Below are 56,406 nucleotides of genomic sequence, written 5' to 3' on the forward strand. Positions count from 1 at the left end.
CATGACCGAGGCCAGGCAGAACTTGTCCCAGCAGGTCAAGGGCCGCCGCGGCCGAGGCGTGGACAAGGCCTGGGCCCACCGGATGCTGCTCCTTCGGGCCGGTGACACGCTCTCCGACAAGGCAGCACACCGGCTGGCTGAGGTCTTCGCCGCCGACGACCCGACAGGCAAGCTGCAAGCCGTGTGGAAAGTCAAGGAACAGCTCAGGGTTCTGCTGCGCACCAATTCCCTGGCCGACGCGGCAGCGGCGAAAGAGGACCTCAAGGTCCTCGTGGAAGCGGCCGCACGGCCCGAGACAAACAAGCTCTACCGCACGATCTGCCGCTGGTGGAACGAGATCGAAGTCCTCATCGTCACCGGCGGCACCACCGGCAAGGTCGAAGCCAACAACACCGGCATCAAGCACATCAAACGCACCGCACGCGGCTACCGGAACGCCGGCAATTACAAATCAGTTATTCTCATGAGAAGTGCCGCCCGGACGGCGGCATGACACTCATCCAGGAATCCATTTCCCCACGAACCTTGAAGAGCGCGTAAACGGGAGACACTTCTTTCGCGATGACGAGGATGTGGCGGCGACGAGTAAACTTGGAAACCTCTGAGTTAGAGGGCTTCTTGGTCTCTCTTCAGCGCCGGAACCAGCGAAGCCGGAGGGCTAGCCCATTTTCTTAGCCGCTAGGGTGTCGACAAGTTCGAGATATCGGGCCCCGACGCTTGACCAATCATAAGCAGCAGCTACTTTCGATGACCTCGTACTGACCTCTGCAATCTTGTCTTGGTATTCAATGCTAGTCCAGAGTTGCAATGCGGTTGTCAGACTACTCACAGTCGGTTCACAGACCAATTCGGGGTCAATGTCTCCAACTATCTCCGGAGACGCACCTGCAGAAGTCACAATTGGTACCAAACCGTGGGCCATGGCCTCAACCGTAGCCAATCCGAAACCTTCAAAGGCTCTGGTGGGAAGCACAAACAATTGGGCCTTCGACAGCAAATCCGACTTCCCTTCTTCCGAAACGAGGCCATGAAATGTCACCGCTGCGTCAATTCCAAGACTTTTTGAACGTTCTTGGAGCTCGTCAGCCAGTGAACCCGATCCAATTACGTCGAGCTCCCATCCCTGTTCTGCAATTCCCGAGTCGGAAAATGCCTGCAATAGCAGGTCGACGCCCGTCCTCCATTCAAGTCGACGCAACGCGATCAGCCTCTTACTAGTACCCGGCCGGCGCGTTTTCGCATCAATACCGGCGACGTCCGAACCGCCAGGGAGGACGGTGATGTCTGACTCCTCTAACCATGAATACTCCTGCAGCAGAATTCTCTTTGAGAACTCACTTAGGACTACAACAGAATCTGCCTTGCTAAGGCATCTCCGCTCGAGCTCACGCAGGACCCATACGCGAAAACGCACGGGAAGATTAAAGGAGTCCGATTGCACGGCTTTCGTCCGAAGCTCCAGCGCGGGGCTCGCATGGAAAACATAAACCTGCAGCGCATCACTCCTGCGGGCAAAAAAAAGATTGCCCATGATCGAAGTGTGAGCTACCCGAACGCTTCCCACCAGTAATTTATGCAAAGGCAAATTCAGCAATGACAGTGAAGTAATCAGCGAACCCCTTATTCGCCGGGGCAGCTTTGGGAATAACTCGCGTACCCCAATTTTCGGAAGTGAGTCCGCCAACAAACTCCTGCCAGAATCAGACCATATCCTTGTCTGGATCGTTACTGGCCCTTCACTTCCTGAAATTGTCGTCGCTAACTCCGAGGCATAACGTTGGAGCCCGCCTACCCAGTCGGGATAAAATGCGTCGCTGATGAAGTCCCAGCCGCCGTTAGGACGTGGCAATCAGAACACCCCCAGCCACTGTCGTGCAAAGCACAACCATGAGAACCGGGGTACGGTTCTTTCGAAGAACTCCTAAAACAATGGATTGTATGACCTGCACAAAAAGCGTCGACACAGCGATACCCACAACTCCAAACTTCAAAACGAAGAACCAATTGCCCGCCACATTGAGAACAAGCAGTAAGACAGCAATAACAATCATAGATCGAGCGGGCGCAACTCTATTCCACAGACGCATATACACCTGATTGAGTATGGCGCATGGCGTAGAAATTGCGTAGACAAAGCAGACGGCCGTTAGTACTCCGGACCCATTCTCGCCATAGCCACCTCCAGCCAAAACCATACTTACGAAAATCGGAGTGACGCCAAAGAAGGCAGCCCCAACGATCAGGGGAATCGTCGTGATCGCTCCGGTCGAAAATTCATTCCCGTTGACGCTCGCCCGGCTGACTGCCGCATTACCCATCGCCATGCCAAGCGAAGTCACCGCCCCGATATAAAGAATCGCCCCGAGGTTCAGGAGCACTAGTTCCTCTGGGCCGAAAGCGTTGGCAAAAAATCTATCAATTATCGGAGATGCGATATTTATCGCAGAAACAGCAAATATTGCTATCGCTTGAACAACGACTTTCCCTACAGGAACAACGGGTGACTGGTCGAGAATGTGTCGGGAAAACTGGCTTGTGACAAATGCCATAACAATTGCCCCGACTAAATTGCCCCATGCCGCTCTTTCCAAGAAATTTCCTATGGGGAGCGCCAAAAAGACAAAACTAAGGAAAGCCGGAATGGCCGAGGCTAGCATCCCAAGAAAACTTCTCCCGGCTCGCATCAACCGACCGTTGGCAACGCCATAAATAGCGTACATAGGCACGGAAAGCGCAAACAGAAGGAAAACAATCGCGCTTCCCTGGTCGCTTAGCCAGAGCATGAATGTCACGCCGACTAACGGGAGCCCACTTGCAACGAAGCCAATAACGCCAATTGTCTTGACAGATCCCGAGTTTCGTATCACGAGGGCCGATGCGACCCCAGAAACTAGGCCAGCAACGGCTAGAAGGACCGTGGAGGCAAGAACGTAACTTGCCATCTCGGCAGTAGGTCCAACCTCGCGGGCCAGCATAAACTCCCTGGCAAAGCCGAAAACGCGACCCAGTATAAGGAGCAGGGCACCGGCGATCGAAGCCCGCCAGAGCATCACCGTGATCCGATCGGTAGTGCGGTCCTGCCGACAGGGTACGGCCCTGGCACGGCCGAGGAATTTTCAGATGCAGAGTTAGAGAAGACAAGACAAGACCAAAGCGGAATTATAACCCAAGCCCCATACCATCCGTTCCAGAAGAACAGACTAACGAAGAGAGCCAAAATACCAACAGATTCCCATTGCTTGAAGTTTTCTATCAGCCGGTACGCGACGGATACTGCAATCAATATGAACACGAATACGCCCACATCAGACATCAGGGCCAACCAAGTTGATTCGATACCAAAGCGGTCGCCGTTTTCTACGGGGCTCCGCAACTGCTTTTCAACCAGCACACTGCCAATCGGGATGCCGCCCAGCGGATTTTCTAGGATACTCCCCAACACAAAGTCCGTTGTGAAGGCTCTATCAGGATCGGACTCTTGTAAGTTCTCAAAGACCGAGAATCTATCTAACAAGGCCGTTGCAGCCGTTGGAAGTGTGGTCAGAATTAGGACTGCGCCCAGTGCCGAACTGGCGATGAGGCCAAACGATCTCCGTATACCAAGAGAAAATACGGCCACCGGCAAGGCAACGGCAAGTCCGATAAGTGCACTCTTTGAGCCCGTCATGACTATGGCCAGAATGACCAGCGCACGCATCGTATTTGCAAATCGCATGCTTCGTGGAATAGCAAAAAAAACCACAAGTAAGACTGCACTACTAAAGAGAGGATTTCCCGCCGGACCAAGGGACCGCGAGCTTCGGAGATAGTCACTTACCCCAGGAACATCTGCCAAAAGGTTGTTAAAACTAATATCCGTTATGAACTCGACTATGGTCAGCAGCGTGTAAACGCCGCCAACCAGTACGATCTGCCGTCTCATCAGAGTTGAATCAGGGGGCCGCAAGAGGAAACTAAAGCCCACAATTACTGCCGGGATTACCCACATGAGTAGGCTGGTTTCATCGATTCCGAATAAAAGCGAGGAGCCTAGATATGCCGACGGGGCCAAGAAAACCAACATGACGATTGTCCATGCCGGCGGTCGCGAGTCGTGAGGTTTCGTCTTGGACAGGAGTCTCAGGAGAGCGATCCAAATCCATGGGTTCAAGAGAATGTTCGCCTTAATGAACGGCAGGAACTGCCAAGGAATCAGCAATGCCCAGATAAATGCGCGATCTAAGCCCAGTCTCCAGACTAGGAGCCCGCCAAACGCCACGGCAAGAACGGCCAATGCAATATTTGATGAAATTCCCGTGCTTACGCTAACCACGATGGTGACAACGATTGCGAGGCCGGTCATAAGTGGACCGACGGGCACGTCCGCCAGTTTTTGCTTCCTTGGTCGCCGCCGAGTGCTCACGCCGGCGCGTACCTTTCGAATGTGCTTCTCATACTTCAGCCGGTGACTCTAGGAGACGAGATTTGGGTGCGACGACGCGCCCACCAGGCGGCACATTCTCGATTACCACAGCATTTGCGCCGATTATGGCCTTATCCCCTATCGTAAGATCACCCAGAACAGCTGCGCCGGGATAGATCGCCACGTTATTACCGATCCTCGGCAAGACGGGACTTCCGGCTCGTCCACCAATCACTACACCAGGCGATATCAAGCAATCATCACCGATGATGGTTTTGGGATGGATCACTAATCCAGATCCCCCGTACGCAATCTTGCAGCGTTTCCCAATTTGGCATTCAGACGGAATGTAGGCCCCAAAGACAATCCGGCCCATCAAAGTAAATACTCTTGGCAGAAGTGGGACACCCATGCGATGAAAAAAGTGTCCAACACGATAGAAAACAAGGGACATTCAGGAGTTCTCCTTGATCTTTCGCCAGTAACCCCTACCGACGTAATATATGAACTTAGAATTTCCTACCAAATACCGCATGAACATTCGTTTCGGCTCTTGAGCCAACCGGTGTAACCACTCCAGGCCCATCTTCTGCATCCATTTTGGCGCCCTTGTGGTTACTCCCGCCATCACGTCGAAAGTCCCCCCAACACCCACACACAGTCGCGCGTTCATAGCGTCCAGGTTGTCTCGAAGAAAATTCTCCTTGAAGGGTGATGGCAGTGCGACGAATACCAGATCCGGATTAGTGGCGCGTATGCTTGCGGCCATCTCGTCGTCACTCATGTGCTTGCGCCAAAAGCCGTCATTGAAGCCAGCAACCGTAACGCCCCTGGCTCTAACTAAGCTGGCAACCTTTGAAACAACGTCTGCTGAGGCTCCCAATAGGTAAACAGAATGCGATCGAGCAGCTGCGGCAGTCAACAGGCGGTCCATGAAGTCTACTCCAGCCACCCTTTCGGGGAGCCCTTTACCCAGCATGCGGCTAGCCCAGACGACGGATTGTCCATCAGCATTCACCATTGCACAATCAGAAATTGTCTTGCCCAATGACGCATCTTGAATTGCGGCCACCACTTTGGCCGCGTTCACAACCACGTGCTGATGGACGCCGCCGTCTTCAATCAACGCCATTGCCTTATCCACTGACTCGTCCATTGTTAGCGAGTCAATCTGAATGCCCAAGAAGTCAATTTTTGTAGTCATCTAGACCTTGTCCGATGTAGCAACTAGTTTTGAAAGAGCACTAAACGCATGTGCTTGGTTCCATCTCATGAATGGAACGCTGTTCTCCCGGTCTCTAAAACCACCGTCGGAGCCTTGATGATCCAGAAGAAGCTTTACAGCGGGATGGTCGATTGCCGGTTGAGATTGTCCAATCCCGAGCGTGGATAGCCCGCCCACAATCGTAGCTATGTTGTGTACGTCCGTACTCGCCGTGGTGTCAGTTGCGAAATAGAGGGGAAGGCTTTTTTCGGTAAACAATTTTTCTTCCCAATACCGCACTCCACGCGATAATGCTTCCTCCGATTCGATCTCAAGTTGCTGCAGCTTTTTTAGCGACTCCAGAACGTAAACCGTGTGGAAGTTGTCAACCCAAGATAGGTTGCCGCCCTCCCCGTACGGCCAGGATCCATCTGCATTTTGATGGCTAAGCGTGATGCCAACTGCCTTGTCCACGGTCCGCAGGTCTCCGCCCAGCTGCGCAACTGTCTCTGCCGCCAATAGGTTCCCGTTATGGATAAGGGCATTCGAAGCGTTGGTGTAATGGAAGTAACCCCTCGGGTCGATGAGGGAATATAGCCATTCCAGAGTCTGCGGATTAACTTCGTGCAGACGCCCTTGGCGAGCCAGCGCTCTGACCACGAAGGCTGTCGCGATAACGTTAGGAGTTCCAGCCTTGTAGTAAGCCCATCTCGTCTGAACATCAAATTCGTACCCCCAAGGCCCACCATTCTGACTCGCAAGTAGGTAGTCTCCGAGGGCTTTTGCCTCGGCTTGCCGGCCGATCAGCCAGTAGCCTTCAGCGAACAGAGCCGTTGCCTTGGCCATTCGAAGCGGGCGAACTCCCAAGACCTCGCGTGCTTTGACGTTCGACCGCTTTATGAGTTGCACCCAGGCCTGCCTCGGAATGCGTCCAGGTAGAAGTGCAGCGAGCGGGGAAGAAAGCCCATCGTATGGATCCGGACCCACGTAATTTCTAGTTGTGGCGAATTTTTCGGCTGCCAAGAGCGCTGTTTGGACTTCTTGATAATCAACCATCTGAACTTCTTTCTTCCGCCAGCAGCGTGGCATACTCAGCCTCGAGGCGTTTCCGGTACTTGGCCACGTTGAACTCTTGCTCCCATGTTGCTCGCGCATTCTGCCCGAGGCGCAACCTCAACGGCGCGTTGTCAATCAGCGATTGCATGGCGTCTTTCAGCCCCTTCGGGTCCCTCACTTCCACGAAACATCCGTTAGTGCCGTCCACGACAGCATCGGAAATTGAGCCAACGTTTGTCACAATCGGGGCTAGACCCCAGGCCATCGCATCCAGTAGTGCGAGAGGTAAGCCCTCAGCGTGAGACGGAAGAACGAAAATGGAAGCTTCGCCGAGTAGACCTGACAACGCCTCTTGGCCCAACCAGCCCGAGTATTCCACAGAGGTTGCAGCTTCAAGTTCATCACGCGTCGCGGCATTTTCAGTATCTCCTGCCACTCGCATCCTCCAAGAGCTCGTTGTGTGCAGTTCTTCAATGGCTTTGAGGATCTCGCGTGTTCCCTTACGCACTCCCGATCGGCCGAGAAATAGCATCGAGACTGGGGAGACAGAACGGTCCGGTACTCGGTTCGGTCCCGGCACAGCGTTCGGCAGAATACCAACACGCGCGGCAGGGACGCGCAGACCCTGTGTGACGAAACTGCGCCATGCGTTGCCCAACACAAGCACCCGAGATGCCCGCCCGAAGATCGTTCGAATGAGGAGTTTAACGACTGGGTTGCTGTCCCGATAGAACTCCCGGTAGGCGGCACCGTGCAAATGCAGAACATACGTCTTTTTTGTAACTGAAAGAATAAGCGCTATAACCGCTTTGCGGTAGGTGCTGCCTCTGGACGCGATATTGATATGGAAGATCGAGTTCTTGTCTCGGTATGTCAAAACAACGCCCAACACCCTTAGAAAAGAGCGCAACCGACGATCAGTTGTTCCGCTGTCTAGGAATGTATACAAATCATCCGGACCCAGAGTGGACTTGAGATGTTGCATCATCACCCCTATACCTCCGGGAGATCCCGGCGGCGGACCTATCACGATAACCTTAGACATTCAGGATCGCTCAGGATTCGCCGAGATCCGCATTTCAACAAGTTGCTGTTTCCCGTTTGTAGTGTCAGGTAGATTGTCTACTACAACCGCGTTGAATAATATGCGACCAGCACAGTTTTGCTGCATTTCCGATGCAAAGCTTTGGGCGTCGGCCTGACTGCCATTATCATTCAAAACAATCAAAATATCGACCAAACCGTATGTCCGCTGAACAAAACGAAACGCAAGAACTCTCACATAGGCGTCCGAATGAAGGTTCAACGCAGATGTGGAAATCGCGGCACCTGAGCCCGTAAAGAGGTGTTCTTGAATACGACGCGCTTTGAGCCCATTCACTATGGGCGCACCCCGTCCCGCATAACCGGCCAATGTGGCAACATCCCCGGTGTCGTACCTGAGAATCGGCATCCCCGTAAGTCTCAGGCCAGTCGCGACCAGCCTTCCTTCGTCTCCGATATCCACAGGCGCCCCGGTCTCATCGACTACCTCTACATATCCGTAAAGAGGGGAAAACGTATAGTTCCCGGTCGTGGGATCATATTCCGCAAAGGCCACACGTTCACTCAGTCCGTAGAACGGAAGAATTACAGCCTGTGGAAAAGCTTCTGCCAAGACTTCGGCCTGGTCCTTTGTCACGCGCTCAGACACAGGAAAAATGCCCTTTATGCGCTGACGATGCTTCAACGGGTCTAGAGTTTGGGCGGCTTTTGCAACAGCGGTAAGCGATGAAGGATACCCGTGTATATATTCAATGCCCCGCGCGCTAATAAGGCGCCAATACTCCTGAACCGATGCGGAATCAAGACCGAACGGCGACAGAAAAAGTTCCCGTGTGGACCGGGACACGAGATGCCGCCGTCCGGCTGCCCCTAATTTCTGCCCGCGAAGTACGGCACGCCAGTCTTCTGGCCGGTAGCCAGAACGACGCCAAGCATCACAGACATAGGCCCACTCTCCAGCGCCCCGAATCTTGTCCAGATAAAAGACTGCAGGCTTGCCAGACGAGCCGCTAGTTGAGACGAGATCGACTTTAGCCCGAGGGGACGCGAGCATGAGATCCCTATTAGTCGTCAATTCCTCGCGACTCAGTATCGGGAAGCTAGAGATCAGCTCATAAACATCTTCATTATTCGAATACACATAGCCTTGGTGGCGGGAGTAGTATCCAGTCTTCAGAGCCTTCTCAATAACCTGCCGGAGCAAGGCACGCTGTTCTTGTTCGGCCCAGGCCTTGTCCTCGCGACTCCTTTTTATTCCTTCGGAGGCGGTGAAGAACTCTGAGCCAAGCCTAATCTGGGGCGGCAGCCAGTATGATGCGAGGCCGAAAATCTCCCTGACAGCAGGGCTGCTGTGAGCAACAGCTTCACGGATTCTACCCAACATTGCGCTTCCATTCTCGATAGTCCTGCGCTGAGTATGCGATCTGGAGGCGAAGGCACCAACCCAGGCGTGTGCCCCCGCACATCTTGTATGTTCCCCATCCAGGCTCCTGTTGGGCTGTCGATTCCTTATGGGCAGGGCCCGACGTCCTTTGCGGCATAGATTTGAGGAAGGGCACGAAACGAAGTGCGCTTGGAGGACACCGCGAAATGCTACCAGATTGGCTTGCTTACGAATTGAGCCCCGTGATCCAGGCCACTCGGTAAAATCTTGGGTCTTGCCGGGTTCTGAGTCGGAACGAAACGACTCAGGATCCGCGGTCCGAGCGTCCTCCAAAAGTGCTCCGATCCGGCTGTCGCCCGCGCAAGGTGCTCCCTCAATTTCCGCACAGGTTGTTGGGAACACATGGTTTGACTACGCCTTTCTCGTTTTCGGCAGAATCCTTTCTCATGACTCCGCAACACGCGCCGGCCTTCACTTCCCAGAGCACACCTGAACGACGGAACGAGTTCCCGGTGTGAACGGTGACGGATGCCAACCATATACACTTGGGAACTTGTGTTGGGCATGGAAAAAGCGTTCAGAGGGGTCTCAATCTTGGAGCTAAGCGACTATTTGCGCGTCTTGCGGCGGCATTGGGTAATGATTGCGGCGTTTTCCATGCTCGGCCTGGCTGTGGCCGGGGCAGCTTCGATGGCTATAAGACCGACTTACACCGCGAAGACGCAGCTGTTCGTCGCCATTCAAAGCTCTGGCTCTGTCTCCGAGCTTCAGCAGGGCAACACGTTTAGTCAGGCACGAGTCCAGTCATACGTTGAAACAGTGGGCTCCCCGTCGGTCCTACAACCCGTAATTGATAGGCTCGGTTTGCACGTTTCGGCGGCCGAACTCGGCAAGAACGTGAGCGCTTCGTCGGACTCGAAGACGGTCATTATCTCCATTTCGGCCGCGGATCCATCACCAGTCCAGGCTGCGGCAATTGCCCAGGCCGTCGGAAGCAGTTTGATTGACGCCATCGAAGCAATCGAGAGTCCAGCCGAGGGTGGCAAGTCCCCCGTGCGGTTGTCTGTAATCACTCCAGCCAGCGCGCCAGTTTCCCCGTCAGCGCCCAATACACGCCTGAACCTCGCGCTTGGGCTTGCGAGCGGACTTTTGATTGGCCTCGGACTCGCAGTTCTTAAGACTGTCATGGATACCAAGATCCGGGGGGAGGCGGACCTGCTTCGAGTGACCGACAAGCCGATCCTTGGCGGCATCTCATTCGATTCGGACGCAACCAAAAAGCCCCTGCTAACGCAAGCCCCCGCTCAGAGCCCTCGGGCCGAGTCGTTCCGTCAGATCCGCACCAACCTGCAGTTCGCTCATGTTAGCCATGGCTCGAAAGCCGTCTTGGTCACTTCATCCCTTCCGGGAGAGGGAAAGAGCACCACGGCAACCAATCTAGCCATTGCAATGGCTCAGTCCGGCCAGACTGTGGTCTTGATCGATGCGGACCTCCGGCGTCCTCGTATTTGCGATTACTTGGGCCTCGACAGCACAGCCGGTCTGACGACGGCGCTCATTGGGGAAGCGGATGTGAACGACCTTCTTCAGCCTTGGGGAGAAGACAACCTCTATGTCCTCACTTCCGGGCAAGTGCCCCCCAACCCGAGTGAGCTCTTGGGGTCCGAGGCGATGAAAGACCTAATCGTTCGACTCGAAGCCGCATTTGACGCAGTCATCATCGACGCTCCACCACTTTTGCCCGTTACTGATGCTGCAGTGCTAGCCCAACAAGTCGGGGGTGTCGTTCTCGTGGTGGGCGCGACACGTGTTAGAACTCCCGAGCTGAAGAAATCCTTGGAGGCCTTGGAAATGGTCGAGGCCGACCTCCTGGGGCTTGTCCTGAACCTTTTGCCGTCCAAGGGTCCCGACGCCTACGCCTACAGTTACTATTCCTACGACTCTTCTCAGAGGCCTCTTTCGCGTCCTCCGATCAGCGCCTCGCGCATGGAAGAGCCCGCCAGAAGCCAGAGCGAGGCTATGAGCTCAACTGTGGCTCGCGGCAGGGCGTTTGTCCGCGGCGATAGCCGAGCCTGACAGACTACCGTTCAGAATTCTCTAAATTGAAAACCGTTGGGGACTAGAAGCATGGCTGATATCGAGCAGTTCAATTGGCGCGCCCACTACGAGAAGCGCATTGCTGCGGTCGATGCTTTCGTTGTACTTTGGGCGACTGCAGGGGCCTTGATTGTTAGATTCGGAACTGTTCAAAGCGAAAGTGTAATTAGTAAGGCCGGAGTTCCAGACCTGTTTGTGGCCGTGATTCTCGCGGCGAGCTGGTGGCTTATGCTGTCGGTCTGGGGAAGCCGAGATTCGAGGATCCTCGGGTATGGCCATGAAGAGTACAAACGCGTCGTTGGTGCATCCGTATGGTTCTTTGGACTGATAGCCATAGTTTCCTACACTTTCCAATTCGAAACCGCTCGAGGGTATGTCGGCATAGCGCTGCCTGCCGGCCTTCTCAGTCTCATCCTGGCTCGCTTCCTGGTTCGCCAGCTACTGCAAGTTGAGCGACGACTTGGGAGAAGTTCGGCGCGCGTCCTTATAATTGGTGGGGCGAGTAGTGCCGAGCACCTCGCTAGGTCGTTGACCCTTCACCCCATGGCAGGTTACTTGCCTGTCGCTACCTACTTGCCAGGAACCGCGGCCGGAACGACGGTGTCCTCAGATCTGGGCCTGACGAACTTGGGTCGTAGCACAGATGCCGAGAGTATTGCTCGGACAATAGAAGCGTTCAGGCCAGACGCAGTAGCGCTTTCGGGCGGCGTGCAATTGCCACCGCAGACTATCCGAGCGTTGGGCTGGGCGCTTGCAGATCTGGATGTTCGGATGATCATGGCGCCAGCTTTGACGGACGTGGCAGGACCGCGGATTCACACCCAGCCCGTCGCCGGCCTGCCGCTTATCCATGTTTCCACCCCAAATCTTGCGCCTCGTCAACGTTTCGTAAAACGTGTTTTTGATCTTGCAGGCGCGGCGGCGCTGCTCATCATGTTGGCCCCTGTCCTTCTGGTCCTCGCGTTGGTGGTGCGCACCGACAGTCCCGGGCCTGCCCTGTTCAAACAGGACCGTGTAGGGGCACATGGCGCTAAGTTTAAAATGCTCAAATTCCGCTCGATGGTTGTAGATGCGGAGAGTCGTTTAGGAGATCTACGTGCCAGGAATCAGGGCAACGGAATCCTATTCAAGATGCAAAACGACCCCCGCGTAACGCGTGTCGGACGCTTCATACGACGCTATAGCTTGGATGAACTGCCTCAGTTGTTGAACGTGCTGAATGGCTCCATGAGCTTAGTTGGACCGCGACCGCCTCTTCCCTCCGAAGTCGAAAAATACGAAGCCCATGTACATCGTCGGCTCTTGGTGCGTCCTGGCCTGACTGGGCTGTGGCAAGTAAGTGGCCGGTCGCTCCTCTCATGGGAAGATTCCGTCCGTCTGGATCTGTATTACGTGGAGAACTGGTCATTGGCTGGCGACTTTCTGGTTCTCCTGCGAACAATTCGGGCTGTTTTCCGGCGTACCGGTGCCTACTGACTCTTGGCACGTAGCTAATCGATCCACAATCGCAGAGGGGTCCCGTCAGACATGAATGACCACAGAAACATCCAGCGAAAACAGCGCGAACAGAATTCCGCCGCTCGGCAGGACGCTCCCCGAAGGCACCGCCGATTCTTCAGAGTATCCGCCACCCTCGCGGTGGCGTCGGTAACGCTGGTGTGCCTTCTCTTTTGGATTGATTCAAGAGCCTCGGTCATCAAGGAAGAGCTGGAGGCTGGTCTCCGTCTACTGCCGGAAATTCAGGAAGCTGTACTGAATAATCAATCACACGAGGCCGCAGAAGGTGTCAGGAAACTCAAAACGCGGACCGAGGCTGCCCGGAATGCCGCGGCCGATCCCGCCTGGACACTCGCTTCGGCTATTCCTTGGATTGGCCGCAGCTTCTCAGCAACGAGTGAGGTCGCGCGATCGGCCGATGATGTCGTGACTCTGGGCGTGGGGCCTTTAGTAGAAGTATTCGAGTCGTTGGACTGGTCGGGCTTACTGCCGACCAACGCGGGCACGGATCTGGGTCCGCTGAAGGAAGCTGCCCCCCAAGTTGTTTCGGCTGCCCATGCCGTCAGTGCTTCGGCCTCGCGGCTTGAATCGATCGAGACCGAAGGGCTGATTCCCCAGGTCTCGGAACCCTTGGTCCGCGTCCGTTCGCAACTACGGGCAGCGAGCGGAACATTGTGGGCGGCAGGAAACGCGGCCGAGCTCGCCCCCGTCATGATGGGCTCGGACCAGCCGCGCCGTTACTTGCTGCTCATCCAGAATAATGCTGAGGTGAGAGCATCCGGTGGCATCCCAACCGCACTGGCTGTCATCACACTAGAACAAGGCAAAATGAAACTGGATCATCAGACTACGGCGAACGCTCTGGGCCGTATGAGCGAATCTGTGCCAGTCGACAAGGAGCAGGAAAGTATCTATTCGACGCGAATGGGCCGGTTCATGCAGGACGTAAACCTTACGCCCGATTTTCCGACTGCGGCTGGCACCGCGCTCAAAATCTGGCGCGAGAAGACGGGCGACACCCTGGATGGTGTCATATCTGTGGACCCCGTCGCACTGGGGTTCATCTTGGATAGCACCGGCCCGGTGACGCTTCACGACAAAACCGTCATGGGCTTCTCCCCCGAAATGCCGACAGAGCTATCCGGCCGCAACGTTGTGCAGACACTAATGTCTGATGTTTATGCGAAGATTCCCGACACATCCAATCAGGACGCCTACTTCGCTGCTGTTGCCAAGGAGGTGTTCTCCTCACTGGCCAGCGGTTCAGGTGAACGCAAGGCCCTTTTTGACGGGATAGGTAAAGGCGTCGATGGTCGGCGGATTCTGCTTTGGTCGGCACACCCGATCGAACAAAATGTAATCAGCAAATATGGCGTTGGCGGGGCAATTAGCGGGGAGAGCGTGGCGCCAGCCCAGTTCGGAGCCTATTTCAACGACGGCACTGGCGCCAAAATGGACTATTACGTCCGGCGGACAGTTCAGCTCGTCGAGGAATGCACCGGCACTGAGTACGGACAGGTCAAGGTGCGTGTCACGAGCACTAACACGGCTCCGGTAGACGCTGCGACTTCCTTACCTTCCTATGTCACCGCCGGTGGCGCATTCGGGGTGGCAGCCGGCTCTGTCCAAACAAACGTAATTGCTTACGGCCCGGCGCAGGCCAACGTGGAAACAGCCTCGGTGGACGGCAGGAAGACGGACTTCGCCGCCCATCACCACGCCAATAGACCCGTGGGAACAGTAACCGTCACCCTTGCACCGGGCCAGAGCAGCACCGTAGAGCTGACCTTCGGCAAAATTGTTCAGCACGGCGAACCTAACCTGGTTGTCACACCCACTGTCCAGCCTGTCAAAGATGTAGTACTTCCCACCGCGAATGCAGCATGCGATTAGTGAAAGTAAACCCTCAGCAAACGGTTCGTAAAGCAACTTGATTCACTTTGGTCACACGCGTTTTGAGTGCTAGTGTCTGCATGGGCTTATCAAATGAGATTTCAACCTGCTGCCACTCGGGGGACCCGGAAATCTCCACAATCGCGTGACACTCGTATATACGGTCTCAGGGGGACACATGAAGAAAACACTTGCAGCGATCACACTCGCGGGCTCCATCGCACTAATCGGCGCAGTTCCGGCCATGGCAACCAACAACAGGTACCCGGCTCCGCCCGCCAACTCCGCCGTTTCTGATGGCACCGTGGGCCCGGGCGAGCGGTTCGTCTTCCGCGGCAATGGCTTCAAGGCCGGCGAAGGACTCATCATCAAGGTCACACCCGGCGGCAGGCCGTCATCGAACGGCGCCAGCGTCAACGGCCGTGGCATGAGCGTTTCCGCCAAGATCACTCTGCCGCTGGCACCGCAGGAGTTGTCCACCAGCGCAGATACCAGTGGCGCCTTCTCATTCCCGGTCACGATCAGCGAGACCGGCGTTTACACCCTCACCGCAACCGGTTTGGAGTCCGGAGTTACCGCCAGCTCGAGCATCACGGTGCAGGGTGCCGCCGTAAATGCAGCCTCCAGCACGACCGGCGGACTTGCGGACACCGGTGCTGATTCCAACCTGATGATCTGGTCGCTGGTGGGTGCAGGTGCTCTTGCCGCCGGCATTACCTCCGTTGTAGTCGTTCGTCGCCGCGCCAAGGCTGACGTCGCGGCCTAAGCGCCAGCCAACAAGCATCCAATAGGGTGGTGGTCTCCGGGATACCGGGGACCACCACCCTTTGCTATGAGGTTCCTAAGGAGCACATGAGGGCCATGTCCACGCCACGCGTCTGGCGAATTGTGCTGGCAGGCTTTCTGGCCGTCCTGGCGCTGGTTGGCTTTTGGCCCAGCCCGGTGGACCAGCCAGTGCAGGGACAGGTTGCCGGTTTCCTGTTTTTCATCCACACCCTCGGTGTACCGGGGTGGATTGGTTACGGGTTCGTTGAAGCGTCCGCCAATGTGGCGCTCTTTGTACCCCTCGGCGTCCTGGCGGCACTGGCCTTCCCGCAGAAACCGTGGTGGCAGATCGGTGCCTTTGGGTTGCTGGTCTCTGGCGTCATGGAGTTCGGCCAGCTGCTCTTTCTTCACAGCCGCTTCCCCAGCCCGCTGGACCTTGTCACGAACACCGCAGGATGCCTCGTGGGATTCCTATTGGCAACGCTCTTTCTCCGCCCGCAGACGGGCGCGACGGTCAGCTGACGAAGGTCTTCATCCAGGTCTTGAGCTCCTCGCCGAATTCCACCCGTTCCGAGGCGATGGAGATGACTGCTTTCAGGTAGCTCAGCTTGTCGCCGGTGTCATAGCGGCGGCCCTTGAAGACCACGCCATACACACCACCGCCCTCGCCGTCCGAAGTGGCCAGGGTCTGCAGGGCGTCGGTGAGCTGGATTTCGCCGCCGCGGCCGGGCTCTGTTTCCTCCAGAACATCAAAGACCGCCGGGTGGAGCACATACCGTCCGATCACGGCCAGGTTGGAGGGCGCGTCGGCGATTGAGGGTTTTTCCACCAGCCGGTTGACGCGGACATGGACATCACCGTCAACGGCTGAAACGTTGGCGCAGCCGTACGCGCTGATCTCGGCGGGGTCCACTTCGATCAGGGCGATGACAGAGCCTCCCGTACGGGCCTGCACGTCGATCATGGTGCTCAAAAGCTCGTCCTGCTCGTCGATCAGGTCATCGCCCAGCAGGACGGCGAACGGCTCGTTGCCCACGTGCTGGCGGGCGCAGAGCACGGCGTGTCCCAGCCCTTTGGGGTCGCCCTGGCGGACGTAGTGGAGGGGCCCGAGGGCGGACGCGTGCTGGACGGCATCCAGTTTCTCAAAATCGCCCTTGAGTTCCAGTGCACTTTCCAGGCTGGGTTCACGGTCAAAGTGGTCCTCGAGCGCACGCTTCTGCCGGCCGGTAATCATCAGCAAATCGGTCAGGCCGGCACGGACTGCTTCCTCGACCACGTACTGGATGGCCGGCTGATCCACGACTGGCAGCATTTCCTTCGGCATTGCCTTGGTGGCGGGCAGGAAGCGCGTTCCCAGTCCGGCAGCAGGAATGACAGCTTTAGTTACTGGTTTCCCCAAAGTCATAACCGAACCCTACAAGCGCCTCCTCGAAATGAGAATGGCTTCCACCAAAGACGAGTACCGAGACAACTTGGTCTCGCTTAGTCGGTATTGCGGCGCTGCTAGCCCTTGAAAACCGGCTTCCGTTTCTCCTGGAAGGCCAGGAATCCCTCCGCGTAGTCCTCGGTCTTGCAGAGCCGGGCCTGCTCGGCGTTCTCCTCTTCCATGGACGCCCAGAGGCCGAGCCGCTGGTCCCGGATGTGCGCCACGAGTTCCTTGCTGGCATTGAAGGCGCTGGTGGCGCCGGTGGCTGCCTTGGCCACGATGACGCGCGTGGTCTCCAGCAGCTCGGCCGCGGGCATGGCCCGGCTGAACATCCCATGGGCCACGGCGTCCGCGCCGCTCATGAGCTCGGCCGTGTAGATCAGGTCCAGGGTCCGGTGCATGCCGAGGCGCTCGGTGAAGTACCAGTGGCCGCCCGAATCGAGGGTGGCACCGAGGTTCGCGAACGGGGAGCCGAATTTGGCGTTCTCCGCCACGTAGACCACGTCGGTGGCCAGCAGCAGCCCCAGCCCCACGCCCAGGCAGGCCCCCTGGGCCGCGGCGAAGGTGGGGGCGGGGAACGCGGTCATCTTCTTCAGCAGCGGCTGCAGGAGTCCGCCCAGGTACGCCTGGACGTCGTCCGTCTCCGGCGTCACGCCGGCGATGTCCCGTCCCGCACAGAACGCCCGGCCTTCCCCCCTAAGCAACAGCGCCCGGACCTCCCCGCGTGCGGCGGCGGCAGCGGCGTCGTCGTACGCCTGGGACAAATCCTTCAGGGCCTGCTCGTCCAGCGAGTTGAGCTTGTGCGGGGCGTCAAGGACGATCTCGGCGACGCCGTCGGCGATGGAGAGGGAAATCATGGGGCTCCTGAATTCGTGGCGGGAAGCGGGGTTGGGCTGCTAGACGTCGAAGTCGACGGTGACTTCCGGCGTCGTGGGGTGGGACTGGCAGGTGAGCACGTAGCCCTTGTCCAGTTCGTCCTGCTCCAGCGCGTAGTTCTCGTCCATGGTGACGGCACCGGTGACCACCTTGGCGCGGCAGGTGCCGCAGACGCCGCCGGCACACGCGAACGGTACGTCCGGGCGGACCCGCAGGGCCGCGTTCAGGATCGATTCGCGGGCGTGAGTGGGGCTGGCCACTTCGCCCTGGAGGCCGTCCAGCTTGAAGGTGATCTTGTACGTGGCCTGGGACTCGTCCACAATCACGGGACGGCCGGCGTTGCCCTCGGGGCGGTCCGGCTTGCCGGTGGTGAACAGCTCGAAGCGGATGTGGTCCGGGTTGACGCCACGCTCAGCCAGGGTGTCCCGGCACAGCTGGACGAGCTCGAACGGGCCGCACAGGAACCACTCGTCGACGTCGTCGGCGTGGATGGCGGTCCCCAGCAGGGCCTGCAGCTTCTCCGCGTCGATCCGGCCGCTGAGCAGCGGGGCGATCCGCTGTTCGCGGGAGAGCACATGGTGCAGGGCCAGCCGTGCCGGGTACTTGTCCTTCAGGTCGGCGAGTTCCTCGAGGAACATCACGTCCATGGCAGCTTTGTTGGCATAGACGAGGTCGAAGCGGGTTTCCGGGTGCGCCGCGAGCAGCGTACGGGCGATCGCGATGACCGGGGTGATGCCGGAACCGGCGGCGATCGCGACGAAGGAGCCGGGCTCCCCCGCCAGCTCTTCCGGATGGTTCATCGAGTTCATCAGGTTCTGCTCTTTGCCGTCCCGGCCGTGCTTGGACACGAACGCGCCCATGGGGCTCATCACGTCCAGGACGTCTCCTGCCTTGAGCTCGGCGTTCGCCCAGGTGGAGAACTGGCCGCCCAGGTCCTTCTTGATCGCGACCCGGATCTCGCTGCTGCCGTCGGCGAAGCTCCGCGGTTCGGCGCAGATCGAGTAGCTGCGCCGGATTTCCTTCGGCTCGCCGGTCTCATCGGGCAGGGTGGTGCGCAGCGCGACGTACTGGCCGGGGAGGTAATCGAACTGGCCGGCGAGCTCGGCCGGAACGCCGAAGGTCACCTCGATCGCGTCATCGGTGAGCCGGCGGACCTCGTCCACGGCCAGCGGGTGGAAGGACGCGCGGCGGCGGCCGGTGGCTGCAGCCGTTTCAGCGGCAGTCTGGCGGACAACAGTCATGGGAGCACCTGTTCCTTACAAAACTTTGAAGTAGTCGAACGGTTCCTTGCAGTCCTGGCAGACGTACAGCGCCTTGCAGGAGGTGGAACCGAAGCGGGTGAGTTCCTTGGTGTTCAGCGAGGAACACTGCGGGCATTTGACGGCGAGGGACAGCCGGACCGGACCGGCGTGCCGGACGGCGGCCGAGTGGCCGGAGGGCGGGGCGATGCCGTACTCCTGCAGCTTGGCCTTGCCGGACTCGGTCATCCAGTCCGTGGTCCAGGCCGGGGAGAGCACCAGTTCCACGCGGACTTGGGGGTAGCCGGCATTCTGGAACGCGGCCGTGAGGTCGTCACGGATGGCGTCCATCGCGGGGCAGCCGGAGTAGGTCGGCGTGATGGTGACCTGGACCGCGGGAACGTCCCCGCCGTCGTCGAACAGCTGGACGTTCCGGAGAATGCCCAGGTCCGCCACCGTGAGGACCGGGATTTCCGGATCGCAGACCGTGGCCGCGATGTCCCAGGCCTGCTGCTCGGCCGTCTTGGTGTCCATCTCAGGCATGGTTACCAGCTTGCTCCGGGGTACTCGCGGGCGAGCACCTGCATTTCGGCGAGGAGGTAGCCGAGGTGTTCGGAGTGCAGTCCCCTGCGTCCGCCGCCGGGCGCGGGCGCGACCTTGGGAACGTCAAGTTCGGCTGCGGCGAGGACCTCGCCGGTCAGCCGATCGAAGTCGGCACGCAGGCTGGAGGGCTCGACGGCGGCACCGGCCGCGGCAAGGCGGGCGGTGAGTTCGTCGTCGCGGAACAGTTCGTCCACGTAGGGCCAGATGACCTTGAAGCCGTGGACCATCTTCTCGCGGGACTCGTCCGTGCCCTGGGCCAGCCGCAGCACCCACTGCGCGCTGTGGTCGCGGTGGTAGTCCACTTCCTTGACGGCCTTGGCGGCGATCCCGGCCAGAGTGGCGTCGGTGGACTCCACCAGGCGGCGGTAGAGCTCGAACTGGTAGTAGCTCACCACGAACTGGCGGGCGATGGTGACGGCAAAGTCGCCATTGGGGAGTTCGAAGATCTCGACTGAACGGAATTCGGGCTCGCGGCGGAAGTAGGCGAGGTCATCCTCGCTCCGGCCGTCGAGTCCCCCGGCGTAGCTCAGGAAGGAGCGGGCGTGGCCCAGCTGGTCCAAGGCGATGTTGCCGAGGGCGATGTCCTCCTCGAGCTCCGGGGCGCGGGAGATCCAGTGGCCCAGGCGCTGGGCGAGAACCAGGGCGTCATCGCCCAGGCGCAGGGCGAACTCGGCGACGTCCTCGCTCGGCTTCGCGGTGCCGTGGCTGACGGCCAGGGCGATGTCCTCCGGGCGGAGCGCGTTGCCGGGCGTGATGCGGGTGGCGCTGGCCGTGGCCTCGCCGCTGCCGCTGGCTGCCTTGACGCCGACGGAGAGGTCCCCGTGGCCGGACGTTTCTGCTGCGGGGGCCGTAGCCGCCGCAGTTTCGGGTGAGGTGCTCACAGGTGCTTCACGCCCTCGCTCTTGGTGTAATACGTCGCATGCCGGTAATCCTTGCCCTGGGGCGACTCGAAGAACGAGCCCTTCGCGTCCGGATCGCTCGAGGCGATCGCGTCAGCCGGGACAACCCAGATGGACACACCCTCATTGCGGCGGGTGTAGAGGTCACGGGCGTTGCGCAGGGCCATGGCGGCGTCCGGTGCGTGCAGGGAGCCGGCGTGGACGTGGGAGAGACCGCGGCTGGAGCGGACAAACACTTCCCAGATGGGCCAGACGTTTCCTGCGTGCGGTTCGGGGGTTGTCATGCTGCGGATTCCTTTTCTGCTTGCTTGCGGCTCTGCTTTTCCGCGTAGGCGGCGGCGGCTTCGCGGACCCAGGTGCCGTTGTGGTGTGCCTCGCGGCGCCGTTCCAGGCGCTGGGCGTTGCAGGGGCCGCGGCCGGCGAGGACTTCGTGGAATTCGTCCCAGTCCAGCGGACCGTGCTCCCATTTTTTGGTGTCTTCGTTGAAGCGGATGTCCTTGTCCGGGAGGGTGAGCTCAAGGACCTTGACCTGCTCCATCATCATGCCGACGAAGCGGTTGCGCAGTTCGTCGTTGCTGAAGCGCTTGATGTTCCAGGCCATGGACTGCTTGGAGTTGGGCGAGTCGTCATCCGGCGGGCCGAACATCATCAGGGCCGGGGCGTACCAGCGGTTCACCGCGTCCTGGGCCATCTGCTTCTGCTCGGGGGTGCCGTGGGAGAGTTCCAGCAGGATCTCGAAGCCCTGGCGCTGGTGGAAGGATTCTTCCTTGCAGACGCGGACCATGGCGCGGCCGTACGGGCCGAAAGAGGCGCGGCAGAGCGGCACCTGGTTGGCGATAGCGGCGCCGTCGACCATCCAGCCGATGGCGCCCATGTCCGCCCATGTGCGGGCGGGGTAGTTGAAGATGGAGGAGTACTTGGCCTTGCCGTCCATCAGGTCCTGCATCATCTGGTCGCGCGGCTGGCCGAGGGTCTCGGCGGCGGAGTACAGGTACAGCCCGTGGCCGGCCTCGTCCTGGACCTTGGCCATCAGGATGGCCTTGCGCTTGAGGCTGGGGGCGCGGGAGATCCAGTTGGCTTCCGGCTGCATGCCGATGATCTCCGAGTGCGCGTGCTGCGAGATCTGGCGCAGCAGGGTCTTGCGGTATGCCGGGGGCATCCAGTCGCGGGGTTCGATCCGCGAGTCATCCGCCATGACTTTGTCGAAGTATGCCTGGCCTTCAGCGTCACGCCGGGCCGCATCTTCGAGGCTCTGTTCGTGCCGTGCCGATGTTGGCTCTCCGGGCACTGACTGCAGGGTCTGCGCTGCCATGGTTGCTCCTATGCATTTCCGATAAATAATTACCGACCGTTCGTTCAGGATATGCGGAAGGCGGGAGATGCGTCAAGCACCGGGACGAGATGCGGCGCGGGGGCGCGGATCGCCGGTGGTAGCTTGAACTCGTGAATATCGGCGCGGGCAGGAAGCTCCCCCTCTGGGCCTCCGTGGCCCTGAACATGCTCATCGCCCTGGTAGCCGTGTCCCTGGTCCAGGGGTTCCTGGTGAAGGCCTACCGCATCCCGTCCGGGTCGATGGAGCCGACCCTGCAGGGGTCAGCGGACGGCGGCGACAGAATCCTGGTGAACCGGCTGGCCTATCTTGGTTCCGGGCCGGGCACCGGGGACATCGTGGTGTTCACCCGGCCGGAGAGCTGGCAGGCGGAATCGGCAGTGCCGCGCAGCGGCGGGATTGCCTCGCTGGCCCGTTCCTTCGGCGACGTGACCGGGATCGGCCCGTCCAACGAGCGGTTCCTGGTCAAGCGGGTGGTTGCGAGCGGCGGCCAAACCATCAGCTGCTGCGGAGACGACGGCAAAGTGCGGATCGACGGCCAGCCCTTGGACGAGCCTTACCTTTTCGAGGATCTGCCGTTTGTGGCAGGCAGCCTCGACTGCCAATCCAGCGCCCGCTCGCTCCGGTGCGTTCCCGACTTCACGGTCCCCGAGGGCGAACTGGTAGTGCTGGGCGACCACCGGTCCAACTCGGTGGATTCCGCCATCAACTGCCGAAGCTACACGGATGAGGTCGTGGACTGTGTCCGGACGATTGAGTCCTCGGCCGTCGTCGGGCAGGTGGCGGGAAGATTTTGGCCGCTGAACCGCGTTGGCGGCGTGGGCTGACTTCCTCTTATGAAAGAAATATCCCCTCGAAGCGGCCGGCTTCGAGGGGATATTTTCATTGCTAGCGGACAGGCACCGGCTCCTGCTCGCGGGACTGATATTCGGTGTAGTAGCGGTACGAGCCCGCGCCGGTGGTGGGCACGCGGTTGAGGATCGTGCCCAGGACCTTGCCGTTGACCCGACCAAGGTTGCCAAGGGACTTGCCCAGCTCCTCGTCAGTGGTCCTCCCGGCCCGGACGACGACGATTGCTCCGTCGGCAATTCGAGTGAGGACCGCGGCATCCGTGACGGGGAGCAAGGGCGGCGCGTCGACCAGCACGATGGCTTCCTGGGCAAGTGCTTTGAGCAGGGTTTTCATGGCCTGCGAACCCAGCAGCTCGCTGGGGTTCGGCGGGATCCGGCCGGATCCGAGCACGCGCAGGTTGGGCATCGCACTCCATTCCTGCAGCACGTCCTCCAGCTCGGCATGGCCGCTCAGGACATCGGTGACACCGACACCGGGGATCAGGTTGAAAACGTCAACCAGGGTGGGGCGGCGCAGATCGCCGTCGACGACCACGACGTTCTCGCCGGCGGCAGCCATGGTGACGGCCAGGTTGGCGGTCACCGTTGACTTGCCCTCGGCCGGAACGGAGCTGGTCACCACAATGATCCGCGGGGGATTGTCGACGTCGACATACTGGAGATTTGTCCGCAGCTCCCGCAGGGCTTCGGTGATGGCATGCGAGCTTTCGCCGGACGCGAGCGGGCTGAACCCGTCGTCCAGCACGGTGCTTTTCCCGTCGAGGCGGTGATCCACCGGGAGTGTACCCAGCACGGGCACCCCAAACCGGCGTTCGATCGCGGTTGCACTGCGGAGCCGGCGGTCCAGGTGGTGGCGGAGCATGGCGTAGAGGATTCCCAAGGCCAGTCCGGCCAGCGCTCCGATCGCGAGGGTGAGCTTGACGTTCGGGGAGGTCGGCGCCGTCGGCAGGGGGGCTTCGCCCAGCGGAACCACGCGGATGACCGGAACGGGGACGACATCCGAGCCCTCGACGGCGGGGAGACTTTCCATCTCCTTGACCTGCTCGGCCAGCCCCTTCACCCAGGCATCCGCGACGCGTTGGGCGGTGGCGGGATCCGTGGACGTGGCGGTGACGGCAATCTGGGCGCTTTCCTTCGGCACAACCACAGAGACGGACCCCAGTAGGGCGTCGGGTGAGGATGAGAGTCCGAGTGAGGCGACGACCCGTTCGGCCACCAACCTGGACTTTGCCACAGACTCGTACTTCGTGGCCTTGGTCTGGGCCAGGTTTTCGCTCATGAGGGAAAGGCTGAGGTCATCCGAGCCGCCCGCCACCACTATCCCGGTGGACTGTGCGGCGTAAATCTTCGGCTGCAAGAGGGTCCAACAGAAAGCGAGCACGGTCAGGGCGAGGGTGAACGCCAGAATGCCCTTCCAGCGCGCCCGCGCAATGCGCAGGTAGTCCTCCAGCGCAAGTCCCGCCGACGCCTGCCCATTGTTATCGGCCGTTTCAAAACCACTCACGCTAAGGTCCTCTCCCCCGTGCCTGGCCCCAGCGACCCACACGAAAATTTACTGTACGGTACGGTGACCGCGTTGGTGTGAAATTTAACCGCGTTAGCCACGGACGAGTAATCCCCGGCCGACGAGGCCGTCAACGGCCGCATCCAGCAGCGCTTCATAGCCGTCAGGCAGTCCATGAACGGCCTCGATCCGGTCCGCCAAAGTCTGCATCGAGACTGGACGCTGCGCCGACTGCCAGATGAAGGGCCCGATGCCGCTGAGCCTGGTGAGTTCGGCTTCCGTCAGGACCAGCAGGTCCTCACCGATCGCTACTGCGTCAACGGCCGCGACTGCCTGCAGCCAGCCGGCGGGGATTGGTTCAGATGCAGGCGTCGCTTTCGGTTCCACCATTGCGGGCGACCATGCCCTGCTGGATTCCGCAGGGGTGACCGGCTCCGTCGAGAAGAGCGGCGTCAGGCTGTCCTTCAGGTCAGCCGCTTCTGAATAGCTGACACGAAACACTCCGCCCACGCTGTCGATCAGCTGGCAGAGGGACTGAAGCGGCTGGACCACGGCGGCCTGAGAGGATGTGTCCGGAACGAGTGCAAGGACGGCCTCCACCATAGGGACCGGCTCAATGACGGGCAGCTGGTAGTCCCCGCCGACAACCCTATCGAGCAGAGCGATGGCCCTGAGACAGGGATTCGCAGGCGCGTCCAGCAGGCCCAACTCGTCCGGGCCTACTTGCAGTTTGGCTGCGCCGGGCGCTGCCTGCTTGACGGACAGCGGCTTCGGATAGGGCACAACGGTCCCATCAGCGCGGATCGCGACGGTTTCGTCGGTTATATAGCCGAACTTCCGGGCGAGCTGCGACGAAGCCGTGGTCTTGCCGGTACCGGATTTTGCCACCAGGGCAACGACGGAACCTTCCAGATCGGCGACGCCACAAGCATGGAGCATTGTCAGCTCCCCGGCACGTTCGAGGATGGCAGCGATAGTCACTTCCGAGGTCACGGCTTCGGCCAAGCCCTCAAACGTATCCGAGCCAAGGTGCCTCACACCCTCATTGGGCAGCTTCGAGTGAAAGTAGAGCGACGCCGTAAAGGGCAGACTTGATGTGCCAGGTTCCGCTTCCGGTGCAATGGGGCGACGATCGCCGAGGCAACGGCTCCAGGCCTTCGACATTGACTGCCGCTGGGCCGTGGTAACTCCTGGACCCCAGTAAACAGCGAAGCTGGTGCCCAACACATCGACGTCCAGATCGCTCGAGACGATCAATTGATTTCACCAATTCCGGCATGCGCTCGGGGATTTATTCCGCCCGCCAGTAAGTACGTCCGCTTCGAGACACGCGCAGACATGTCACTCCCAACTCAATCCCCAGTAATTCGCTCATGGCCATTAGATCACTTCTGGAATGCAGTCCGAAGCGGTGCGCCGGCGGGCAAGCATTCCCTCTTAGCCCAAGGAAAGAGTTGTGGGGCCAAGGGTCAGTACGCGTCCGCCGGGAAACTTGAGGAGGATCGTCATGGAGCCCGTGCCGTTGGGCGTGGACGCCGCGAAGTTGAAGGCCATGGCGAAGGCCAACGACCCATTGGGGGCGATCGTAGTCGAATTGGTCAAGAAGGAGGCCCGATAGCCTGTGGTGTTGTCACTGTCGGCAAAAAGAGCGATCGGCAGCCCCGCGCTGGTGAGCGTGTAGACGCTGAGGTCCGGACCCCCAGTCGAAGGCGTGATGATTATTGTGCCGGAGATTGCGCCCGTGATGGAGCCAGTAACCGAGTTCTTGATGGAGAAGCCCGTCGGGCCATTTCCATTCTTATTGTTGGACGGAGATCCTTCGCTACCGCGCAAGTGGTACTTAATTTTGCCCGTCGCTGAAGTGAACGCAGCCGTCGCCTTCAGCTCGGACGCCGCAGCGGCCGGCGCGGCAATAGCTGCCGCGATAACGGGCACACTCCACGCGGCGCCCTTAACAACGGCACGGCGGTCGAAACTGGCCTTCGGCGCAGCCAAGGTCTTGATCTCCGACATCTTTTCCCCAAGTTCTAATCCGGCGGAGGCTTACCCAATCGGGGTGACCTCGTGCCGCGCATTCGGCGACCTCTGACGACTGTACGCAGAAAAGCATGAATCTTCAATATCAAGATGCTTTATTTTCGAGAACGACAGAAACCGGGCCTATCTCGCCGCGGAGGTGTGAATGCGCCGTCGCGGCTAGACTCGGAAACCACGCCGCGGCACGAGCCTCGCTCATGGAAGTTGGAAAAACCTTGGAAACGCCCCGACCCGTCCGGATCCTGACGGTCTGCACCGGCAACATCTGCCGCTCCCCGGTGGCCGAGCGCCTGCTGCAGGCGGGCCTGGACCAGGTGCAGCCCGGCGCCTTCGAGGTGCGCAGCGCCGGTACGCACGCCATGGTGGGCGATCCAATCCAGCCGCTCTCAGCGGACATCATCAGGACCTTCGGCGGGACCCCGGACGGCTTCGCGGCCAGGCAGCTGACGCCCCGGATCCTCCGGGAGTCCGACCTGGTGCTGGCGATGACCGCCAAACACCGCGGCGCCGTGATGCAGCTGGACGCCTCGCTGCTGAAACGGACCTTCACGATCCGCGAATTTGCCCGGATGCTGCAAGTCCTGGAACAGCGCGACGCGCCGGCCGCCGTCGTCGACGTTCCCGCGTTCTGGCGGGAACTGCCCGCCCGGGCGGGGTCCGTGCGGCACCTGGCGCTGGCCCCGGACGCCGCCGACAACGACGTGGTGGACCCCTACCGGCGCGGGCCCGAGCTGTACCACCAGATGGAGGACGAGCTCGCCCCGGCCATCCTCACCATCCTGCGGTTCGCCCGCGAACACAGCTGATTTTCTGGGCTCTGCGCCGCAGCATCTTTTAAGCGTGCGCGGTGGTAGTGTCCGGCCATGGGAACGTCGCCGGAACCAGTAGGACCAGCCGCCGGCTCAGCCGCGGCACCGGGCGGAATGCACCGCCGCAGAACAATCGCCGTCGCCATCATTGCCGGGCTGGTGGTCCTCGCCGTCGCCGCCGCGGCCTTCCTGCTGAACCGGCCGCGCACCGAAACCGCGGCACCGGTGGAAACCTCCGCCCCGGCGCCGGGGACGGCCACGCCCGAACCCACCCCCACCCCGACGCCGACGCCTGATCCGCCGCCCACCGCACTGAACATCCTGCTGGTGGGCAGCGACAGCCGGATCAACGCCCGGGCCACCGCGGCCTCCGGCGCACCCTCCGACCAGCGCGGGGACGCCTTGGTCTTCATCCATCTCCCGGCCGACCGCCAGAGCGTCTACGGCATCTCCATCATGCGCGACCTGTGGGTGAACATCCCCGGCTACGGCGGGGCCAAGGTCAACGCCGCGCTGGAACTCGGCGGGGTGCCCCTGATGACGCAGACCGTGGAAGCCCTGCTGGGCCAGCACATCGACCACACCGTGATGCTGGACTTCCAGGGCTTCGCCGCCATGACCGACGCCCTCGGCGGGGTCGACGTCGACATCAAGCAGGCCTTTCAGGGCACGGTCGATGACTACGTGTATTTTCCCGCCGGCGTGAACCGGCTCAACGGGCTGCAGGCCCTGGCCTTCGTCCGCGAGCGCCACGCCTTCGCCGACGGCGACTACCAGCGGGTCCGCAACCAGCAGACCTTCCTGAAGGCCCTGATGGCCAAGCTGGCGGCCGAAGGCGCTCTGTCGGACAAGAACACCGTGAAGCAGCTGGTCTCGACAGTCCTCCCCCACGTCACGGTGTCCCCCGGGCTGAACCTGGAGACGCTGGAACACCTCGCCTTCAGCCTGCGCGGCACGCCCCCCGGCAGCGCCGTGTTCTTCACGCTTCCCACCGCCGGCACCGGCACCGCGTACGGCCAGTCGGTGGTCTTCCAGAACCCCGCCGCCACCGCCGCCGTGTCCGCCGCGCTGTCCACCGGGTCCCTGCCCGACTACGTCGCCGCGAACGGGCTGCAGAACGGCAACTGACGCGCCGCGCGGGCGGTGACAGGCCCGCCGACGGCGCGGCCCGGCCGGTGGCTTACTCCCGTTGCCCTGACGGTAGATTGGAGCCATGACCCAGACTCCTGTGCAGCCGTTCCCGCAGCCTCCCGTGGCCAAGAAAATCCCCGCCCTCCGCACGCACCACGGTGATGCCTTCGAGGACAACTACGAGTGGCTGCGGGACAAGGAATCCGCCGAGGTCGTGGAGCTGCTCAAGGCCGAGAACGCCTACCAGGAGGCGGTGACCGCGCACCAGGCGCCGCTGCGCGAGGCCATCTTCCAGGAGATCAAGGGCCGCACCCAGGAGACGGACCTCTCCGTGCCGCACCGCAAGGACGGCTGGTGGTACTACACCCGCTCGGTGGAGGGCAAGGAATACGGGATCCAGTGCCGCGTCCGCGCCCAGGACACCGGGGACCGCGTCGCCGACTGGACCCCGCCCGCCGTCGAGGTCGGCGTCGACATTCCGGCCGAGGAAATCCTGCTGGACTGCAACGTCGAGGCCGAGGGCAAGCCGTTCTTCGCCGTCGGCGGCGCCGCCGTGACCATCGACGGGAACCTCTACGCCTACGCCGTGGACAACGCCGGCGACGAGCGGTTCACGCTGCGGATCAAGGACCTGCGCACCGGGGAACTGCTGCCCGACGTGATCGAGAACGTCTTCTACGGCATCTCCTTCTCCCCCGACGGCACCCGGATCTTCTACACCGTGGTGGACGACGCCTGGCGGCCCTACCAGGTCAAGGCCCACGTGCTCGGCACACCCGTCGCGGAGGACGAGCTGATCTACCAGGAGGACGACGTCGCCATGTGGCTGGGCTTCGAGCTCTCTGGCGACCGGCGCCACCTGGTCCTGGGCATCGGCTGCTCGGAGTTCAGCGAGACCCGGCTGCTGCGCTTCGACGCGCTCGACGCCGGACTGCGCACCGTGATCTCCCGGGACGAGCGCATCCTCTATGAGGCGGAGCCGTTCCTGCTGGCGGACGCCTCGGGGGCCCAGGCCGAGGCCATCGTCCTGACCCACAACAAGGACGCCATCAACTCCATGGTCTCGCTGGTGGACCCGGCCGAGCTCACCAAGCCGCTCGCCGAGCAGCACTGGACCACCGTCGTCGAGCATTCCGAGCGGGTGCGCGTCAACGGCGCCGGCGTCACCTCCACGCATCTGGTGGTCTCCATCCGCAAGGACACGATCGAGCGCGTGCAGGTCCTGCCGCTGGCCGGGCTGGGAACGCCGGAGCAGGGCGAGCCGGTGGAGCCCGCCTTCGAGGAGGAGCTCTACACCGCGGGCGTCGCCGGTTCCGACTACGAGGCCCCCGTGATCCGGATGGGCTACACCTCCTACTTCACGCCGTCCCGGGTCTACGACTTTGTGCTGCCCACCGCGGAACGGCCCGCCGGCGAACTGCTGCTGCGCAAGGAAAGCCCGGTGCTCGGCGGCTACTCCCCCGCGGACTATGTCGCCACCCGCGAGTGGGCCGAGGCGGCCGACGGGACCCGGATCCCGCTGTCCGTGCTGCGCCACGCCTCGGTGAAGCAGGATTCGACGGCGGCCGGGCTGGTGTACGGCTACGGCTCCTACGAGCTGAGCATGGACCCCGGCTTCGGGATCCCGCGCCTGTCCCTGCTGGACCGGGGCATTGTATTCGTGATCGCCCACATCCGCGGCGGCGGGGAACTGGGCCGGCACTGGTACGACACCGGCAAGAAGCTGCAGAAGAAGAACACCTTCACAGACTTCATCGCGGCCTCCGACTGGCTGGCGCAGTCCGGCTGGGTGGACCCGGCCCGGATCGCGGCCATGGGCGGCTCGGCCGGCGGCCTGCTGATGGGCGCCGTCGCCAACCTGGCACCGGAGAAGTACGCGGCGATCGTGGCCGCCGTCCCGTTCGTCGACGCCCTGACCACCATCCTGGATCCGGAACTGCCGCTTTCGGCACTGGAATGGGAGGAATGGGGCAACCCGATCACCGACCGCGCCGTGTACGAGTACATGAAGTCCTACACGCCGTACGAGAACGTCCGCGCCGTGGCATACCCCAAGATCGCGGCGGTCACCTCGTTTAACGACACGCGGGTGCTCTATGTGGAGCCCGCGAAGTGGGTGCAGCGGCTGCGCGAACTCAACACCGGCAGCGAGCCGATCGTGATGAAGATCGAGATGGAAGGCGGCCACGGCGGCGCCTCCGGCCGCTACGTGCAGTGGAAGGAACGCGCCTGGGACTACGCCTTCGTCGCCGACTCCCTGGGCGCCACCGAGCTGCTGCCGGGCGCCGGGGTTAAGTAGTCTTCCTTCGATCGAGTGCTCCGTAACCTCCCTTTTGAGCCCGGATAAGGGCGGTTACGGAGCAGCGGATGGTGCGGGCGCCGGGGTTAAGTAGTCGCGAGCGCGGGGCCTGGCTGAAGTGGTCGGGTGGTCCGCGTGGCCGGCAGGGGACGATCGTGACGACGTTCCTGCCCAGTTGCCCGATGCCGCAGCCCGGTTCAACCACAAGAAACCACGGGATTCCGGGGTTGGTGCCGGCCCGGGGAGAAGCAACTGGGCGGGAACGGCGGCGGCTCGCCCATTCGCTGCTCGCGGACCGGTGAAGACTGTCGTTGCCGATGCTCTGGTTCCCGTTTCCGGTGAGGCTCCCGTCCCGCGCCACAACCGCTGCAGTACAGCGGCTTTTCTTGTTGACGCCGACTGTGGCCGGCGGGAAACTGTGAGCGTGGGTGGGGTTTCCGTGTGGAGGGAGCCTCAGATGACACGGCAAGACCTCCGGCCTGACCTTGCCTGAGGACAATGACCGTTGCAATGTCGCGCTGGCCTTCCACGTCCGCCGGGGCGAGATTATCGGCGTCGACGTCGGCGGCCGCTCCACACCGGGCCGGCCGCCCGGGCTGGAGCGGAGCGAGGCAGGGAAATGAAGAGCCGGTATGACGTGGCCATCGTTGGTGCGGGCAGTGCAGGCTGCGTGCTGGCTTCGCGGCTGAGCGAGGATGCAGCCCGCCAGGTCGTGCTGTTCGAAGCCGGGCCGGACTACCTGCCGGGCATGCTTCCGCCCGATCTCGCTGACGGCATCCACGGCACGAGCACGGCCTCACACGACTGGGGGCTCCACGGGACGGGTGTCGCCGGCGGCCCTCCGCTGGCCCTGCCGCAGGGGCGCGTGACCGGGGGATCCTCTGCCGTCAACGCCACCTTCGCGGTGCGCGGGCATCCTGCCGACTACGACGGCTGGGCACTGCCCGGATGGACATTCGAGGACGTGCTGCCGTCTTTCCGCCGCCTCGAACATGACCTGGACTTCGGTTCCTCGCCCTATCACGGAACCGATGGACCGGTGCCGATCCGCCGGTACCGGGGTGATGAATGCTCCGAGCTCACGCTCGCGATGGAGGGCGCCATAGCGAGCGTGGGGATCCCGCGCATTCCGGACCACAACGCCCCGGGCGCCGTCGGGGTGTCAGGGCTGCCGGTCAACTGTGTGCGTGGTCTCCGCGTCAGCACCGCGCAGGCCTATCTGGATCCCGTCCGTTCCCGGCCCAATCTGACGATCCGCGCGGACTCACCGGTCGCCGAGATCGTGGTCGGTGGCGGACGCGTGTCGGGAGTCCGGACCACGGACGGCCAGATCACTGCAGCCGATGAAGTGATTGTCTGCGCCGGCGCTTACCATTCCCCCGCGCTGCTCATCCGCTCCGGCATCGGACCCGCCGCGGACATTACCGCGCTGGGCAGGTCCGTGACGATGGACCTGCCCGGTGTGGGAAACAACCTCGCCGACCACCCGTGGGTGGCCCTTGAACTGCCCTGTCTCGAGCCGCAGGGAGACCCTCCAATTTTCCAGGTGCTGGCGACAGCCCGGAGCAGCCGGAGTTCCGCAGCCGATCCCCCGGACCTCCAGTTCATGGTGTGCGGACCCTACCGGCTGGAGAACGGCTACCACTGCCTGCTGGCCGCAGCCCTGCTGAAGCCGGCCTCACGCGGACAGGTCCGGCTGCTCGCACTCGATCCGGTCACCGCACCCGCCATCGACCTCGGTTACTTCCGTGACCCGGTCGACGTCGACCGGCTTGCAGAGGGCCTGCAGATCGCGAAAGCTGCCGTGGCCCACCCCGACCTGGCCCGGCTCACCCGCGGGCCCCGGCCCGCGCCCCGACAGGACCTGGCCGACGACGCCGCCGTCCGCGACTGGATCAAGGCCACCGCCACGACGTACCACCACCCGGTCGGCACCTGTGCGATGGGAACGGACCCCGGTGCCGGCGCCGTCGTCGACACCTCGGGACGGGTCCACGGAGTACCGGGTCTCTCGGTCGTCGACGCCTCAATCATTCCCGGACCGCTTTCGGCCAACACCAACATCCCCACCATCATGGCCGCCGAACACGTCGCGGCCCGGCGCCGCGGGGATGGGTCGGGACCGTGAAGCCGACGGGATCCACCGCCAAATGGGTGCAGCGGCTGCGCGAACTCAACACCGGCAGCGAGCCGATCGTGATGAAGGTCGAGATGGAAGGCCACGGAGCTGCTGGCGGGCGCCGGGGTTAAGTAGCGCGCGCCCCGGCTCGAGGCACCATCGATTGCTGAGCAAGGGCCCTTTTGAGCCCGGATAAGGGCACCTACGGAGCAATCGATGGGCCCGGACGGGGCGGGCGGCGCCGTCGGGCCCGGGCCTCAGCTGATCTTGCGACGGTAGGCAGCGATCGCGAACGCGTAGGCCACCACAAGGATGCCGACGAGCCAGGCGAGGGCGGTCCAGATGTCACTGCCGACCGGTTCCTGGGCGAGCAGGGCCCGGATGCTGTCCACGATGGAGGTCACGGGCTGGTTCTCGGCGAACCATGCCACCGGGCCGGGCATCGAGTCGGTGGGCACGAACGCCGAGCTGATGAACGGCAGGAAAATCAGCGGGTAGCTGAACGCGCTCGCGCCGTCGACGGTCTTCGCCGAAAGCCCGGCGATTACGGCGATCCAGGTCAGTGCGAGGGTGAACAGGATCAGAATGCCGGCGACGGCGAGCCAGGCGGCCACTGTTGCTCCGGCGCGGAACCCCATAATCAGCGCGACGCCAATGACGATCACGACCGAGACCAGGTTCGCAGCCAGGGAGGTGAGCACGTGCGCCCAGAGCACGCTCGACCTCGCGATCGGCATGGACTGAAAGCGCTCGAAGATGCCGCCCTGCATGTCGAGGAACAGCCGGTATGCGGTGTACGCGACGCCGGACGCGATCGTGATGAGCAGGATGCCGGGGAGCATGTAGTTGACGTACGACTCTGTGGATCCGGTGTTGATCGCGCCGCCGAACACGTAGACGAACAGCAGCATCAGCGCGATCGGGGTGACCGCGGTGGTCATGATCGTGTCGGGGCTGCGGAGGACGTGGCGCAGCGAGCGGCCGGTCAGGACGCCGGTGTCGCCGAGGACTTGGGTGGTCATTGGGGTTCCTTTCGTGCCGGGACCGCGCCGCCGCGGTCGGCGTCGTCGGTGCGGTCGGCGCCGTCGTTGGTCTCGCCGGTGTCACCGACGAGGGCGAGGAAGACGTCCTCGAGGGAGGGCTGCTTTTCGACGTATTCGACCTTGGCGGGCGGGAGGAGCTGCTTGAGTTCGGTCAGGGTCCCGTTCTGGATGATTGTGCCCTTGTGCAGGATCGCGATGCGGTCGGCGAGCTGTTCGGCCTCGTCGAGGTACTGCGTGGTGAGCAGCACCGTCGTGCCCTGACCGGCAAGCTGCCTGACGGTCTGCCACACCTCGATGCGCGCCTGGGGGTCGAGCCCCGCCGTCGGTTCATCGAGGAAGATGATCGGCGGGTTCCCGATCAGGCTCATCGCGATGTCGAGTCGGCGTCGCATGCCGCCCGAGTGCGTCGAGGCCTTGCGGTTCCCCGCTTCGGTGAGCGAGAAGCGGGCAAGCAGGCCGTCGGCGATCGCGCCCGGGTTCTTCAGGTGACGCAACCTGGCGACCAGCACGAGGTTCTCCCGGCCGGTGAGCACGTCATCGACCGCGGCGAACTGGCCGGTCAGACTGATCGACTCGCGCACGTCGCCGGGCTGCGCGGCGACGTCGAAGCCGAGGACCGTGGCGGTGCCCGCGTCCGCCTTCAGCAGCGTCGACAGGATCCGCACCAGCGTGGTCTTGCCCGCACCGTTCGAGCCGAGCAACGCGAAGATGCTGCCCGCCCTCACGTCGAAGTCGACGCCCCGCAGCACCTGCAGGTCCTTGAAGGACTTCTCGATGCCCTGCACCCGGATCGCGGGTTCAAAGGCCTGGTCAGTGGTCATGTCCGGTCTCCGTTCCCGGCGCGTTCACGCGTCGTCGCCGGCAGCCTGGTCAATGGCGTCGGTCAGGCGCTTGCGCTCCTTGTTGATCCACTGGCCGTCCGAGTAGTTCCGGATGAAGGTGTCCGCGAACTCCACCGGGTCGTCCCCGACGATGTCGCGGATCGGGGTGCCGTCGACAGCGGCCCGCTCGATCAGGTCCGCGAGGTCCTCGAGCATCTGCATGAGGACCTCGCCCTTGACGATCGACCCGGCGTACATGAAGTAGCGCTCGAGTCCGTCGATCGCGGTCCGGTAGCTCGTGGGCAGCTGTTCCTTGCGGGCCTTGTACCGGCGCCAGCGCTTCTTGTCGTCGAATGAGCCGGTGACCCGCTCGATCCATCCTGCGGCCATGATTACTCTCCTTCTTCCTGCGGGTGGTCAATGTCGTGGCGGAGCTGTTCGATCCGATTTTCGAGGAAGCTCCAGGACCTCCAGAACTCCTCGAGGTACTCGCCGCCCAGTGCGTTCAGCGAATAGACCTTGCGCGGCGGCCCCTTCTCGGACGGGACCTTCACCACGTCCACGAGGCCGCGCTGCTCGATCCTGACCAGCAGCGCGTAAACGGTGCCCTCGACGATGTCGGTGAAGCCCTGCTCGCGCAGCCGCGCCGTGATCTCGTAGCCGTACGCCGGCTGCGCGGCCAGGATCGCGAGGACGATGCCCTCGAGCGTGCCCTTGAGCATCTCGGTCATCTGCTTGCCCATGGAACCCTCCAAAGCTACTCAGTGATGCTGACTACCACTACATAGTAACACTGAATAGCGACCGAGCAAGGGGTGGTTGCGGCGCTGCGCTCCGGGGTCCGGGTTGGCGAAGAGGGTGGGCTGACATAGTCGCGTGAGGCGGGGCGCGCCGGGCTCTGTCCGTGACGACGCTCCAGCCCAGTTGCCCGGTGCCGCAGCCCGTTTCAACCACCAGAAACCACGGGATCCCGGGGGCGGCGCCTGATGCGGCGCGAAGCAACTGGGCGGGAGCGGCGGCGGCCTGCCCAATCGTCACGGATGGCCGCTACGGGACCCCTCAGAGGAGCCCGAATGAGCGCCGACCGCCGAAATGCGCGCGCCGTAGGCGTTCCTTATGCCACCGCGCCGCAGAGTGCCGGCCCCAGGAGGTCGGGCGTCGCCGTGTCATGGCGTCCAGCCTGGAAGAGAACGCTTTCTTCGGTCTCGTCAGCGAAAATGATCCGGCCGGCGTCCTTGAGCGTCACTCCCGTACCCGACCCGGCAACGAGATAGCGGAAGCCGGTTACGGTGACCGTGCCCGTTGCCCAGTTGTAGGTCTGAACGAAATGGGCGTTGACCGTCACCGTCTTGCCGGTATCCAGGTTGACCATGACGTCCGCTGGCGCCGAAACGAACCGCTGAATCCGGATCCTGTTGCCGTCTGCATCGACGAAACGCCGGGCACTCGTGGTCGAGGTTCCTGTGATGCTCGCGTCAAAGTCCCCACAGCTGAACGTGAACGCGTAACTCTCTACGAACGGGCCAAAATTGACTGGTTCGGCCGCAGACGATGCACCGGCTGACGTCAGCACCAGCCCCAAGGCCGCCACCGGGACCGCAAACCTGAAGTGTGTCACGAGCACGCCTTTCCTCGAGTTGGTGCGGCCGCAACGAGACGGCGTCGCGTGCATCCTGTTCCTCGTCCTGGACGGTGTCAATAGCATCCGGAGTCTGCCCGGTTCGGAATCGGTTCGCGGATCCTCGCCGCCCGCCTGCCCGGCGGCACGGCGCGGGGCACCATCGATTGCTGAGTAACGGCCCTTTTGAGCCCGGATAAGGGCACCTACGGAGCAATCGATGGTCCCGGGCCGGGGCCGCATCGGTTAGTAGCGGTGCCGGATGAGGGGTAGCAGCGCCCGCAGGGACCTGCCCTTCAGTGCGCCGAACCAGACCCCGCCGCCGTAGGCCAGGTCGTCCAGCCGGCGGGCAAGTCCGAACCGGACCGGATCAAGGTCCGGGCGGGTGCGGCGGTGTTCGAGGGCGGCGTCGAGGATGCCCGCCAGCAGCACCGCCCGCCGGATGCGGCGGGAATAGACGCTCGCGGCAACTGCCACGGGCCACCAGTGCCGGACCAACAGCGCCATGGTCTGCGACAGTGAGGCGAGGACCCCGGCACCCGTGAGCGCGGCGCTGACCCGCAACGGCCGTTCACTGCGGGTGAGTTTCCGCGCGACCTGCCAGGTGGCGGCAGCCCAAATGACGACCGCCACCGGCAACGACCAGCGGCGCTGAGCCAGGAGCGCGGCGACCACGCCCAGGCTCCACGGCGCGAACACGGCCGGTGCGATGTTCCGGGGATGGCGCACCGACAGCGGATGCGCGGAGCTGCCGTAGAAGGCCTTGCGCGCGAGCCAGTCCCGGGCCGTCTGCCGGTGCTCGTGCCATACCCGGGCCCCGGGCTCGAAACGGATCCGCCAGCCCTGTTCGGCAAGCCGCCAGACGAGGTCCACGTCTTCGCCGGCCCGCATCCCGGGGCTAAATCCCCCGCCCAATGCCGCGACCCGGCCGAGAAGGAAGGCAGCCGGCACCCAGGCCACCGGCGAGCCGGGGCGGACCGTCGCCGGGTGGCTTCCCAGGTCCAGCGACGATTTGGCCTCCTCATAGCGGCCGATCCAGTTCAGCCCGGCGGCATCGGGCAGGCCGAGCACGCGCGGCGCGGCCAGCGCGACCCGCGGATCGGCGAAGTGCCGCAGCAGCGCAGCGGTGGCGCCCGGGTCGAGCACGATGTCGGAGTCGGCGAACGCGACAAAGTCCGTGGTGACGTGTTTGAGCCCCTCATTGCGGGCCCGGGCCGGGCCGCCGTTCTCCGCGAGGGGAATGAACCGGGCGCCGTGCGCCGCGGCGACCTCCATGACCGCCCCGCGGTCCGGAGAGCAGTCGTCGACCACAATCACGGCGGGCCCACGGCTGATGCTCGCGAGCAGGCGGTCCAGGGCCGCCGGCCGGCCGAAGACCGGCACCACAAACGTCACCGCCGCCTCGTCTGCGTCGGGCAGGGAAGCCGGGACGGGGTCGGCCAGGCCCGCTTCGAGCAGGCGGTCCGCGAGCGTCCGCGTCCCGGCGCCCGAGACCGTGACCACCCGGTCCTCGATCATCCGGAGCGCCGCCTGGGCCAGATAGAGCACGCGGGCCGGCGCTCCCCCGATGAGCGCGCGGCCGCCGTCGGCCACCTGCACTTGCCGGTTGAGCCGGACCGCGAACCCGTCAGGAAGGTGGGCCGGCGGCGGGATCACCGGACACCGCCGGCACCCGGATCGCGCAGGCAGCCGCGCTGGTCGACGGACCCGCCGGCAATTCTCCGCAGCACCGAATCGATCATGGAGCCGAGCAGCACCGATCCCTCGGCGGCGCTCGCGCCGGTGGGATCCCCCAGGACGCCCGACGGCGACACCGCCCGCGTCCCGCTCGCCGCCAGGACCGGCAGCAGCTCGCGCATCGGGGCCACGTTCCCCGCCCGCGCGAGGGACATGTCCACCTGCTGCGGGGCGAGGTGCAGCATCAGCGAAGTCTCGGTGTGTCCGGCGTGGGCGTCCCCGTCCGGCACGGCGCACGGCAGCCAGGCGACGCGGTGCTGTTCGGCGATCAGCTGCGGAACCGCCGTCGAGAGCGCCTGGATGTTGCCGCCATGACCGTTGACGAAGATGATCCCGTCAGCCCAGGTGGCCAGCGATCGAACCAACTCGATGAGCACCACCTGCAGCGCCTCGGTCCCGATCGAAACGGTGCCGGGGAACGCCTGGTGCTCCCCGCTCGCACCGTACGGCAGCGCCGGGGCGACGATCAGCGGCGCGGACCCGTCCAGCCCGCGGCACCGTTCGGCGGCACCGCGAGCCACCTCCGCTGAGATGGTGCTGTCGGTCGCGAAGGGCAGGTGCGGCCCGTGCTGCTCGGTCGAGCCGAGCGGAACCAGGACGACGACGTCATCGGAAATCGCGGGCCAGGCCGTCTCGGCCAGCACCCCGGTCATCGCCACCCGCTTTCAGCCGTCACGCTAGGGGAACTTCACCGGGACGGGGGCTCCGAGCGTCCGGGCGAAGGTCGGCGGGATGTAGAGATCCTCCGGCGAGAGCTCGTGGACCGAGGAATGGCCGAGCCCGAGGACGGCGGAGTCCAGCCCGCCGCGCATCAGGTCCAGGACGTTCTCCACCCCGGCCTGGCCGTTGGCGGCGAGCCCCCACAGGTAGGCGCGGCCGATCATCACGGCCCGCGCTCCGAGCGCGAGCGCCTTCGCGACGTCGCTGCCGCGGCGGATGCCGCCGTCGAGCACGATCTCGATCTGGTCGTTGACGACCTCCACGACGGACTGCAGGACCCGGATGGATGCGGGCGTGCCGTCGAGGTTGTTGCCCCCGTGGTTGGAGACGGAGATGGCGGTCACGCCGGCGTCGACCGCGCGCCTGGCGTCGTCAACCCGGGTGACCCCCTTGAGCATAAACGGGCCGCCCCATTCCCGGCGCAGCCATTCGACGTCCTCCCACGACGGCGGCGGCGTCTGCATCCACTCATAGTAGGCGCCGAAAAACGTGGGAGCCTCGCCTCCGGGCGGGGTGAGGTTCGGGGCCGTGAGGTCCGGGATGCGGCCGGCCTTGGCGAAGTCCCAGAGCCACTGGGGGTGCGGCAGGACATTGGGCGCGAACGAGAGCATCGTCTTGAGGCTCATTTTCTCGGGAATCGTGGGGCTCCCCCAGTCCCGCCCGTTGGAGAACGACCAGTCGAGGGTGGCGATGAGTCCTTTCGCTCCGGCCGCCCGGGCGCGGTCCATCCGCTGCAGCATGGCCTCGCGGGTGCCGCTCCAGTACATCTGGAAGAACAGGTTGGGGTTCGCCGCCCCGACGTCCTCGACCGACTTGCTGGCGAAGGAACTCAGCCCCATGATGGTTCCCCGGTTGGCGGCGGCGCGCGCGACGGCGACTTCGCCGTCGGGATGCACGGCCTGCACCCCGGTCGGCGAGATGATCACCGGCAGCGAGATCGGAATGCCCATCACGGTGGTCGACAGGTCCCGCTCCGCCTGGTGGCCGGCGACATGCGGGGCGAAGCCCAGTTCGCCGAAGGCCGCCAGGTTGTCATCGATGGTCAGGCCCTTCTCGGAGCCGGCAACGAGCGCGCCGTAGACGGACGAGGGCAACCGCTTCTTGGCGCGGCGCTGCGCCTCGGCCACAGTCTCGAACCATGCGTTTCTTGCCATTGGATTGACCTTCTCTCTGTTCTTGACCTGGGCTAATTCTGTGTCCCGCCATTCTCTGTCCTGCCCGGCTAGTCCCGGAACAACACGCTAAGGGCGGGGGTGACGTCGCGGTATCCGCGCACCAGCCGGGCTTTGCCGTGTCCGAAGCGGGCGAGATCCCGGGCGAGTTCGCTGTCATGCTCACCGCCGACGTCGAGCAGCACGTCCAGCCGTGGCAGCCGTGCGGCGAGGGGCCGCGGGTCCGGCCCGGCGTTGTGCACGCAGTCGGAGAGCAGCAGGACGCGGGCCTCGTGCGGCGGGACGCCCGCCAGCTGCCGGGCGGCGAGCTCCAGCGGGAACGCCACGTTGGTGAGCCCGCGGGCGGGGATCCGGAGCATGTCATCCAGCAGCGCCATCGGCTGCACCGGCTGGCCCAGCTGCAGCAGGATCGCGGCGTCGGACCAGAAGGCGACCACCGCGAGCGCGTCGTGCTGCAGCTCGCCGGCCAGCGCGCCCACTGTAGCGGCCGCCGTCTTGACCTGCTCCCCCTTCATCGAGCCGGAGACGTCGACGAGCAGCACCACGGACCGGCGCGTCTGCAGGCGCTCGCGGACGATGATGTCCTCGTCCTCGGGGAACGGGTGTTCCGTGAGCTGGGCCAGGGTGAGGTCCAGGTCGATATCGTCGGAGCCGCCGCGGTAGGGCAGGCTGGTCAGCTCGCCGACGCCGCGGCGGGAGGACATGTCCCGCCGTGGCCGGGCGACGGCGAGGCGCGCCGCGATCTGCCGGGCCCGCCGCCGCACCGACGCGTCGACCGCGAGGTCGCCGACGGCGAGCACCAGCTCGGCGGTCTCGTCGGTGAAACCCTGGGCCGTGCCGCCGGGTTTCGCGGCGGCAGCTGCCCCGGGGCGGCCCGGCTGGGCGCGCCAGACCGCACCTTTGCCGCCGGAGGACGGTTCAAACACGGCGGGCTCCTCGTCGAGTTGTTTGGGTTTGCGCCGCAGCGGGCGGGTGGCGTGCTGCGCCCGGTCGCCCGCGGGCCGGCTGACCGGTGACTCCGCCTCGACCGCCCTTCAACCGGGCTCCGCGATGGCCGGCTGCAGGATGAAGCGGTCTTCCCAGATCTCCCGCAGGACCTGCTCGGGGGTGGCGTCGATCGCGTCGTCGAGATGGATGCGGCCGGAGAGCGCGACCACCATCGCGTCGTAGACCATCGGCGGGTAGGCGTCCGCGCCGGGGTCCTTGACCGCCCGCATCTTCGCGAGCTGTTCGGCCACCAGGACGAGGTCGATCGCGCCGCGCACGCTGCTGCCCTGGCGAATCTCGGGGTGCTTGCGCGTGGCGCGGGTGACGGCGACGGCGTCGTCCATCAGCCGGTCACCGAGCGGTCCGGTGACCCGGGTGCGGAGGGCGACGATCCCGTGTTCGGCCTCGGCGTCCTGGTAGTCGACGGCGAGCCGGTTGAGCCGGTCATGCACGCTGGAGGAGAGTCTTGTGGTGCCGACGTTGTCGTAGGGGTTCATCGAGGCGATCACCCGGAAGGTCGGTGCGGCCACCACCGTTCCCACCCGCGGGATGGTGATCCGACGGTCGGCCATGGCGGTGAGCAGCGTGTTCACGGTGTCTTCGGGGGCCCGGTTGAATTCCTCGATGTAAAGGAAGCCGCCCTGCTGCATGGCCTCAGTGAGCGGGCCGGCGACGAAGTTCTCCGGGCTGTAGTCCTCGCGCAGCACGCGGGCGGGGTTGTGGTGCCCGACGAGTTTGGCCGGGGTGAGGTCGGCGTTGCCTTCGACGAAGAGCAGCGGGATGCCCCACTCCTCGGTGATCGCTTTCAGGATGGTGGTCTTGCTGGTGCCCGGCGGCCCTTCGAGGACGATGTCCCGGCCCCCGGCGACGGCCGCGAGCGTGAGTTCGATTTCACGCTCGCGGCCGACCAGGTGCGCGGCCACTCGATTCCGGTTTTCGGCAAGGTCTGGATTGGTCAATGCTCAGTCCTGTTCTGTCGTTGCGGGTTCGGGTGGCGGGCGCGGGGGTGCGGTTGGTGCGGTTTTTTAGCCCGGGTGGGCTACTTCACCGGGGACATGTTGACCCCGGGGATGAGCAGGTGTCCGGCGTCGACCGGAATGGTGACGCCGGTGACCGACGACGCCAGCTCGGAGTTGAGGTAGAGCGCCGTGTCGGCGATGCGCTGCGGCGAGAGGAACCCGTTGCCTTTGAGCGCGTGGAAGTGGTAACCCGCCTCGAGCATGTCCGCCTCGGTGCCCTCACCGGAGGGCTTGCCCGACATCATGTCCCAGGCGCCCTGCCAGCTCGTCATCGGGGTGAGGATCGCGCCCGGGTGGATCGAGTTCACGCGGATGCCGTGCGGGGCAAGTTCCAGAGAGAGTCTTCATCAGCCCGACGACGCCGAACTTCGCCGAGCAGTAATGCGCGTAGTTGACGCCCGGCTCCAGCCCGTTGATCGAGGAGGTCATGATTATCGACCCCTCGCCGCGTTCGATCATGTGCGGGATAACGGCCTTGGTCGACTTCCAGACGCCGGTGAGGTTGACGGACATCATGTCTTCCCAGGCCTCGTCGGTGAGCTCCCACGACGGCCCGAGCGAGAAGATGCCGGCGTTGGCGATCAGGATGTCGATCTTGCCGAGTTCGGCGACGCCGCGGGCGACGGCGGCGTCGAGGTCCTGCTGCGAGCGGACGTCAGCCTCCACCGCGACGATCCGGCGGTCGAGGGCCTCGACCTGCCGGACGGTCTCGTCGAAGTCCGCCTGCTGGGCCATCGGGTACTGCACGGATTTGATCTGTTCCAGGGTGTCGACGATGATCACGTCGGCACCCTCGCGCGCACAGGTGACGGCGTGGGCGCGGCCCTGGCCGCGGGAGCCACCCGTAATGAGTGCGACTTTGCCTTCAAGCATTCCCATGATTTCTCCTTCGTTGCTGAACGTTGGGTACTTCGTGGTGGCGCCGGCTACTTTGTGGTGGCGCCGGCGTCGACCGGCAGCGTGACGCCGGTGACGTAGCGCGCCTCGTCAGAGGCCAGGAACAGCACGGCGTTGCTGATGTCCACGGGCTGCACCCAGGGCACCGGCAGGGCGTTGATGGTGAGCGCGGCGGTTGCGAAGTCCTCCTTGGTGGGGTGCTCGAGGTCGGGCCGGAAGAGGTCGTAGAGGCCCTGGTTGAGAATCATGTCGGTCTCCACACACGTGGGGTGGATGCTGTTCACGCGGATCATCTCCGGCGCCAGCTCAAGCGCGAGGGTGCGCATCAGCCCCACCACACCGTGCTTCGACGCGACGTAGTGCGCGAAGTTCGGCCCGCCCTGCAGGCCGGCGGTGGAACTCGTGATGATGATCGAGCCGCCGCGGCCGCCCGCCTTGAGGTGCGGGATGGCGGCCTTGGCCGTGCGCCACACCCCGGTGAGGTTGATGTCGATGGTGTCGAGGAAGATTTCCTCCGAAATGTTCTCCGCCGTGTCCGGCGAAGTGAAGATCCCCGCGTTCGCCACCACGATGTCCAGCCGCCCGAGCTGTGCGACGCCGTCGTCGACCGCGTCCTTCAGCTGCCCGAAGTTGCGGACATCGGCCTTCGTGGCGATGATGCGGCGGTCCAGCGCCTCCACGGCCTCCACCGTCCTGGCGAGATCCTCCTCGGTGGCGCCCTTGTACGGCGCCCCGTCGATCGGCTCCATCACGTCGATCGCGATGATGTCCGCGCCTTCCTCCGCGAGCCGGATGGCGTGGCTGCGCCCCTGTCCCCGTGCCGCGCCCGTGATGAATGCGACCTTGCCGTCTAAACGTCCCATTGCGTTCCCCTTCGCCGATTGCTGCAGTCCGGCCGGGCGGCCGGGCTCTTTGCTGTGCTGGTTACCGAAAATGGTGCTGTTATTTGACGACGCAGCCCGCGTCGACGGGCAGCGGAACCCCGGTGATGTAGCGCGCCTCGTCCGAGGCCAGGAAGAGCAGCGCGTTCGAGATGTCGACCGCCTCGAGCCACGGGACCGGCAGCGCATTCATCGTCACTGCGGCCTCCGCCAAGTCATCCTTCCCCGGGTTTTCCAGATCGGGCCGGAACAGGTCATACGTCGCCTGGTTCATGACCATTGGAGTGTCCACCGTGGTCGGGTGCACGCTGTTGACCCGGATCATGTCCGGAGCGAGCTCGAGCGCCAGCGTCTTCATGAGCCCGACGACGCCGTGCTTGGCGGAAACGTAGTGCGAGATGTTCCCGTAGCCGATCAGGCCCGCGGCCGAACTCGTCAGCAGAATCGCGCCGCCGCGGCCACCCGCCTTGATGTGCGGAATCGCCGCTTTTGCCGTGCGCCAGACACCGGTGAGGTTGATGTCCACCATGTCGGTGAACGCCTCCTCGCTGAGGTCTTCCGCCGGGCCCATAAAGGTCGAGACGCCCGCATTGGCGAGCACGACGTCGAGCCGCCCAAGTTGCGCGACGCCGTCGTCGACCGCTGCCTTCAGCGCCGCGAAGTCGCGGACATCAGCCTTCGTCGCGACGATGCGCCGGTCGAGCGCCTCGACCGCGCGGACCGTCTCGTCCAGGTCCGCCTGCGTCGCCGGGTCCGAGACCGATCCGGCCACCGGTTCAAGCAGGTCGACGCCGATGATGTCCGCACCCTCCTGCGCGAACCGGATCGCGTGACTGCGGCCCTGGCCGCGGGCCACGCCAGTGATGAAAACAACTTTGCCGTCCAGACGCCCCATTGCGTTCTCCTTCTCGTTGTTCTTCCTGCGCCGGCCGACGGGCCGGACGTTTGTAGGATCGGGCAGCCGCCCGACGGTGTTCGATCTGACTTACTGGACCACCAGTGGTTACTTGACCAGCGCGCCGGCATCAACCGGGAACGTGACGCCGGTGATGTAGCGCGCCTCGTCCGAGGCCAGGAACAGCAGCGCGTTGCTGATGTCCACCGATTCGACCCACGGGATCGGCAGCGCGTTCATGGTCTGCGACGCCGGCTCGAAGTCCTCCCTGGTGGGGTGCTCGAGGTCGGGCCGGAACAGCCGGTAGGTGCCCTCGTTCTGGATCATCGGCGTGTCCACCTGCGTGGGGTGGATGCTGTTGACCCGGATCATGTCGGGGGCCAGTTCCAGGGCGAGAGTGCGCATCAGACCCACGACGCCGTGCTTGGCGGACACGTAGGCGCTGGCGTTGCCGTAGGCCTGCAGGCCGGCGGCCGAACTGGTGAGGATGATCGAGCCGCCCCGTCCGCCCGCCTTGATGTGCGGGATCGCCGCCTTCGCCGCCCGCCAGACACCGGCCAGGTTCACGTTGACCATGTCCACGAACACCTCGTCGGGGATGTCTTCGGCGTTGCGCGGGGTCACGCCGATCCCGGCGTTTGCCGAGACGATGTCGAGCCGCCCGAGCTGGGCCACGCCGTCGTCGACGGCGGCCTTCAGCGCCGCAAAGTCGCGCACATCCGCCTTCGTGGCGATGATGCGGCGGTCCAGCGCCTCCACCTGGCGGACCGTCTCGGCGAGGTCCTCCTCGGTGGCCCCGGCATACGGGATGTCCGGCTGGTCCTCACAGACGTCGATCGCGATGATGTCGGCGCCCTCCTGCGCCAGCCGGATCGCGTGGCTGCGGCCCTGGCCGCGCGCAGCCCCGGTGATGAATGCAACTTTGCCTTCGACACGCCCCATTGCGTGCTCCTCTCAGATTGGTTTTGCATGTGTTGGTGCGACACGGATCGCATGTGTCGATCCGCGCTCTGGTGAGTCGGGGGTTGGTTTGGGTGGTTTGGGTGGTTAGTTAGTGGTTCACGTCGGCGGACGGAACCCCGCCAGCGGGTTCTCCGCACACGCGCTCACCGGCGCAGCGACGAGATCCTCCCGGCGCGACAGCGTGAGCGGGACCGGGCCGTTGCCCGAGCGTGCCGCCCGGGTGGTGCGGTGCGAGTGGTCCCCGGAGGGTTTGGGCAGCACGTCCTGCTTGTCCTTCAGGCCCTTGAGGAGCTCATCCCCGTAGCCCTGGACGCACTCCGGATCGGGGCCGTCGAGCGGGAGGCCGGTGAAGAACTTGGCGGCCATGCACCCGCCCTTGCAGGTGTCGAAGAACTGGCACGAGGAGCAGGCGCCGCCCGATTGCGGCTGGCGGAGCCTGGTGAACAGCTCCGATTCACGCCAGACGGCGGCGAACCCGCCCTCGGAGCGTACGTTGCCGGCGAGGAACTCGTCGTGGATCGCGAACGGGCAGGCGTAGACGTCGCCGACCGGATCGATGAGGCACACCACCCGGCCTGCTCCGCAGAGGTTGAGGCCCGGGAGCGCATCGCCGAACGCGGAGAGGTGGAAGAACGAGTCTCCGGTGAGGACGCCCTCGCCGTGCAGCACCAGCCAGTCGTACAGCTCGCGCTGCTGCGCCTGGGTCGGATGCAGCTCGTCCCAGACGTCGGCACCGCGTCCGGAGGGACGGAGCCGGGTCAGGCGGAGCTGCGCGTCGAAGCGGTCTGCGATGGCCTTGAACTCGTCCAGCTGGCCGATGTTCTGCCGGGTGCAGACCACCGAGATCTTGAAGCCCTTGAACCCGGCATCGGCCATGTTCTGCATGGCACGCATAGCGGTGTCGTAGGATCCGGCGCCGCGCACGTGGTCGTTCACTTCCGCCGTCGCGCCGTCGAGCGAGATCTGGACGTCCACATAGTCACTGCCGGCCAGCCGCCGGGCCACCTCGGGGGTGATTTTCACCCCGTTGGTGGAGAACTTCACCCCGACCTGGTGCGCCGTCGCGTAGTCCACCAGTTCCCAGAAATCGGACCGCACGGTCGGCTCGCCGCCGCCGATGTTCACGTAGAAGACCTGCATGCGCTGAAGTTCGTCGATGACGCCCTTGGCTTCCGACGTCGAGAGCTCACGCGGATCGCGCCGCCCGGAACTGGACAGGCAATGCACGCAGGACAGATTGCAGGCGTACGTCAGTTCCCAGGTGAGGCAGATGGGCGCGTCGAGCCCGTACTCGAACAAGTCGACGAGCCGGTTCGTTTCCGGCGGGGCGGACGTTGTGGGGGCGGACGTTGTGGGGGCGTCCAGTCGGGCTGGCGCGGTTCCAAGCAAGGTCATTCTGTCCTCTCGATCACCGTGGAAGACTGCGCCAGCGTGGCCAGGGCCCGCTGATAGCGCGGAAGGTCGGAATCGCTGACGCCGGCGGAGCTGCAGGCAGCCCGGGCCGTCGACGACTCGGCGAGGGACTGGACCACGGTGAGCAGCACGCGGTCCTTCAGGAAGGAAAGCCGCCTCGTGCCGAAGTGGTAGAGCAGGGCGCCGAAGGGTTCGGGGCGGACCGACACCTGGGGGTGCAGGTCCCAACCGCGATCAAGATCCAGGGCTGGCATGGCCGGCGCCTAGTAGACGCCGCACATGCCGTCGATGGAGATTTCCTCGACCAGGGTGTCGGCCTCGACGATGGATTCCAGATCCGTCTCGGGGGTGGGGTGTGCCTGTTCGGATGCAATCGGCTCGATGGGGCCCATGTAAACCTCCTGGTACAAATAAATCGGCTACTCTGACGAATATCTGTTACTTGAGCCACAGTAATGGCACTCAGTGCCGTTGGGAAGGGGTACTTTGACCCTGACGCCTGGGGCCGCCTCGGCGCGAGGGGGCCGGCACCCGACGACGACCCGCGCGCACCTCAGCCGTGTGGCACTCCAGCTGTTCATCGAGCGGGGATTCGACGAGACCACCGTGGACGACATCGCCCACGCCGCGGGCATCGGGCGCCGCACCCTCTTCCGCTATTTCCCTTCCAAGAACGACCTGCCGTGGGGCGATTTCGAGGCCGGACTGCAGGACATGCGCACTTTCCTCGCCGCCCTGCCCGAGGACCTCCCCCTCGTGGACGCGCTGTTCGCGGCGATCGTGGACTTCAACCGCTTCCCGGCCGAAGAGATCCCGTACCACCGGAAGCGGATGGAGCTCCTGCTCAACGTGCCCGCGCTGGTGGCGCACTCCACCCTTCGCTATGCCGCGTGGCGCGAGGTCATCGCGGACTTCGCCGCGGCCCGGCTCGGCGTCGAGGCCGATGCGCTCGAGCCCCGGTCCATCGGGTGGATCTTCCTCGGCGTGTCACTGTCCGCCTACGAGCAGTGGCTCCAGCGCGAGGACGCCGACCTTGTTCCGCTGCTCGAGTCGGCCCTCGCGGTGCTCAGGACCATGTTCGACGCCGGGCCCGACGCCGGGCCCGGGTCTGGTCCCGCGGCCGGCGCCGGCCCGGCGGCCGGCCCGGGCAGCGGCGTCAGGTGAGGTACGACGTCGTCGTGGTGGGGGCGGGAACGGCCGGAGCGCCGCTGGCGGCAAGGCTGAGTGAAGACCCCGGCCGGAGCGTGCTGCTGCTCGAAGCCGGCCCCGTTCCCGACGCCACCGGGGACTTCCCCCGTGAACTGCTCGATTCCAGTACGGTCCAGGGGGCCATGCCGGGGCACCCGGAAAACTGGTCCTTCCTGGGCCACCTCACCCCGGACCTCCCGTACACAATCGCGCGGGGCCGGATTCTCGGCGGCTCCTCGACGATCAACGGCACGTATTTCATCCGGGCCCGGGAGCAGGACTTCCAACGCTGGTCCGAGGGCGGCAACACCGAGTGGGCCTGGGAGAAGGTCCTGCCGGTCTACCGCAGGCTTGAGCGTGACCTGGACTTTGGGGGCTCGGACTCCGGGGATCTGGACTTCGGGGCCGGCCACGTCCACGGCGGCTCCGGCCCGATGCCCGTGGCCCGGCCGCCGCAGGAACATCCCGTGACCGTCGCCTTCGCGCGGGCCGCCACCGAACTTGGCTTCGCAGACGAGCCGGACAAGAACAGCCAGGGCGAGCCGGGCTGCGGTCCCATCCCAATGAACGCCGTCGACGGTATGCGAGTGAACACCGGGATCGCCTACATTAACCCCGTCCGGGACCGCCGGAACCTGGCTGTGCAGGGGAATACGCCGGTCCGCCGGGTGCTGTTCGACGGGACGCGGGCGACCAGCGTCGAGATCCTCCGCGGCGCCGCCGTCGAGATCATCGAGGCCGGGGAGGTGGTCCTCTGCGCCGGCGGGGTGAAGTCGCCCCACCTCCTGCTGGTGTCCGGGATCGGTCCGCGGGCCGAGCTTGAGCGGTTCGGGATTCCCGTGGTCAGGGAGCTGGCGGGGGTGGGCAAAGGCTTCAGCGACCACCCGGAGATCGCCGTCAACTGGCAGCCGAAACGCAGCCTCAGCAAATACGGGACCAGGCAGTCGATGGCGAACTGCCTGAACTTCACCTCGGCCGGCTCGGAGTTCGCGGGCGACCTCGAAATCCTGCCGATGATCCGGCCACTGGGTTATCTGCTGACCGGCAGTTCCCAGCCGGTTTTCGGCGGCGGAATCCGGACCTACCTCAGGCATCCGCTCCGCCGGCTCAGCGCCCTGAAGGGGATTTCGCTGCCGCGCCTCCGGCAACAGGCGGCCCATCAGGGTGACCTCACGCTGCTGGTGGCGGTGCAGGCCGAGACCTCACGGGGCCAGATCACCCTCGAGTCGGCCGACCCGGACGTGCAGCCACGCATCGACTACAACTACCTGTCCACCGAGCCGGACCTGCGCCGGATGCGCGAGGCCGTCCGCACCTCGGTCCGGATCCTGGGCTCGCGGGCCTTCCGGCCGCTGTTCGGGCGCCTGACGGAACTGACCGCCCCGACGCTCGACGACGACGCCCGCCTCAACGAGTGGATGCGGCGCCACCTCGGTACGGCCATCCACCTGTGCGGCAGCGCGAAACTCGGGCCCGCCGGTGACCCCGCGAGTGTGGTGGACCAGTACGGCCGTGTGCACGGAATCGAGGGCCTCCGGGTGGCTGACACCTCGATCCTACCGACCACCCCCACCCGCGGCCCGGCCGCGACGGCAGTCCTAGTCGGGGAACTCATCGCAGGTTTCATGCGCCGCGGCGACTAGGGGTGTCGGCACGCTCCAGCCCAGTTACTCGGTGCGGCAACCCGCTTCGGCCCCGGGGAACCGCGGGATTCCGCAGGTGCGGGTGGATGCGGGTGGGTGCAGGTGGAAGCAACTGGGCAGGAGCGTCGTGCCGGAGTCCGAAGACCACTCAGAGCGGCCATTTGTGGCGAATGTTCGCGGGCCCAGATTGCTGCCTGGTTGGCCCAGCAGGCGGTGTCGGCCTCTAGCTGAAAGTTTGGCGGTGTGGGGCACCTCTTCGTGCCCCACACCGCCTCGGGCACGCGACCTCTAGGCGGCGGCGACCGCATTGTCCTGGGCGGACGCTTCGTAGTACCACCCGGCCCAGGGCGTGTGAACCACCACTATCGAGCGGTCCTCCGGCGATGGCGATGTGGCGCGGTCTGTCTCGTTGTGGCTGGTTGCCGTCATGATGCGTCCTTACAGAGGGGCCCGGGCCCACCTCCCCCAAGGAAGGCGGGCCGGGCAGCTGGGGCGGGTGGGTTGCATTTGGGGAGCAGGCCGACGTGGTCGTCTCTCATGACGTCCGCGGCGGTCCAGCCGTCGAGGGCGTAATCCGCCAGACACTGGTCCGAGTAGCGGCTTCCTACAAAGCTGCTGCGGAGTGTCCGGCATCACATGTGGCGTTGCTTCCACGGTAGGGTCCCGGTTGCGTGTTGGGAAATACTCATTTCGGAGCCATTGAGTAACTTTGCATATCAGTGCCGCGGGGTACCAGCGCACCGGTCCGGACCCACGAGCCCGGCCGCTGAGCATGTCCGGTGGCGGGGGCCACCAGCCCGCATAACGATCCGCGCCGTCGTTCTTGCCACCCCGTGGCGACGCTCCAGCCCAGTTACTCGGTGCCGCAACCCAGTTCAGCCCCAGGGAACCGCAGGATTGCGCGGGATTCCGCTCGTGATGCTTGGTGCCGGTGGAAGCAACTGGGCGGGAGCGTCGGTCCGGAGCCGGAAACCCTCCCATAGCGGCCACTTCTGGCGAATGGTTGAGTCCTACGCGGGCTGGCGGGAGTCGCCGGTGGGCGCGGACATCGAGGAAGTACTTAGCGGGCTGGCGGGAGTCGCGGTAGGCACGAGGGCGAAGCGACGAAGTCCTAGTCAGGCTGCCGGGACTTCCATTCCTCGGCAAGGATGGCATAGACGACTTCCGTGGCCCACCGGCCCTTGTAGTGCCATCTTTCCACCTTGGTGGATTCCAGCCTCATGCCGAGGCGTTCGCACAGCGCCGCCGAAGCCAAGTTCAGCGCATCAAGTTTGGCGTCGATCCGGTGGAAGCGGAGTTCCCCGAAGCCCAGGTTCAGCAGGGCCCGGGCGGCCTCGGCGGCGATGCCCTTTCCGCGGGCTTCCGGGGCGAGGCTCCAGCCGATCTCGGCCTGCCCGTAGCCCGGCAGCCACTTCAGCACCACCTCGCCGAGCAGTCCGGGCGAATCCGCGGCCTCTATGGCCAGGCAGATCCAGTCGCCCTCTTTCTCGAAGACGAAGTTGGCGTATTTGCCCACGGACTCCATGGACTGGGTGTAGCTCTTCACTTCCCCGGGCAGGAACCGGGCGGTCTCGGGCAACGAATGATAGGCGTGGTACGCGTCCAGGTCGCTGGCCTCGAAGCGCCGCAGCACCAGCCGCTCGGTGCGGATCGGCAGTCTGATGTCCGGCATGGTTGGAGGTTACCACCTGCTGTTGTTGGGCCGATCAGGGAAACAACGACTGCCGGTTTCGACCATGCGAGCGAAGCCAGGATCCCCCGCACTCTTCCGTCAGCGCATGGGCGGCGTCAGGCCATACCGCGCGATGATGTCCGGCAGCCAGGGTGCTTCGCCGAATTGAAGCCCGTATTCGGCGGCGAGTTTGCCGATGACCTCGGGATCCGGCGGACCGGCTTCAATGTGATCCGCCAGTCCCCAGAAGAAATGTTCAAAGCCGGCGGGGCTGATGATCTCAATCATCCTCGCGGGAACTTTGCCGGCGTTCCACATCGTGTGGAGTTCGCCCCGCGGTTTCGTGATGTAGCCTCCGGCGCCGAGCACCGCCTCACGGTCGCCGGACCGGAACCCTATCTCGCCTTCCAGAACGATCGAGTACTCGTCCTCACGCGTGTGCAGGTGCGGCGGGACCAAGGCTCCGACCGGGAACGGATGCTCCACAATCGAGATCTGTTCATTGGTGTGCTCCCCGAAGAGCTTGAAAACAACCCCGATCGAGCCAAGGCTGGCCTCCCTACCCTCCCCCGGTTGCACGACCGTCAGCCGAGGAGGCAGCTCCAGGTCCATAACAAATCACCCTTCCAAATTTGGATATACACTGGTGTTTACCGAAATTGTCCAACCGCGAAGGACCGGTGTCAACACTTGAGTGAACAGCAGGGTTCATCCAAAAACCGCCGTTATGAAATGAGCAGGAGAACCGAGCAAATAGGCGGCACGCGCCAGCGCATCGTCGACGCGGCCGTGGCCCTGCACGGCTCCGTTGGTCCGGCCCGCACCACAATCGCGGGCATCGCCGGCAAGGCCGGTGTCACCAGGCTGACGGTCTACCGGCACTTTGCCGACGACGAGGCACTGTTCTCCGCGTGCTCCGCGCACTGGCTCTCACAACAGCGGCCACCTGTCCCTGCAGAATGGTCGCGGGAAAATGATCCCCTCGAACGGCTAAGGGTTGGCCTGTCCGACCTCTATCGGTTTTACCGCGACGGAGAGGCCATGCTCACGCGCATCTACGCTGACCTGGCCGAACTCCCCGAAGCGCACCGCAAAGTCCTCGCGTCCCGGAACGACCACTTCCGGAACGTCCTGCTCGAGCCGTTTCCCGAGGCAGCCACTAACAACAGGCTGCGCGCCACCGTCAGCCATGGAGTCTCCTTCTGGACCTGGCGGTCACTGTGCCATGACAACGGGCTTTCCAATGATGACGCCGTCGACATCATGTCCACGCTGATCGCAGCGGCGGCGGGCACCCACCCATCGATTGCTCCGTAGGCGCCGTTTTGGGCCGCGGAAAGGGCAGTTACGGAGCAACGGATGAGTGGGTGACGGCGGCGGCCGTGGCCTCGGCGATGGCGCGCTCCTCGTCGGTGGGCACCACGAGCACCGGGATGGCCGAGGACGGCGTGGAGATCACGCGGGGCTCCTTGGACCGCTCCCGGTTCAGGCCGGCGTCGAGCTGCACGCCGAGGGCGCCCAGCCGATCCGCCACCAGGGTGCGGAACTGGTGCGAGTTCTCGCCGATCCCGGCGGTGAAAACCAGGGCCTTCGCCCCGCCGACGGCCACGTGGTAGCCGCCGATGTACTTGGCGAGCCGGTAGGACGCGACCGCGAGCGCCATGGCTGCCCGGGCGTCGCCGGCTTCCGCGGCCTCCACCACGGAGCGCATGTCGTTGTTGCCGGCCAGGCCCTTGAGCCCGGACTGGCGGTTCAGCATGGAGTCGAGGTCCTCCGGGGACCAGCCGGCCCGGCCGAGGAAGACCAGGATGGACGGGTCCAGGTCACCGGAGCGGGTGCCCATCACGAGGCCCTCCAGCGGGGTGAAGCCCATCGAGGTGTCCACGGACTGGCCGCCGCGGATCGCGGTGACCGAGGCCCCGTTGCCGAGGTGGGCGATGACGGCGTCGAACTCGTCCACCGGGACGTCCAGCAGCGCCGCGGCGCGGTGCGCGACGTATTCGTGCGAGGTGCCGTGGAAGCCGTAGCGGCGGATTCCGTGGTTGGTGTAGAGCTCGTCCGGGACCGCGTAGCGCCAGGCGTGCTCCGGCAGCGTGCGGTGGAAGGCAGTGTCGAAGACGGCCACCTGCGGCATGTCCGGCCACTTCTTCGCAATGGCGCGGATGCCCAGCACGTTGGCCGGGTTGTGCAGCGGTGCCAGCGGGTTGAGCCGCTCGATGGCGCGGGTGATCTCGTTGTCGATCAGCACCGGCTCGCCGAAGCGCTCGCCGCCGTGCACCACGCGGTGGCCGACGGCGTCGAGCACCCGGTCCCCCAGCGCCGCGTGGATCTCCGCGTCCACCTGTTCCAGCGCCTCGGCGTGGTCGCGCGGGCCCTCGGGCTGGCCGTCGCCCTCGCCGCCGGTGCCCATCCCGATCTTCTCGACCAGCCCCTCGGCGAGCACACTGCCGGCCTCGACGTCGCGGACCTGGAACTTCAGTGAGGACGAACCGGAGTTGATGACGAGGACGAGCACTGGGCCTCCTAAGCCTTGGTTGCGGTGTCGGTGGCGCAGCCGGGACCGCGCCGGAGCCTGGCGGAGCGCTCCACAGGACCCACTATAGGACCGCACGCTGGTCCCGGGCGGTGGCCGGCCGGGTGCGGTGCGGCTTGACCGGGCCGCGCGGGTTAGCCTCCCGCGATGTCCCGCAGGGTCTTCAAGTGATCCTCCCAGGCGGCCCGGCCCTCGACAGTGACACTGGCTGACGTGCGCGGCATCTTCCCCGCGAACCCCTTCCGGATTGTCAGGTAACCGGCCTGCTCCAGCACAGCCAGCTGTTTGCTGAGCACCGAGTCGCTGACCTGGATGGAGTCCCGCAAATCCTTGAAATCCAGCGATTCGGCGCCGGCCAGCGCCGCCATGATGGAAAAGCGGACCGGCGAATGGATGAGCTCGTTGAGCCGGTGGCGGGGATGTTCAGCGGCACTGCTCATGCGCGCAGTTCGCGGAAGGCGGCGGCGAGCCCGACCCCTGCCAGGACAACAGCAGCGGAAAGGTAGAACCACAGGTTGCCCTCGCGGAAGAAGGTGACTCCCACGCCGAGGGCCAGAACGTACAGCAGGAGATAGGCAAGCAGGGAGGTCAGGAACCGTTTGGTGAAGCCGGCTTTGGTGGACTTCTGGAACATCGGCCAGATACACGCGGTGGCACCTGCCCAGAGTCCGACGGCGGCGGCGAGCAGCGGGGCCCCGTAGCCGGTGTGGGAAACGATCTGCATGCCGACCATGAGCATCGAGCCCAGGATGGCAAGGCTGGTGAAGACCATTGCAACCGGCCACGCCGCCGCGCTGGTGGACGCAGCGCGGATCGATTGGGCCTGATCCAGGAGCTCCTGGGCCTGCGCCGGAGTGGGACTTGCCGTTGCCTCGTCCATGGGGTGGCCTTTCGGTAGGCGGCTGTGGCCGCCAGTCTAGGAAAGTACTTTCCAATTCGTCAAGTACTTTCTAGACTGGCGAATTCCCGAGGCAGGAGGGCACGGCCGTTGCGCAGGCCGCGGCGGGCATTTAGAGTCGGCGAACCAACTGGACAACGCACGGAGGGAATTCCATGACTGACACACAGCCAGAGAGCACCGAACCGGCCAGCGGGTCCGGTAGGCCGGATCCCACCGGCGTCGAAGGCGCGAACCCTGCCCTGGACGACACAGGGAAGCTCAAGGCCGCCGAGACCGGGGAAGCCCCCGAGGCTCCCGAGAATGTGGAGGACCTGGACCTGACGCCGGCCGGCCTGTCCGATGAGCCCGCCAAGCAGGAAGATCCCGACAGCCTGGCGAAGCCGGAAAACAGCTGACCAGGCATGGGCCGCCGCGGGAGAGGTCGTTGACGACCTTCCGCAGGCCCTGCAGCAGCGCCCCAAGCCCGTTGTCCTGAGCGGAGCGATCCTCGACGGGGTGCCGGTCGCCTCCCGTTTCGGCCCCCACTCCACCCATCCATTGCTCCGTAGGCGCCGTTTTGGGCCGCGAAAAGGGCAGCCACGGAGCAATGGATGAGTGGGTGACGACGGCGGGAACCCCGTCCCCCAGCGCCGCGTGGATCTCCGCGTCCACCTGTTCCAGGTCCGCGGGCCGAGTGTGGTTTTCGGGGCGGGCCGAACTATTGCGAAGCCCCGGCGGGAGCCGGGAACCGGGCCTGACCGCCCGTTTTTGGGTGCCTGGAGTCTGGCTCCCGGTCCGCAGCGTGGGCGCCAAAACCCGTTGGACCTCTGCCCAATCAATGGGGTAAGTTTGCCGGGGTGCTGGGGGGCCCGCTCCGCCCGAACCGGCGGAGGACGACCCCGACAGAAGGGCCTTTCGATGGATGCCGGCGCGCTGAAGAGGACTTGGTCCATGGCGGCCTCGCTCGGGGACGAAGTCCCCCTGTACTTCTACTCGCACTTATTCCTGTCCCACCCGGAGCTGCGCGAAATGTTCCCGGTCTCGATGGCCGGCCAGCGGGACAAACTCTTCGCCGCCCTCGGGCACATTGTGAGCCACGCGGATCAGATTGACGAGGTGGCCGGGTTCATCGGCCAGCTCGGCCGCGATCATCGCCGCTTCTCCGTAACGCCGGAGCAGTACTCGATGGTGGGGACTTCCTTCCTGGCGACGCTGCAGAAGTATCTCGGTCCGGAATGGACCGACGAGGTGGCGCAGTCGTGGGCCGAGGCGTACGGACTGATCGCCAAGGTCATGGTTATGGCCGCCGAGGAAGCCTCGGATACTACTCCGCCGTGGTGGGAAGGCGAGGTCACAGCCGTCGAGCGCCGCAGCTTGGATGTCACGGTCTTGGAGGTCCGCGTCGCGGACGGCTTCACCTACTCGCCCGGCCAGTCTGCCTCGGTGGAGGTTCCCGCACTCCCGCGGACCTGGCGCTACCTGAGTCCTGCCAACGCCCCCCGCGCCGACGGCACAATCGAACTGCACGTCCAGCTGATCCCCGGCGGCCTCTTCAGCACCGCCGCCGTCCGCCGGACCAACGTGGGCGACACGGTGCGCATCGGCGCCCCTGTAGGGGACCAGCTCGCCCTCGAGGGTTCGCGGGACCTGCTCATGGTTGCCGGCGGGACCGGACTCGCCCCCATGGCCGCGATCGTCGACGCCGTGCGGCAGCAATGGAGCGCGCACGGCAGCGGGCCGCGGGTGGACCTCTTCCACGGGGCACGGGTCCCGTGGAACCTCTACGACCAGCAGCGGCTCGCCGAGCTCGCCTCGAGGGAGCCGTGGTTCAGCTACCACCCGGTCGTCTCCGACGACGCG

At 64.2% G+C, this 56,406-nt stretch carries 58 protein-coding genes and 1 pseudogene (2 of these 59 only partly in view); 18 read left to right on the plus strand and 41 right to left on the minus strand.

Annotated features, from left to right (window positions below; translation table 11 throughout):
* Positions 1 to 493, plus strand: partial view of an ISL3 family transposase gene (locus J2X01_RS12235; protein ID WP_310057455.1) — the end only. The gene continues 800 nt to the left of window position 1, outside the view; only the last 493 of its 1,293 coding nucleotides appear in the window; the start codon falls outside the window, past its left edge; its stop codon occupies positions 491 to 493.
* A gap of 165 nt (positions 494 to 658) precedes the next feature.
* On the opposite strand, the gene J2X01_RS12240 is transcribed toward J2X01_RS12235, so the two are convergent.
* From J2X01_RS12240 to J2X01_RS12275, 8 genes are all read right to left on the minus strand, one after another.
* Positions 659 to 1,849 (minus strand): glycosyltransferase family 4 protein, encoded by a 1,191-nt coding sequence (locus J2X01_RS12240; RefSeq protein WP_374724969.1) that lies wholly within the window; start codon positions 1,847 to 1,849, stop codon positions 659 to 661.
* Positions 1,836 to 2,792 carry an MATE family efflux transporter gene (locus J2X01_RS12245; RefSeq protein ID WP_310057459.1) on the minus strand — a complete coding sequence of 319 codons (957 nt, stop codon included), beginning with the start codon at positions 2,790 to 2,792 and terminating at the stop codon, positions 1,836 to 1,838. Before J2X01_RS12245 ends, J2X01_RS12240 begins: the two co-directional genes overlap by 14 nt.
* Positions 2,793 to 3,049: 257 nt before the next feature.
* Positions 3,050 to 4,342 (minus strand): O-antigen ligase family protein, encoded by a 1,293-nt coding sequence (locus J2X01_RS12250; protein ID WP_310057461.1) that lies wholly within the window; start codon positions 4,340 to 4,342, stop codon positions 3,050 to 3,052.
* A gap of 88 nt (positions 4,343 to 4,430) precedes the next feature.
* Positions 4,431 to 4,856, minus strand: a complete 426-nt coding sequence (locus J2X01_RS12255) for a serine O-acetyltransferase (RefSeq protein WP_310057464.1) — start codon at positions 4,854 to 4,856, stop codon at positions 4,431 to 4,433.
* Positions 4,857 to 5,606, minus strand: a complete 750-nt coding sequence (locus tag J2X01_RS12260; protein ID WP_310057466.1) for a WecB/TagA/CpsF family glycosyltransferase — start codon at positions 5,604 to 5,606, stop codon at positions 4,857 to 4,859. It lies immediately after the preceding gene.
* Complete coding sequence (locus J2X01_RS12265) at positions 5,607 to 6,662, minus strand: prenyltransferase/squalene oxidase repeat-containing protein (protein WP_310057469.1); 1,056 nt, start codon at positions 6,660 to 6,662, stop codon at positions 5,607 to 5,609.
* Entirely contained in the window at positions 6,655 to 7,707 is a 1,053-nt protein-coding gene (locus J2X01_RS12270; RefSeq protein WP_310057471.1) for a glycosyltransferase family 4 protein, read from the minus strand. Before J2X01_RS12270 ends, J2X01_RS12265 begins: the two co-directional genes overlap by 8 nt.
* The gene (locus tag J2X01_RS12275) at positions 7,708 to 9,090 is read right to left on the minus strand and encodes a phenylacetate--CoA ligase family protein (RefSeq protein ID WP_310057474.1); all 1,383 of its coding nucleotides are present in this window, start codon (positions 9,088 to 9,090) and stop codon (positions 7,708 to 7,710) included.
* A gap of 528 nt (positions 9,091 to 9,618) precedes the next feature.
* Between J2X01_RS12275 and J2X01_RS12280 the strand changes: the two genes are divergently transcribed.
* The 5 genes from J2X01_RS12280 (at position 9,619) to J2X01_RS12300 (ending at position 15,864) form a co-directional block, all read left to right on the plus strand.
* Positions 9,619 to 11,166, plus strand: a complete 1,548-nt coding sequence (locus J2X01_RS12280; protein WP_445344437.1) for a tyrosine-protein kinase domain-containing protein — start codon at positions 9,619 to 9,621, stop codon at positions 11,164 to 11,166.
* A gap of 51 nt (positions 11,167 to 11,217) precedes the next feature.
* Positions 11,218 to 12,663 carry a sugar transferase gene (locus J2X01_RS12285; RefSeq protein WP_310057476.1) on the plus strand — a complete coding sequence of 482 codons (1,446 nt, stop codon included), beginning with the start codon at positions 11,218 to 11,220 and terminating at the stop codon, positions 12,661 to 12,663.
* A 162-nt stretch (positions 12,664 to 12,825) separates the two neighbouring features.
* Complete coding sequence (locus tag J2X01_RS12290; protein WP_310057480.1) at positions 12,826 to 14,577, plus strand: DUF4012 domain-containing protein; 1,752 nt, start codon at positions 12,826 to 12,828, stop codon at positions 14,575 to 14,577.
* Positions 14,578 to 14,755: 178 nt separating this feature from the next.
* Positions 14,756 to 15,343, plus strand: a complete 588-nt coding sequence (locus J2X01_RS12295; RefSeq protein ID WP_310057482.1) for an LPXTG cell wall anchor domain-containing protein — start codon at positions 14,756 to 14,758, stop codon at positions 15,341 to 15,343.
* Positions 15,344 to 15,438: 95 nt separating this feature from the next.
* Positions 15,439 to 15,864, plus strand: coding sequence for a VanZ family protein (locus tag J2X01_RS12300; protein WP_310057485.1), 426 nt, complete (start codon positions 15,439 to 15,441; stop codon positions 15,862 to 15,864).
* Here the strand turns inward: J2X01_RS12300 and galU are convergent.
* From galU to paaA, 7 genes are all read right to left on the minus strand, one after another.
* Entirely contained in the window at positions 15,857 to 16,747 is an 891-nt protein-coding gene (gene galU / locus J2X01_RS12305; protein ID WP_310057487.1) for a UTP--glucose-1-phosphate uridylyltransferase GalU, read from the minus strand. The two genes, J2X01_RS12300 and galU, sit on opposite strands and share 8 nt — an antisense overlap.
* 98 nt (positions 16,748 to 16,845) lie before the next feature.
* Positions 16,846 to 17,625 carry an enoyl-CoA hydratase/isomerase family protein gene (locus J2X01_RS12310; RefSeq protein ID WP_310057489.1) on the minus strand — a complete coding sequence of 260 codons (780 nt, stop codon included), beginning with the start codon at positions 17,623 to 17,625 and terminating at the stop codon, positions 16,846 to 16,848.
* Between the two features lie 39 nt (positions 17,626 to 17,664).
* Positions 17,665 to 18,885: a 1,2-phenylacetyl-CoA epoxidase subunit PaaE gene (paaE, locus tag J2X01_RS12315; RefSeq protein ID WP_310057492.1), complete on the minus strand. Its 1,221-nt coding sequence runs from the start codon at positions 18,883 to 18,885 to the stop codon at positions 17,665 to 17,667.
* Positions 18,886 to 18,900: 15 nt separating this feature from the next.
* The gene (gene paaD, locus J2X01_RS12320) at positions 18,901 to 19,425 is read right to left on the minus strand and encodes a 1,2-phenylacetyl-CoA epoxidase subunit PaaD (RefSeq protein ID WP_310057495.1); all 525 of its coding nucleotides are present in this window, start codon (positions 19,423 to 19,425) and stop codon (positions 18,901 to 18,903) included.
* Positions 19,426 to 19,427: 2 nt separating this feature from the next.
* On the minus strand, positions 19,428 to 20,366 hold the full coding sequence (gene paaC, locus J2X01_RS12325) for a 1,2-phenylacetyl-CoA epoxidase subunit PaaC (protein WP_310057498.1): 939 nt from the start codon (positions 20,364 to 20,366) through the stop codon (positions 19,428 to 19,430).
* Positions 20,363 to 20,668, minus strand: coding sequence for a 1,2-phenylacetyl-CoA epoxidase subunit PaaB (gene paaB, locus J2X01_RS12330; RefSeq protein WP_024367847.1), 306 nt, complete (start codon positions 20,666 to 20,668; stop codon positions 20,363 to 20,365). The genes paaC and paaB overlap by 4 nt, the downstream gene beginning before the upstream one ends.
* Positions 20,665 to 21,696 (minus strand): 1,2-phenylacetyl-CoA epoxidase subunit PaaA, encoded by a 1,032-nt coding sequence (gene paaA, locus J2X01_RS12335; protein WP_310057501.1) that lies wholly within the window; start codon positions 21,694 to 21,696, stop codon positions 20,665 to 20,667. Before paaA ends, paaB begins: the two co-directional genes overlap by 4 nt.
* A 131-nt stretch (positions 21,697 to 21,827) precedes the next feature.
* Here paaA and lepB point away from each other — a divergent pair, with 131 nt between their 5' ends.
* Positions 21,828 to 22,541: a signal peptidase I gene (lepB, locus tag J2X01_RS12340; RefSeq protein WP_310057503.1), complete on the plus strand. Its 714-nt coding sequence runs from the start codon at positions 21,828 to 21,830 to the stop codon at positions 22,539 to 22,541.
* 61 nt (positions 22,542 to 22,602) lie between these two features.
* On the opposite strand, the gene J2X01_RS12345 is transcribed toward lepB, so the two are convergent.
* The 3 genes from J2X01_RS12345 to J2X01_RS12355 form a co-directional block, all read right to left on the minus strand.
* On the minus strand, positions 22,603 to 24,069 hold the full coding sequence (locus J2X01_RS12345) for a tyrosine-protein kinase domain-containing protein (protein ID WP_310057506.1): 1,467 nt from the start codon (positions 24,067 to 24,069) through the stop codon (positions 22,603 to 22,605).
* Positions 24,070 to 24,162: 93 nt separating this feature from the next.
* Complete coding sequence (locus tag J2X01_RS12350; protein ID WP_310057509.1) at positions 24,163 to 25,050, minus strand: hypothetical protein; 888 nt, start codon at positions 25,048 to 25,050, stop codon at positions 24,163 to 24,165.
* A 456-nt stretch (positions 25,051 to 25,506) separates the two neighbouring features.
* On the minus strand, positions 25,507 to 26,082 hold the full coding sequence (locus J2X01_RS12355) for a hypothetical protein (RefSeq protein WP_310057512.1): 576 nt from the start codon (positions 26,080 to 26,082) through the stop codon (positions 25,507 to 25,509).
* A gap of 239 nt (positions 26,083 to 26,321) precedes the next feature.
* On the opposite strand from J2X01_RS12355, the gene J2X01_RS12360 reads away from it, so the two are divergent.
* The 6 genes from J2X01_RS12360 (at position 26,322) to J2X01_RS12385 (ending at position 32,595) form a co-directional block, all read left to right on the plus strand.
* Positions 26,322 to 26,912, plus strand: coding sequence for an arsenate reductase/protein-tyrosine-phosphatase family protein (locus J2X01_RS12360; RefSeq protein ID WP_310057515.1), 591 nt, complete (start codon positions 26,322 to 26,324; stop codon positions 26,910 to 26,912).
* Between the two features lie 57 nt (positions 26,913 to 26,969).
* A complete protein-coding gene (locus J2X01_RS12365) occupies positions 26,970 to 28,043 on the plus strand; it encodes an LCP family protein (protein WP_310057517.1) in 1,074 nt (357 codons plus the stop codon).
* An 85-nt stretch (positions 28,044 to 28,128) separates the two neighbouring features.
* A complete protein-coding gene (locus J2X01_RS12370) occupies positions 28,129 to 30,345 on the plus strand; it encodes a S9 family peptidase (RefSeq protein WP_310057520.1) in 2,217 nt (738 codons plus the stop codon).
* Between the two features lie 485 nt (positions 30,346 to 30,830).
* Positions 30,831 to 30,968: a hypothetical protein gene (locus tag J2X01_RS12375; RefSeq protein WP_310057523.1), complete on the plus strand. Its 138-nt coding sequence runs from the start codon at positions 30,831 to 30,833 to the stop codon at positions 30,966 to 30,968.
* The gene (locus J2X01_RS12380; RefSeq protein WP_310057526.1) at positions 30,965 to 32,473 is read left to right on the plus strand and encodes a GMC family oxidoreductase; all 1,509 of its coding nucleotides are present in this window, start codon (positions 30,965 to 30,967) and stop codon (positions 32,471 to 32,473) included. Before J2X01_RS12375 ends, J2X01_RS12380 begins: the two co-directional genes overlap by 4 nt.
* Positions 32,470 to 32,595 (plus strand): hypothetical protein, encoded by a 126-nt coding sequence (locus J2X01_RS12385; protein ID WP_310057529.1) that lies wholly within the window; start codon positions 32,470 to 32,472, stop codon positions 32,593 to 32,595. Before J2X01_RS12380 ends, J2X01_RS12385 begins: the two co-directional genes overlap by 4 nt.
* Positions 32,596 to 32,721: 126 nt before the next feature.
* On the opposite strand, the gene J2X01_RS12390 is transcribed toward J2X01_RS12385, so the two are convergent.
* The 17 genes and pseudogenes from J2X01_RS12390 to mftA all read right to left on the minus strand — a co-directional run bounded on the left by J2X01_RS12390 (position 32,722) and on the right by mftA (position 47,022).
* Positions 32,722 to 33,486 (minus strand): ABC transporter permease, encoded by a 765-nt coding sequence (locus J2X01_RS12390; RefSeq protein WP_310057532.1) that lies wholly within the window; start codon positions 33,484 to 33,486, stop codon positions 32,722 to 32,724.
* On the minus strand, positions 33,483 to 34,328 hold the full coding sequence (locus tag J2X01_RS12395; RefSeq protein WP_310057537.1) for an ABC transporter ATP-binding protein: 846 nt from the start codon (positions 34,326 to 34,328) through the stop codon (positions 33,483 to 33,485). Before J2X01_RS12395 ends, J2X01_RS12390 begins: the two co-directional genes overlap by 4 nt.
* Positions 34,329 to 34,352: 24 nt before the next feature.
* Positions 34,353 to 34,718, minus strand: coding sequence for a DUF1048 domain-containing protein (locus J2X01_RS12400; RefSeq protein WP_310057539.1), 366 nt, complete (start codon positions 34,716 to 34,718; stop codon positions 34,353 to 34,355).
* 2 nt (positions 34,719 to 34,720) lie between these two features.
* Entirely contained in the window at positions 34,721 to 35,071 is a 351-nt protein-coding gene (locus J2X01_RS12405) for a PadR family transcriptional regulator (RefSeq protein WP_310057542.1), read from the minus strand.
* A 371-nt stretch (positions 35,072 to 35,442) separates the two neighbouring features.
* Positions 35,443 to 35,946: a hypothetical protein gene (locus tag J2X01_RS12410; RefSeq protein ID WP_310057543.1), complete on the minus strand. Its 504-nt coding sequence runs from the start codon at positions 35,944 to 35,946 to the stop codon at positions 35,443 to 35,445.
* A 246-nt stretch (positions 35,947 to 36,192) separates the two neighbouring features.
* A complete protein-coding gene (gene mftF, locus J2X01_RS12415; protein WP_310057546.1) occupies positions 36,193 to 37,602 on the minus strand; it encodes a mycofactocin biosynthesis glycosyltransferase MftF in 1,410 nt (469 codons plus the stop codon).
* Complete coding sequence (gene mftE, locus J2X01_RS12420; protein WP_310057549.1) at positions 37,599 to 38,336, minus strand: mycofactocin biosynthesis peptidyl-dipeptidase MftE; 738 nt, start codon at positions 38,334 to 38,336, stop codon at positions 37,599 to 37,601. Before mftE ends, mftF begins: the two co-directional genes overlap by 4 nt.
* A gap of 24 nt (positions 38,337 to 38,360) precedes the next feature.
* Complete coding sequence (mftD, locus tag J2X01_RS12425) at positions 38,361 to 39,557, minus strand: pre-mycofactocin synthase MftD (RefSeq protein ID WP_310057552.1); 1,197 nt, start codon at positions 39,555 to 39,557, stop codon at positions 38,361 to 38,363.
* 68 nt (positions 39,558 to 39,625) lie between these two features.
* The gene (locus tag J2X01_RS12430) at positions 39,626 to 40,501 is read right to left on the minus strand and encodes a vWA domain-containing protein (protein ID WP_310057555.1); all 876 of its coding nucleotides are present in this window, start codon (positions 40,499 to 40,501) and stop codon (positions 39,626 to 39,628) included.
* A 108-nt stretch (positions 40,502 to 40,609) separates the two neighbouring features.
* A complete protein-coding gene (locus J2X01_RS12435) occupies positions 40,610 to 41,521 on the minus strand; it encodes an AAA family ATPase (RefSeq protein ID WP_310057557.1) in 912 nt (303 codons plus the stop codon).
* 80 nt (positions 41,522 to 41,601) lie between these two features.
* Positions 41,602 to 42,460 (minus strand): annotated as a pseudogene (locus tag J2X01_RS12445) (mycofactocin-coupled SDR family oxidoreductase).
* Positions 42,461 to 42,507: 47 nt separating this feature from the next.
* On the minus strand, positions 42,508 to 43,341 hold the full coding sequence (locus J2X01_RS12450; protein WP_310057565.1) for a mycofactocin-coupled SDR family oxidoreductase: 834 nt from the start codon (positions 43,339 to 43,341) through the stop codon (positions 42,508 to 42,510).
* 79 nt (positions 43,342 to 43,420) lie between these two features.
* Positions 43,421 to 44,254: a mycofactocin-coupled SDR family oxidoreductase gene (locus J2X01_RS12455; protein WP_310057568.1), complete on the minus strand. Its 834-nt coding sequence runs from the start codon at positions 44,252 to 44,254 to the stop codon at positions 43,421 to 43,423.
* Positions 44,255 to 44,362: 108 nt separating this feature from the next.
* Entirely contained in the window at positions 44,363 to 45,196 is an 834-nt protein-coding gene (locus J2X01_RS12460; RefSeq protein WP_310057571.1) for a mycofactocin-coupled SDR family oxidoreductase, read from the minus strand.
* Between the two features lie 117 nt (positions 45,197 to 45,313).
* Entirely contained in the window at positions 45,314 to 46,612 is a 1,299-nt protein-coding gene (gene mftC, locus J2X01_RS12465) for a mycofactocin radical SAM maturase (RefSeq protein WP_310057574.1), read from the minus strand.
* Complete coding sequence (mftB, locus tag J2X01_RS12470; protein ID WP_310057577.1) at positions 46,609 to 46,884, minus strand: mycofactocin biosynthesis chaperone MftB; 276 nt, start codon at positions 46,882 to 46,884, stop codon at positions 46,609 to 46,611. The genes mftC and mftB overlap by 4 nt, the downstream gene beginning before the upstream one ends.
* 9 nt (positions 46,885 to 46,893) lie before the next feature.
* On the minus strand, positions 46,894 to 47,022 hold the full coding sequence (mftA, locus tag J2X01_RS12475; protein WP_310057580.1) for a mycofactocin precursor MftA: 129 nt from the start codon (positions 47,020 to 47,022) through the stop codon (positions 46,894 to 46,896).
* A gap of 94 nt (positions 47,023 to 47,116) precedes the next feature.
* Here mftA and mftR point away from each other — a divergent pair, with 94 nt between their 5' ends.
* Both mftR and J2X01_RS12485 read left to right on the plus strand, forming a co-directional pair.
* Entirely contained in the window at positions 47,117 to 47,794 is a 678-nt protein-coding gene (gene mftR / locus J2X01_RS12480; protein ID WP_310057583.1) for a mycofactocin system transcriptional regulator MftR, read from the plus strand.
* Positions 47,791 to 49,461, plus strand: a complete 1,671-nt coding sequence (locus tag J2X01_RS12485; protein WP_310057585.1) for a GMC family oxidoreductase — start codon at positions 47,791 to 47,793, stop codon at positions 49,459 to 49,461. The genes mftR and J2X01_RS12485 overlap by 4 nt, the downstream gene beginning before the upstream one ends.
* A gap of 288 nt (positions 49,462 to 49,749) precedes the next feature.
* On the opposite strand, the gene J2X01_RS12490 is transcribed toward J2X01_RS12485, so the two are convergent.
* The 3 genes from J2X01_RS12490 to J2X01_RS12500 form a co-directional block, all read right to left on the minus strand.
* Complete coding sequence (locus tag J2X01_RS12490; RefSeq protein ID WP_310057588.1) at positions 49,750 to 49,890, minus strand: hypothetical protein; 141 nt, start codon at positions 49,888 to 49,890, stop codon at positions 49,750 to 49,752.
* Positions 49,891 to 50,572: 682 nt separating this feature from the next.
* On the minus strand, positions 50,573 to 51,133 hold the full coding sequence (locus tag J2X01_RS12495) for a GNAT family N-acetyltransferase (RefSeq protein ID WP_310057590.1): 561 nt from the start codon (positions 51,131 to 51,133) through the stop codon (positions 50,573 to 50,575).
* Between the two features lie 99 nt (positions 51,134 to 51,232).
* On the minus strand, positions 51,233 to 51,745 hold the full coding sequence (locus J2X01_RS12500) for a cupin domain-containing protein (protein WP_310057593.1): 513 nt from the start codon (positions 51,743 to 51,745) through the stop codon (positions 51,233 to 51,235).
* A 120-nt stretch (positions 51,746 to 51,865) separates the two neighbouring features.
* Between J2X01_RS12500 and J2X01_RS12505 the strand changes: the two genes are divergently transcribed.
* The gene (locus tag J2X01_RS12505) at positions 51,866 to 52,450 is read left to right on the plus strand and encodes a TetR/AcrR family transcriptional regulator (protein WP_310057596.1); all 585 of its coding nucleotides are present in this window, start codon (positions 51,866 to 51,868) and stop codon (positions 52,448 to 52,450) included.
* Positions 52,451 to 52,478: 28 nt separating this feature from the next.
* Here the strand turns inward: J2X01_RS12505 and J2X01_RS12510 are convergent, their stop codons facing one another.
* The 3 genes from J2X01_RS12510 to J2X01_RS12520 form a co-directional block, all read right to left on the minus strand.
* Positions 52,479 to 53,648, minus strand: coding sequence for an acetate kinase (locus tag J2X01_RS12510; RefSeq protein WP_310057598.1), 1,170 nt, complete (start codon positions 53,646 to 53,648; stop codon positions 52,479 to 52,481).
* A gap of 152 nt (positions 53,649 to 53,800) precedes the next feature.
* The gene (locus J2X01_RS12515; protein WP_310057600.1) at positions 53,801 to 54,106 is read right to left on the minus strand and encodes a winged helix-turn-helix domain-containing protein; all 306 of its coding nucleotides are present in this window, start codon (positions 54,104 to 54,106) and stop codon (positions 53,801 to 53,803) included.
* Positions 54,103 to 54,546 carry a hypothetical protein gene (locus tag J2X01_RS12520; protein ID WP_310057603.1) on the minus strand — a complete coding sequence of 148 codons (444 nt, stop codon included), beginning with the start codon at positions 54,544 to 54,546 and terminating at the stop codon, positions 54,103 to 54,105. Before J2X01_RS12520 ends, J2X01_RS12515 begins: the two co-directional genes overlap by 4 nt.
* A 173-nt stretch (positions 54,547 to 54,719) precedes the next feature.
* On the opposite strand from J2X01_RS12520, the gene J2X01_RS12525 reads away from it, so the two are divergent.
* On the plus strand, positions 54,720 to 54,962 hold the full coding sequence (locus J2X01_RS12525) for a hypothetical protein (RefSeq protein WP_310057606.1): 243 nt from the start codon (positions 54,720 to 54,722) through the stop codon (positions 54,960 to 54,962).
* Between the two features lie 535 nt (positions 54,963 to 55,497).
* Positions 55,498 to 56,406: the 5' portion of a globin domain-containing protein gene (locus J2X01_RS12530; RefSeq protein WP_310057609.1), read on the plus strand. 234 nt of this gene lie beyond the right edge of the window; the window shows 909 of its 1,143 coding nt (coding positions 1-909); its start codon is at positions 55,498 to 55,500; the stop codon falls past the right edge of the window.

The organism is Arthrobacter ginsengisoli (assembly GCF_031456935.1).
GTDB lineage: Bacteria > Actinomycetota > Actinomycetes > Actinomycetales > Micrococcaceae > Arthrobacter > Arthrobacter ginsengisoli.

Bases quoted from the DNA above. Each gene is read 5' to 3' on its own strand.
- J2X01_RS12450 (WP_310057565.1), bottom strand. From the start codon at position 43,341: ATGGGACGTTTAGACGGCAAGGTCGCATTCATCACGGGCGCGGCACGG.
- J2X01_RS12500 (WP_310057593.1), bottom strand. From the start codon at position 51,745: ATGGACCTGGAGCTGCCTCCTCGGCTGACGGTCGTGCAACCGGGGGAG.
- paaB (WP_024367847.1), bottom strand. From the start codon at position 20,668: ATGACAACCCCCGAACCGCACGCAGGAAACGTCTGGCCCATCTGGGAA.
- J2X01_RS12260 (WP_310057466.1), bottom strand. From the start codon at position 5,606: ATGACTACAAAAATTGACTTCTTGGGCATTCAGATTGACTCGCTAACA.
- J2X01_RS12280 (WP_445344437.1), top strand. From the start codon at position 9,619: ATGCCAACCATATACACTTGGGAACTTGTGTTGGGCATGGAAAAAGCG.
- J2X01_RS12400 (WP_310057539.1), bottom strand. From the start codon at position 34,718: ATGGCCGCAGGATGGATCGAGCGGGTCACCGGCTCATTCGACGACAAG.
- J2X01_RS12460 (WP_310057571.1), bottom strand. From the start codon at position 45,196: ATGGGGCGTGTCGAAGGCAAAGTTGCATTCATCACCGGGGCTGCGCGC.
- J2X01_RS12455 (WP_310057568.1), bottom strand. From the start codon at position 44,254: ATGGGGCGTCTGGACGGCAAAGTTGTTTTCATCACTGGCGTGGCCCGC.
- mftE (WP_310057549.1), bottom strand. From the start codon at position 38,336: ATGACCGGGGTGCTGGCCGAGACGGCCTGGCCCGCGATTTCCGATGAC.
- J2X01_RS12270 (WP_310057471.1), bottom strand. From the start codon at position 7,707: ATGTCTAAGGTTATCGTGATAGGTCCGCCGCCGGGATCTCCCGGAGGT.
- J2X01_RS12505 (WP_310057596.1), top strand. From the start codon at position 51,866: ATGAGCAGGAGAACCGAGCAAATAGGCGGCACGCGCCAGCGCATCGTC.
- J2X01_RS12520 (WP_310057603.1), bottom strand. From the start codon at position 54,546: ATGGACGAGGCAACGGCAAGTCCCACTCCGGCGCAGGCCCAGGAGCTC.
- J2X01_RS12365 (WP_310057517.1), top strand. From the start codon at position 26,970: ATGGGAACGTCGCCGGAACCAGTAGGACCAGCCGCCGGCTCAGCCGCG.
- paaD (WP_310057495.1), bottom strand. From the start codon at position 19,425: ATGCCTGAGATGGACACCAAGACGGCCGAGCAGCAGGCCTGGGACATC.
- J2X01_RS12355 (WP_310057512.1), bottom strand. From the start codon at position 26,082: ATGTCGGAGATCAAGACCTTGGCTGCGCCGAAGGCCAGTTTCGACCGC.
- J2X01_RS12380 (WP_310057526.1), top strand. From the start codon at position 30,965: ATGAAGAGCCGGTATGACGTGGCCATCGTTGGTGCGGGCAGTGCAGGC.
- J2X01_RS12390 (WP_310057532.1), bottom strand. From the start codon at position 33,486: ATGACCACCCAAGTCCTCGGCGACACCGGCGTCCTGACCGGCCGCTCG.
- paaA (WP_310057501.1), bottom strand. From the start codon at position 21,696: ATGGCAGCGCAGACCCTGCAGTCAGTGCCCGGAGAGCCAACATCGGCA.
- J2X01_RS12495 (WP_310057590.1), bottom strand. From the start codon at position 51,133: ATGCCGGACATCAGACTGCCGATCCGCACCGAGCGGCTGGTGCTGCGG.
- J2X01_RS12265 (WP_310057469.1), bottom strand. From the start codon at position 6,662: ATGGTTGATTATCAAGAAGTCCAAACAGCGCTCTTGGCAGCCGAAAAA.
- J2X01_RS12250 (WP_310057461.1), bottom strand. From the start codon at position 4,342: ATGACCGGCCTCGCAATCGTTGTCACCATCGTGGTTAGCGTAAGCACG.
- J2X01_RS12300 (WP_310057485.1), top strand. From the start codon at position 15,439: ATGTCCACGCCACGCGTCTGGCGAATTGTGCTGGCAGGCTTTCTGGCC.
- J2X01_RS12275 (WP_310057474.1), bottom strand. From the start codon at position 9,090: ATGTTGGGTAGAATCCGTGAAGCTGTTGCTCACAGCAGCCCTGCTGTC.
- J2X01_RS12395 (WP_310057537.1), bottom strand. From the start codon at position 34,328: ATGACCACTGACCAGGCCTTTGAACCCGCGATCCGGGTGCAGGGCATC.
- J2X01_RS12405 (WP_310057542.1), bottom strand. From the start codon at position 35,071: ATGGGCAAGCAGATGACCGAGATGCTCAAGGGCACGCTCGAGGGCATC.
- mftB (WP_310057577.1), bottom strand. From the start codon at position 46,884: ATGCCAGCCCTGGATCTTGATCGCGGTTGGGACCTGCACCCCCAGGTG.
- J2X01_RS12255 (WP_310057464.1), bottom strand. From the start codon at position 4,856: ATGTCCCTTGTTTTCTATCGTGTTGGACACTTTTTTCATCGCATGGGT.
- mftC (WP_310057574.1), bottom strand. From the start codon at position 46,612: ATGACCTTGCTTGGAACCGCGCCAGCCCGACTGGACGCCCCCACAACG.
- J2X01_RS12370 (WP_310057520.1), top strand. From the start codon at position 28,129: ATGACCCAGACTCCTGTGCAGCCGTTCCCGCAGCCTCCCGTGGCCAAG.
- J2X01_RS12285 (WP_310057476.1), top strand. From the start codon at position 11,218: ATGGCTGATATCGAGCAGTTCAATTGGCGCGCCCACTACGAGAAGCGC.
- paaE (WP_310057492.1), bottom strand. From the start codon at position 18,885: ATGACTGTTGTCCGCCAGACTGCCGCTGAAACGGCTGCAGCCACCGGC.
- J2X01_RS12490 (WP_310057588.1), bottom strand. From the start codon at position 49,890: ATGACGGCAACCAGCCACAACGAGACAGACCGCGCCACATCGCCATCG.
- mftA (WP_310057580.1), bottom strand. From the start codon at position 47,022: ATGGGCCCCATCGAGCCGATTGCATCCGAACAGGCACACCCCACCCCC.
- mftD (WP_310057552.1), bottom strand. From the start codon at position 39,557: ATGGCAAGAAACGCATGGTTCGAGACTGTGGCCGAGGCGCAGCGCCGC.
- galU (WP_310057487.1), bottom strand. From the start codon at position 16,747: ATGACTTTGGGGAAACCAGTAACTAAAGCTGTCATTCCTGCTGCCGGA.
- J2X01_RS12525 (WP_310057606.1), top strand. From the start codon at position 54,720: ATGACTGACACACAGCCAGAGAGCACCGAACCGGCCAGCGGGTCCGGT.
- J2X01_RS12310 (WP_310057489.1), bottom strand. From the start codon at position 17,625: ATGATTTCCCTCTCCATCGCCGACGGCGTCGCCGAGATCGTCCTTGAC.
- J2X01_RS12515 (WP_310057600.1), bottom strand. From the start codon at position 54,106: ATGAGCAGTGCCGCTGAACATCCCCGCCACCGGCTCAACGAGCTCATC.
- J2X01_RS12295 (WP_310057482.1), top strand. From the start codon at position 14,756: ATGAAGAAAACACTTGCAGCGATCACACTCGCGGGCTCCATCGCACTA.